The following is a 57,181-nucleotide window of genomic DNA, read 5'->3' as shown; positions in this document are numbered from 1 at the left end:
CCGATGGCCCGCCAGGCGCCCTCCTGCGCGGAAGTGGGCGCGACGAAGGCCCCCGTGAACCAGGAGCGGGTCGCGGGGGAGAACGAGTCGAGCGCGGAGCCGGCCATGGCTCCATCCTGCACCCCGCCACCGACAACCGGCCGGACCTGCGCAAACGCCCCCGGCGGGCGGGGCGCAGAATGGGGGGATGGGGAGAGACGGCGCGGAGTGGGCGCGGCACTGGCAGTACCCGGAACTGCCCGGCCTGGACCTGCTGCGCGCCCATTACGTCCGTCACACCTTCCCGCGCCACGCCCACGACGGTTACGTCATCGCCGCGGTCACCGGCGGCATCGAGGAGGTCGGCCTGCCCGGCGGCACCGAGCGGGCGGGTCCCGGCAGCGTGGTCCTGATCAACCCGGAGGTCCCGCACACCGCCCGCGCCGGGGTCCCCGAGGGCTGGGCCTACGCCACCCTCTACCCGGCCCGGGACCTGGTCGCCGAAGTGGCGGCCGACGTCACCAGCCTGCGCGGCACCCCCGGGTTCACCGCCCCCCTGGTCCCGGACGCCGAGGGCGCCCGCCTGATCACCGAAGTCCACCGGGCCGCCGAGCAGGGCAACGCGCTGGCGGCCGACAGCCTGCTGCGGATCGCGGTGGCCCGGATGCTGCGCCGCCACGGCGGCCCGCTGCCCGGCCGGCCGGTGCCCGCCGCCGGCACCGGCATCGCGGAGCGGGCCCGCGCCGTCCTGGAGGACCGGCTCGCCGACCCGCCCTCGCTGGAACAGCTCGCCGGGCAGCTGGGCACCAGCCCGTTCGCCCTGCTGCGGGCGTTCCGCGACCGGTACGGGATGCCCCCGCACACCTGGCTGACCGACGCCAGGGTGCGCCGCGCCCGGCTGCTGCTGGCCGCGGGCACCGCACCGGCCGAGGCGGCCGTGGCGGTCGGCTTCACCGACCAGCCGCACCTGAACCGGCACTTCACCCGGATCGTGGGGGTGCCGCCGGGCGCCTACCGGCGCGAGCGCGCGGACAGCCGCCCGGCGCCCGGGGATCCGGGCCCGACACGGCGCTGACCCCACCCGACCGACCGGCCTGACCCCTGACCCGACCGACCTGACTGACCTGACCCGCCCCGGCCGGCCCGACCGTCCGTTCACTCACTCCGCGCCGTCGGCCTCCGCCGCACGCATGCCGAGGTGGTGCCCGAGGGCCACGTACGCGTCGAACTGGGCATGGTCGAAGGACTGGTCGAAGGTGCTCTGCCGCGGGAACACCTTCTCCTGGAGGGCGTAGCTGAGCAGCTCGTACGGCATGTCCGGGGTCAGGCTCGCCTTCGCGACCACGATCGTGCCCTTCCGCTCGAACCGGCCCGGCTCGAACTCGACCGGTTCCGGGTACTCGATCTCACCCCGGACGACGCAGGACGCCGAGAGCCGCGCGTTGAGCGCCGCCAGCGGGTCGGTCGGCTCCAGCTTCTCGGCGCTGCCCGGCACCAGCTTCAGCGCCGCGTGGTCCGGGAAGCTGATCCGCACCCCCAGGTCCTCGTACGCGAGGGTGACCGCCTGGGCCAGGGTGGTGGCCAGCGGCGGCGAGTCCCCGGAGGCGTCGACGACGTACACGGTGCGGCAGCGCAGCCGCAGCAGCTCGACCAGGCCGAGATTGTCGACGTGCCCGCCGTCCGTGCACAGCAACATCGGGCTGGTGTCGGCGTACCGGCCCACCACCTCCTGAAGCTGGTAGCGCAGCCGGCGGACCCGGGGCAGCCGCGGCATGGTCCAGTCCGGGCGCCCGCGCTCCGCGAGGTCCACCAGGTACGACGGGTTCGGCAGCCAGGTGCCCAGCCGCAGGTTGGAGAGGGCGAACAGGCGCTCCACGGCCATGGACTGACTGCCCATCGCGGAGGCGAAGGCCGCCCCCGACACCGCCATCGCCGACTGCACGGTCACATCGTTCCGGATCAGCGGGTGCGCGGTGTTCTCCAGGGTGGAGGTCTTCACCCAGCCGATGTCCGGGCCGCCCACGTAGTCGTCGGCGAAGGTGATCGGTACGGCCGGCCGGCCCGGCGCGGTGCGATTGCGGTCCGACAGGGCGGCGGAGCCCACGAACACCACCTTCGGGAACGGGCGGACCCGCCGTGCATGCGTGCTCAGCCTGGTCAGCTCGCCGTGGTAGTCGTACGGCAGGGCGCCCACCGAACCGTCCTTCAGGACCGCCCGGCGCACCGCGAAGGCACCCGCCAGCCGCTGCCGGTAGAAGGGGTGCAGGCTGAACGTGGTCTGGTCGAGGACCAGCGCCAGCACCACCAGCAGGGCCGGCAGGCCCAGTTGCCACACCCGGGGCCAGCCCGCCACGGTCACCGCGGTCCAGGAGAGGAAGAAGAGGAGGACGAACGCGAGGAGGAGCAGCACCAGCCAGGTCACCAGGCGCAGCACCCAGCTGCTGCCCATACGGGTGGTGACGGTCCTCGCCCGCTCGAAGGAGAACCGCCGGGGCTTGTCCCCGTCCGTCCTGACCGTCGTGGTCTTCGAGTACTGCGCGACGAACAACCCGCCCAGCCAGGTGAGTCCGGCCGTGATCGCGCCGAGCGCCGACATGCCTCCCGGCTCGTCGGGGATCACCTGCTTGCCGAAGGACAGCCAGCAGTAGAACCACACCACCGCGGGCAGCACCACCGTGTACAGCACGATGCCCACCGCGGCCCACAGCATCCCCTTCAGCGCGGTACGCAGCCAGGCCGGCCGCGCCCCGCCGGTGACCGTCCGCTTCAGCGTGCCGGCCAGGGAAACCAGGGCGGCCAGCCCGACCAGGGCGAACGCCGGCACCCAGGCATGCGGGTACAGGGGGAAGGACCGCACCCCCTTGTCCCCGGGCGCGATGAAGCCCAGCCGGAACTCCGTCAGGTCCACCACCGGTACCGCCGCGTAGAAGGCGGCGACCAGTTCGCCCGCCACGACGAAGGCCAGGATCAGCAGCCCCAGCGAGACCAGCACCCCCCGCAGCACGGCACCCAGCGCCAGCACCATCTCGCGCGGGGTGTCCGCCAGGTACTTCGCGTGCCGCCGGATGTGATCCTCCTCGGGGCTGCCGGGCGCGAACGCGTCCGCCGGCCGCGCCAGCCGGGCCTCCGGAACCGCCGAGGTGTCCCGGACCCGGGCCTTCCGCTCGGTGAGGGCCAGCTGGAACGCCCCCGCCGTGTAGCCGCCGCCCGACACGGACACCAGGTACTTCGCCCGGGTGAGGACGCCCTGCTCGCGCAGGGCCTGCAGGGCCCCGAGGGTGACGGAGGCGGACCGGATGCCGCCGCCGGAGACGCAGATGCCGGTGTGCGCCGGAGCCCGGCCCGGCAGGGTCAGTGCCCGGGTCCGCCACCGGCCCCGGGCACTGTCCTTCAGCTCCTCCCGGTCCCGGTCCGCCCCGCTGCGCCGGCCCGAGGCCCACTTGGCGAGCGGGGTCAGGGTGCCGGGAGCCATGGGCGGCGCGATGAGGTCCGGGCGGGGCCCCGTCCGGGGGCGGTCGGCCGCGGCCGCGGCGGCGAGCTCGTGCGCCCGGCAGACGACCGGGGGCCGCTGGGTGTCCTCCGGCTCCGGCCGGTTCCGCAGCCGGCACCAGAAGCCGCGCAGGGCCGTGCCCGCCCGCTGCCGGAACGGCGGCCGCGGATCGACGTGCACCCGCGCCCGGCCCAGCACCGCCCGGGCCGCCAGCGTCGCCGCCACCCACAGCGCCAGCACCAGCAGCGGGCCGATCAGCGCCCACTTCAGCACCGAGCAGTACGCCGCGAGCCGGAGGTACCCGTCGGGATCGCCGCCCAGCCGGGCGAGGGCCCGGTGCAGGAACGCGTTCTCCGCGATGTCCGCGCCCGCCGCCAGCAGCGTCACCGGCAGCGCCCGGAACGCGAACCGCCTGGCCACGTCGCGGTGCATGTACAGGTAGCCGAAGCCCAAGACGCCGAACAGCATCAGCGTGTAGCCCGGGACGAGCCACTGCGCGTCCACGTCCAGCGCCTGGCGGAACAGGTCGATCCGCGGGCCGTCCGGGGCGCAGGTCCCGTCCCCGTACAGCGCCTCGCAGGCCGCCGCACGCTCCCCGGCGAGCTGGAGCTGCTGCTCCCGGTGCCCGTCCAGCTCGCGGAAGCCTGCGGGGAGCCGCTCGTGGTACTGCAGCACCAGGGCGAGGCCGGCCAGCAGCCCGGTCCAGCACAGCCACGGAACCAGGGGGACCAGGGTGCGGAAGCGGATCTTCATTCACTCAAGGTAGTCAGCCGGGTGCGGTGCGTGTGGCATGCGCGCGCAAGAACGTACAAGACCCGGCCCGTCCCGGCCGCATAGCGTCGGGGCGTGACAGAGCAGCAGATACACGACGCGGCCGCCGCCCCCGGCCGCCCGGACTCCCCGGCCGGCCCGCCCTCGGCCTCCGGTGCGGACCGCCGGGCCGTCGTACGGGACTCCCTCGGGGTCGGGGTGGCCGTCGGACTGTCCGGCTTCGCCTTCGGGGTGACCGCCGCCGGATCCGGGATCAGCGTGGCCCAGGCCTGCGTGCTGAGCCTGCTGGTCTTCACCGGCGCCTCGCAGTTCGCCCTGGTCGGCGCGCTCGCCGCCGGCGGAAACCCGTTCACGGCCGCCGCCGGCGCCTTCTTCCTCGGCACCCGCAACGCCTTCTACGGGCTGCGGCTGTCCCAGCTGCTGGCCCTGCCCCGGGCGGTCCGGCCGTTCGCCGCGCACTGGGTCATCGACGAGACCACCGCCGTCTCCCTCGCCCAGAAGGACCGCGCGTCCGCCCGGCTGGGCTTCGCCGTCACCGGGCTCAGCCTGTACGTGCTGTGGAACCTGACCACCCTGCTCGGGGCGCTCGGCGCCGAGGCCGTCGGCGACACCGCCGCCTGGGGCCTGGACGCGGCCGGGCCGGCCGTCTTCCTCGCCCTGCTCGCGCCCATGCTGCGCACCGCCACCGAGCGGGCCGTCGCGGTCCTGGCCCTGATGCTCGGGCTGGGCCTGCTGCCTGTGCTGCCGGCCGGGGTGCCGGTGCTGGTCGCCGCCCTCGCCGCGCCGGCCGTCCTGTTCGTGAAGGGCCGCGCCCTGCGCACTCCGAAGGGACCCCGCTCGTGAACGTCTGGATCGCCATCGGCGCCACCGTCGCCGGCTGCTACCTGCTCAAGCTGGCCGGGCTGCTCGTCCCGGCCGGCGCCCTGGAACGCCCGCTGGTGCAGCGGCTGGCCGCACTGCTGCCGGTCGCCCTGCTCGCCGCGCTCACCGCGCAGCAGACCTTCAGCACCGGCTCCGAGCTGGTGCTCGACGCCCGAGCTGCCGGGCTGGCCGCCGCCGGGCTGGCCCTGCTGCTCCGGGCCCCCTTCCTGGTCGTCGTCGGGGCCGCCGTGGTGGTCACTGCGGGCGTCCGGGCGCTGGGCGGCTGAGGCCGGGCGGGGTGCCGGCTGCTCCGCCGGCTGCTCCGCCGGGTGTGCCGTCGGCTGCTCCGCCGAGCGGGCGGCCGTACGCGCGCAGGGTCAGCAGCGCCTCCAGGGTGGCGATCGGCCGCCGCTCCAGTGAGCTGCCCGGGGCCCAGGCCGGGCGCAGCACCGGCCAGCCGCCGTCCTCCTGCTGCAGGCCCGCCAGGAAGTCCAGGGACCGGGACAGCTCATCGTCGGTGAACCAGCCTCGGGCCAGGGATTCCGGGCGGCGGGCGAGGTCGTGCGGGAAGAGCTGCTCGCCCGGCGCGTACCCGGGGGCCACCGGATGGCCGGCGCGCCGCTGCGGGTCGAGGACGACCAGCCCGTCCGCCCGGACCAGCCGGCCCAGCCGGTCCGCGGCCGCCGCGGCCCGGGCCCGGTCCGGGGCCCCGTCGAGGAAGGCCACCGCGGCCTGGATCTCGTACGGATGGGAGTGGCGCAGGGTCTCGACCCGCTCCCAGCAGAACTCGGTGGCCCGGAACAGCCAGGCGTGCCAGACCCGGTTCCGGTGCAGCAGCCCCACCACCGGGCCCGTGGTCAGGAGCTCGCCCGGCGGATCGTCCAGCACCGGGTGGTAGGGGGCGGTGGGGTAGCCGCGGGGGCCCGGGGAGGCCACCGGCAGAGCTCCGTCGGGGGTGGAGACCCCGGCCAGATGCCGGCACAGCCGCTCGATGCGCTGCCCGGCGCAGCGGCCCAGGCCGTCCAGGATCCGGAGCGCGTGCGCGGTGTGCAGCGGCTGACTGAGGGGGCCGCGGAGATCCGGATCGAGTGCGTGTCCGTAGCCGCCGTCCCCGTTCAGGTAGGAACCGAGGGCGGCGTCCACCGCATCGGGATCGCCGCCGAGGAAATGGAACGCGAACCGCCGCTGCTCGAGCACCCGGGCCGTGAGCCAGACGAACTGCTCGGCGCGGGCCAGGGGCGAACCGGTGGCCGCTTCGTCTCCCGCCATGCCTGCCATGCCTGTCCTGCCTGTCGTTCCAGCCGTACCTGCTGTCATGGCCGCACGGTAGGGCGGGTGGCGGGCCGGGGCGGCCGGAACGGGCCGGGGTGCACTCTCCGGGCGGGATACTGGGCGCATGAGGTTGACAGTCTTCTGGGAGCGGATGGCGGAGCACTTCGGTGCCTCCTACGCCGACTCCTTCGCGCGCGATCACGTCATGGCCGAGCTGGGCGGACGCACCGTCCACCAGGCTCTGGACGCCGGCTGGGAGACCAAGGACGTGTGGCGCGCCGTGTGTTCGGCGATGGGTCTTCCCGCCCACCTGCGCTGACACCGGCGAACAGGACCGCCGGTACGGGAGACTGGGCTGCGTGGCAGCCACCGATGAGACCGACCAGCCCGACCAGCCCGAACGACGGCGCTCCGATCATCCGCGCTTCGGCCTGCCCCTGCCGCGGCCGCTCCGGAGCCCGGGATCCGTACCGGGGGCGCGCACCCCGGACGCCCGGTCCACGGACCACCCCGGTCCGGGGCATCCGTCCGGGACCGAGGAGCGCGCCGGGTCCGCGGACCAGACCGGCGCCGGCGGCCCGTCCGGGACCGGGCCGCGCACCGCACCGCAGGGCAGCGGCCCCGGCGGCGGCGGCGGTGGTGCGGGCACTGCCGTGGACCCCGCGGCGCGCATGCCGCGCTGGCTGCCGCGGGCCGTCGTGCTGGTCCTCGCCCTCTACGCCTGCTTCCAGCTGGGCAGCTGGGCCTTCCACCAGCTCATCGGCCTGCTCATCAACATCCTGATCGCGTTCTTCCTCGCGGTCGCGATCGAACCGGCCGTCTCCCGGATGGCGGCCCGCGGAATGCGCCGCGGGCTGGCCACCTTCCTGGTCTTCCTCGCCGTGTTCGTGACGAGCGTCGGCTTCGTGGTCCTGCTCGGCTCGATGATCGCCGGCCAGATCATCGATCTCATCGAGGGCTTTCCGGGGTACCTCGACGACGTCATCAACTCGATCAACTCGACCTTCCACACCGAACTGTCCCGGCTGGACATCCAGGACAGCCTGCTGCGTTCCGACTGGCTGCAGAAGTACGTGCAGAACAGCGCGAGCGGTGTCCTCGACGTGTCCGCCACCGTGCTCGGCGGCCTCTTCCGGCTGCTGACGATCGGGCTGTTCGCGTTCTACTTCGCCGCCGACGGGCCGCGGCTGCGCCGCGCGCTGTGCTCCGTACTCCCGCCCGCCAAGCAGGCCGAGGTGCTGCGCGCCTGGGAGATCGCGGTCGCCAAGACCGGCGGCTACCTCTACTCGCGCGGCCTGATGGCGCTGATCTCAGGCTTCGCGCACTACATCCTGTTCGTGAACCTGGACATGTCGTACGCGCCCGCGCTGGCCGTGTGGGTGGGGCTGGTATCCCAGTTCATCCCCACCATCGGCACCTATCTGGCGGGCGCGCTGCCGATGCTGATCGCCTTCACCGTCAATCCCTGGTACGCGCTGTACGTGCTCGGATTCGTGGTGGTCTACCAGCAGTTCGAGAACTACGTCCTGCAGCCCAAGCTGACCTCGAAGACGGTCGACATCCATCCGGCGGTCGCCTTCGGCTCCGTCGTCGCCGGCACCGCGCTGCTCGGTGCGGTCGGGGCGCTGATCGCGATCCCGGTCGTGGCCACGCTTCAGGCCTTCTTCGGCGCGTACGTGAAGCGGTACGAGGTCACCGACGACGGGTCGGGCCCCTCCGCTACTTCGCGTCGCCGCTACCGCCGGCCTCGTCCGCAAGTGCCGCATTGGCCGCGTCCATGGCGCCGGCCAAAGCCTTGGTGACCGTCGCCTCGACCTTGGACTTGTCGACGCCGAGGCCGCTGAGCACGCCCTCGCCGTTCTCCCGCTCCAGCAGCGCGAGCAGGATGTGCTCGGTGCCCACGTAGTTGTGGCCGAGCCGGAGGGCCTCGCGGAAGGTGAGCTCCAGGGCCTTCTTGCCGCCCGCGTCGAAGGGGACGAGGTCGGGGACGCTGTCGACGGGCGGGGGCAGCACGGCCGTGGCGGCCGCGCGGACGGCGTCGGGGCGAAGGCCCCGGGCGCGCAGGGCGTGCGAGGCGAGGCCGTCGGGCTCGGCGAGCAGGCCGAGGACCAGGTGCTCGGCACGGATCTCGGTGTTGCCGGCCTCGCGGGCCTCGTTCTGGGCGGCCACGACCACGTTGCGGGCGCGGTCGGTGAAGCGGGCGAAGCCCGAGCTGGGGTCGAGGTCGGTGTCGGCCTTGGGGACGAAGCGCTTCTGGGCGGCCTGACGGGTGACGCCCATGCTGCGGCCGATGTCGGTCCAGGAGGCGCCGGAGCGGCGGGCCTGGTCGACGAAGTGGCCGATGAGGTGGTCGGCGACGTCGCCGAGGTGTTCGGCTGCGACGACGGCTCCGCTGAGCTGCTCGAGGGCATCGGCGTGGGCCTGCTTGATGGCCTCGATCAGGTCGTCGAGGCGGACCGGGTTCGTCATACGGACGGGTTCCACGGAAGGGTTCGTCATGAGTGCAACCCTAGGTTGACAGTCCGCGAGTGTCAACCGTCGGTTGTCACTCGCCCTCCGTCGTTTCGGCCGTCGCCGCCGTCTCCGCCACCCCCGTCGTCTTGGTCAGGCGGGTCGCCCGGCTCGAATCCGGCGAGCATCTGCTCCAGCGCCTGCTGGTCGGGGCCCACGAAGGGCTCCAGGCCGGGCGCGGAGCTCACCGTCTCGATCATCCGCGCGGTGATGCCGGCGGCCGGCGGCAGATGCGTGCACAGCACCAGCTCGGGGTCCATCTCGCGCAGCGGCCGGACGGTGGCGAGGTACCTGTCGGGGTCGGCGGTGTGCACCCAGGGGCTGTCCACCGAGGCCCACAGGAGCTGGGCCGCCCGCAGCTGCTCCGGATCCACCTCCCGGGCCTCCCCGCCCGCCGCCACGTCGGCGCTCCCCATCGGGCCGCCGAAGCAGTCCGAGCTGAAGCAGGCCCGGGTCCGTTCGTCGTAGAAGCCCACGGTCGCCGGGTTGTCGAAGAGCGGTGGCCGGAAGGCGGCCAGCCGGCGGTCGCCCACGTCCAGGGACTGTCCCGGATTGACCAGGTGGATCCGGTCCATGGGCAGCGGCCGCTCGGTGGACATGATCCCCGCCCCCAGGAAGGTGGTGACCACCCGGGCGCCGGGGGCCGCCTCCAGCAGGGCGAAGAGGCCGCCGGTGTGATCGCGGTCGGGATGGGTCAGCCAGATCCACCGCACATCGGCGGGATCGAGGGCCTCCCCGAGCACCTTCAGGAAGTCCCGGTCGGGCAGGCCCAGACCGGTGTCGACGACCACCGGCTCCCGGGCGTGCAGTACGAAGGAGTTGACCGGCAGGAACCCGATCCCGGGCACCTCCAGGCAGTCTCCGAGAACGGTGATGTCACGCCCCACGCGTCGAACGCTCATGGCCGGGCTCCTGCCCTGTCCCCTGTGTCGAGAAGGCTCGCGACCGGGCTCGCGGCCCCTTCCCATCCTCGCCCCGCCCGGCTCCCGGGACGATCCGGGAGCCGGACGCGCGGTTCACTCCGGCCGTCCGCCGCTCCCGGCCCGGGCCAGCAGGGTGCCCAGGGCCCGGTCGAGCCGGACCTGCCGGGTCGCCGGGGTCAGTGCCTGAAGCAGCGGGAGGATCACCTGGTAGCGCCCGGTCCGGTCGAGCGCCTCGAAGGCCCGCTTCGCCTCGGGGTGCGCCTCGAAGGCCGCCGCGAGGTCCGGCGGCACGGTCGCCGCCTTCTGCGAGGCGTAGGCCGCCGCCCACCGCCCGTCCTCCTGCGCCTTGCGCACCTCGGCCAGCCCCGGTTCGCGCATCCGCCCGGCCGCGGTCAGCGCCGCGACCTTGTCCACGTTCACCTGCGACCACAGGCTCCCGCGCCGGCGCGGCACGTACTTCTGCAGGTAGTACTGCTCGTCCAGGGACCGCCGCTGCCCGGAGATCCAGCCGTAGCAGAGCCCGATGTCGACCAACTCGTCCTCGGTGACCGAGGCGATGCCGGACTTCTTCTTGGCCATCTTGATCCAGACCCCCTCGTGGCGGGTGTGGTGCGCGGCCAGCCAGCTCTCGAACGCCGCGGCGTCCGCGAAGGCGATGATCTCCACTCCGTCGATCTTGTCCATGCGCCTCAGGCTAGGGGGACACCCCCTACGGAGACACCCTCCGGCGGCGCCGTCCGGATCCGCAACCGGTCAGCCCCAGTTGGCGGTTCCGGCGACCTGCCGGGTCACCGCGTTGAGGCGGTTGAAGAAGTTGGTCACTCCGATCCACAGGATCAGCCCGGCCAGCTGGCGCTCGTCGTAGTGGTCGGCGGCCTCGTCCCACACCTCGTCCGGGACCGGGTCCGGCCGGTCGGCCAGCCGGGTCGACGCCTCCGCCAGGGTCAGCGCGGCCCGCTCGGCATCGCTGAAGTACGGCGCCTCCCGCCACGCCGCCACCGCGAACAGCCGCTCGTCGCTCACCCCCGCCTTGCGGGCACTGGTCAGTCCGGCGTCCACGCAGTAACTGCACCCGTTGATCTGGCTGACCCGAAGATGGACGAGCTCCAGGGTCTCCTCGGGCACCCCGCCCTGCCGCGCGGCCTGCAGGACCCCCACGATCCCCGTCATGGCATCCGGAATGACCACGGCCGGGTTCTCCATACGTGCCTTCATCGTTGCGCTCTCCTGTGTTCCGTCGTCCCGCACCGGCGTGCGATCGCTGTTCACCGCACTGACGGAGCGCGGCCCGCGGATGTGACGGCCGGGGCCGGAAGCCCTCGCCGGAGGTGCGGCCGGGCGGGCGGCGTGGTGCGCTTGACACGGAAATCGAACACGTATTCTCATGGCTTATCCACAGCCGAACCGGGCGTGGAGGCGCATTGTCAGTGGCAGGCGTTAGCGTCTTTGGCGTGAAGCGATCGACTCAAGCAAACCGGGTGGAACCCATGGCAGGCACCGACCGCGAGAAGGCGCTCGACGCCGCGCTCGCACAGATTGAACGGCAATTCGGCAAGGGCGCCGTGATGCGCCTCGGCGACCGCCCGAACGACCCCATCGAGGTCATCCCCACCGGGTCGACCGCTCTGGACATCGCCCTCGGCGTCGGCGGGCTCCCGCGCGGCCGCGTGGTCGAGGTGTACGGGCCCGAGTCCTCCGGTAAGACGACCCTGACCCTGCACGCCGTGGCCAACGCGCAGAAGGCCGGCGGCACCGTCGCCTTCGTGGACGCCGAGCACGCCCTCGACCCCGAGTACGCGAAGGCGCTGGGCGTCGACACGGACAACCTCATCCTGTCCCAGCCGGACACCGGTGAGCAGGCCTTGGAGATCGTGGACATGCTGGTCCGCTCCGGCGCCCTCGACCTCATCGTGATCGACTCCGTCGCGGCCCTGGTGCCGCGCGCGGAGATCGAGGGCGAGATGGGCGACTCGCACGTGGGCCTCCAGGCCCGTCTGATGAGCCAGGCGCTCCGGAAGATCACCAGTGCGCTGAACCAGTCCAAGACCACGGCGATCTTCATCAACCAGCTCCGCGAGAAGATCGGTGTGATGTTCGGCTCCCCGGAGACCACCACCGGTGGCCGGGCGCTGAAGTTCTACGCCTCGGTGCGGCTCGACATCCGCCGCATCGAGACCCTCAAGGACGGCACCGACGCGGTCGGCAACCGCACCCGCGTCAAGGTCGTCAAGAACAAGGTCGCGCCGCCGTTCAAGCAGGCCGAGTTCGACATCCTCTACGGCCAGGGCATCAGCCGCGAGGGCGGCCTGATCGACATGGGCGTGGAGCACGGCTTCGTGCGCAAGGCCGGCGCCTGGTACACGTACGAGGGCGACCAGCTCGGCCAGGGCAAGGAGAACGCGCGCAACTTCCTGAAGGACAACCCCGACCTCGCCAACGAGATCGAGCGGAAGATCAAGGAGAAGCTGGGCGTGGGGGTCCGCAAGGACGCCCAGGCCGCGGACGCGGCCTCCGCCGAGGCGCCCGCCGAGGACGCGGCCAAGACCGCGCCCGCCACGGCTGCCAAGGCCAAGACGGTCAAGGCCGCGGCGACCAAGAGCTGACCGTGCGGGAGTACGACGGGGGCGGCGGCTCCGGTCCGTCGAGGGCCGGACAGGAGCTGCCGCCCCAGAGCCCCGAGGAGCAGGCGCGGGCGATCTGCCTGCGCCTGCTCACCGGGAGCCCGCGCACCCGCCGCCAGCTCGCGGACGCCCTGCACAAGCGGGGCATCCCCGAGGAGGTGTCGGAGGAGGTCCTCTCCCGGTTCGAGGAGGTGGGCCTGATCGACGACGCCGCCTTCGCCGGCGCCTGGGTCGAGTCCCGCCACCGGGGCCGCGGCCTCGCCCGCCGCGCGCTCGCCCGCGAACTGCGCACCAAGGGGGTCGACGGCGGCCTGGTCGCCGAGGCCCTGGAGCAGCTCGACTCCGAACAGGAGGAGGAGACCGCCCGCGAGCTCGTGACCCGCAAGCTCCGGAGCACCCGGGGCCTGGACCGGGAGAAGCGGATCCGGCGGCTCGCCGGGATGCTGGCCCGCAAGGGGTACCCGGAGGGCATGGCCCTGCGGGTGGTCCGCCGCGCCCTGGAGGAAGAGGGCGAGGACACCGACGACCTGCCGTACGAGGGGTACTGAGCCCCCGCGGCCGCGTCGGCCTGCACCGGCCGTCCCGGACCCCCGACGCCCGGGGTGGGGCTAGCCCCCCGGTGGGGAGGCCGGGGTGCTCCAATGGCAAGGAGGCGCAGGCGCAGCAGAGTTGGGCCCATGATGCTGCGTTACGCCCTTCAGACCGTCAGGGACCGCAAAGCCGGTTTCCTCGGCGCCTTCGTCGCCCTCCTGTGCGCGGCGGCTCTCATCACCGCCTGCGGCACCCTGCTGGAGACCGGACTCCGCGGGAAGATCCGCACCGAGCGGTACGCGGCCGCACCCGTGGTGGTCTCCGCCGATCAGAACGTGCACCGGACCACGGTGAAGGAGAAAAAGGGCAAGACCAAGGTCAAACACAAGGCCAAGCCGGTCGCCGAGCGGGCCTGGCTGCCGGCCGGGACGCTGGACGCCGTCCGCCGGGTACCGGGGGTGGAGCGGGCCGTGCCCGAGCTGACCTTCCAGGCCGTCCCGCTGACCGCAGCCCCGGCCACCGGCAAGCGCAGCTACGGCCACGCCTGGGAATCGGCCCCGCTCACCCCCTTCGCCCTCACGGCCGGAAGCGCGCCGCGGACCGACCGCGAGGTCGTCGTCGACGCGGAACTGGCCGCGCGGGCCGGGCTGAAGCCCGGCGCCCCGCTCACCGTGCAGTCCACCGGAGAGCCGAAGACCTACACCGTCAGCGGAATCGCCCGGCCCGCCCAGGGTGATCTCGCGCAGCAGAACGCACTGTTCTTCAGCAGCCCCGAGGCCCGCCGGCTGGCCGCCCGCGACGGCCGGATCACCGCCGTCGGCGTCCAGCCGAAGCCCGGGGTGAGCGCCACCGCGCTCGCCGCCGACCTCAGGAAGGCCCTCGCCGACACCACCGCCCAGGTCAGCACCGGCGACGGGCGCGGCCCCGTCGAGTTCCTCGACGCGGCCGGCGCCCGCACCAAGCTGGTCTCCATGGGCGGCGCCATGGGCGGCACCTCCCTCCTCGTCGCGATCCTCGTGGTCGTCGGCACCTTCTCCCTCTCCGTCCAGCAGCGGCACCGCGAACTCGCCCTGCTCCGCGCCATCGCCGCCAACCCCCGGCAGCTCCGCCGCCTCCTCGGACGCGAGGCGATGATCGTGGGCCTGGCCGCCGGTGTGCTCGGCGCACTCGCCGGCATCCCGCTCGCCGCCTGGCTGCACGGCCGGTTCGTCGCCCTCGGCGCGGTCCCCGCCACCCTGGAGCGCACCGCCGGCGTCTTCCCGATGGCCGCCGCCGTCGCCGCCACCCTGCTCGGTGCTTGGGCGGCCGCCCGGATCACCGCCCGGCGGATCGCCCGGATCCGCCCGGCCGAAGCCCTCGCCGAGGCCGCCGTCGAGCGCAGCCGGCCCGCCTGGACCCGGATCGCCGCCGGCCTGCTCCTGCTGGCCGGCGGGGCGGTGCTGGTCGCCGTACTCAGCACCCTGCGCACCGAACCCGCCTCCACCCCGGTCACCTTCCTCGCCGTCGTGGTGCTGGCCGGCGCGGTCTCCCTGCTCGGCCCGCTGCTGGTGCGCGGCGCCGCCGCGCTGCTGGCCGGCCCGCTGCGGATCACCGGTACGAACGGCCGCCTGGCGACCGCGAACCTGCGCGGCAACGCCACCCGGATGGCCTCCGCCGTCACCCCGCTCACCCTGCTGGTCGGCATGACCTGCACGGTCCTCTTCGTCCAGCCCACCCTCGGCGACGCCGCCCGCAGCCAGGTCCGCGAGGGCGTCCGCGCCGACTGGGTGGTCGCCGCCCAGGGCCCGGGAGTCTCCTCCGGCGCCGCCGAGAAGATCCGCCGGACCCCCGGAGTCACCGCCGCCACCGAGATCGTGCACACCACCGTCCGGGTCGGCCTCACCAAGTACGCCGTCCAGGGCGTCACCCCCGACGGCCTCACCCGCACCTGGGACCCGCAGGTCAGCAGCGGCAGCCTGGCCGGCTTCGGCGCCGGGAACGCCGCCGTCAGCGAACTCGCCGCCGACCGGCTGGGCCTGAAGCCCGGCAGCCCGCTCACCGTCCACCTCGGCGACGGCACCCCGGCCACCCTCACCGTCTCCGCCGTCTACGGCCGCGGTCTCGGCTTCGGCGACCTGACCCTGCCGCACGACCTGGTCGCCGCGCACATGGACAACCCCCTCGCGAGCAGCGTGCTGGTGGCCACCGCACCGGGCACCGGCCGGGACCGGCTGGCCGCCGCGGTCCGGGAGTTCCCCGGCACCGCCGTCCTCTCCGCCGCCGACGCAGACCAGGCCCGCGCCGAACGCCAGCAGGCCGGCGCCGAGATCAACCTCCTCGCCATGGGCCTGGTGCTCGCCTTCACCGCGATCGCCGCGGTCAACACCCTGGCCATGTCCACCGCCGAGCGGATCCGCGAGTTCGCGATGCTGCGGCTGGCCGGAGCCACCCGCCGCCAGGTGCTGCGCATGATCCGCACCGAGGCCCTGTCGGTGCTGCTGATCGGAACGGTCCTCGGCTCCGGGATCTCGCTCGCCGTGCTCACCGCGTTCAGCGTCGGCATGACCGGCCGGGCCGCCCCGGCGGTGCTGCCGCTGGTGTACGCGACGGTGGTCGGCGCCGCCGCCCTGGCGGCCCTGGCCGCCACCGCCCTGCCGGGCCGGATCGCGCTGCGGGTCCGCCCGGTGGAGGTGGCCACCGCCCGGGAGTAGCCCGCTGGTCCAGGGGGACAGGGGGCTCCAGGGGACAGGAGGGGCCAGGGGACAGGAGGGGCCAGGGACAGGAGGGGCCTAGGGACAGGGGAGGGCCAGGGACAGGGGAGGGCCAGGGACAGGAGGGGTCAGGGACAGGAGGGGCCAGGGACAGGGGAGGGCCAGGGACAGGAGGGGGCCAGGGAACAGGTGGGCCCAGGGAACAGGTGGGCCGAGGGAACAGGTGGGGGCGCCCGGGGGAACCCGGGCGCCCCCACCTCATCCGTGCGGCTGCCTCATTCCACCGGCAGCCCGGCCGCCTTCCACGCCTGGAAGCCGCCGACCAGGTCGGTGGCCCGGTGCAGGCCCAGCCGGTGCAGCGAGTCGACCGCCAGGCTGGACGCGTACCCCTCGTTGCACAGCACGATCCACCGCTGCTCGTGGCTGGTGGCCGCGGGGGTGCGGTGGCTGCCCGACGGGTCCAACCGCCACTCCAGCTCGTTGCGTTCGACCACCAGCGCGCCCGGGATCAGCCCGTCGCGCTCGCGCAGCGCCTGGTAGCGGGTGTCGACCAGCAGGGCCTCGCCGGCCTCGACCGCTGCGTGGGCCTCCCGCGCGCCGATCCGCTCGTACCCCGCCCGGACCCGTTCCAGCTGCTCGTCGATGCCCACCCGGGGCGTGTCGGCGCTCACTCCCAGTCCGCCGGACGCTCGACGTGCTCCAGGGTGAGGACCGGCCCGGTGCGGCTGTACCGGCGGATCAGCGGCAGCGGCGGGTAGTAGGTGTGGACCGAGACGGCGTGCTCCGCCGTGGACTCGTTGAGCACCTCGTGTACGTGGTACTCGCCGAACGCCCGCCCGCTGCCCTCGCCCAGGCTGCGGCTCCGGTCGTGCCCCCCGGCGAGCTCCAGGCTCTGCCAGCCCTCGGAGGGCAGCCGTACGGCGAGGGAGTGCTCGGTGAGCCGGCCGCGGGCGGTGGCGAACGCGCCCCGCGACTCGGCGTGGTCGTGCCAGCCGGTGCCGGTGCCGGGCGGCCAGCCGATCAGCCAGGCCTCGCTGCCGCCCGGACCGTCCAGCCGCACCCAGGTGCGGCCTTCCGGGTCCAGCGGCAGGGAGGCGATCACCTCGGGGTCGGCGGCGGTGCGCAGGGCGAAGTCGAGGAGTTCGGCGGCGGTGGGCCCGGCGTGCGGGCGGGCCGTGGCCTGATCCGGGGCATGGCCGGGCGCAGGCGCGTACGAGGGTGCAGACATGGGGGATGACCGTCCTGGGGGTTCGCGTGAGAGCGCGCCGGGGCGCGCGGAAGGGAGGCGAATCAGCAGGAAGGGCGACAGACGCAGCCCGCGAAGCGGAGCAGGTCCATGTGGACCCTCCGCCAGAGGCGTACGTCGGTGCCGGTCATGTCCGCGAGTGAACCACGAGCGACCTCGAGGGTCAATCGATCACTGCGGGGGTGTGGCGGACTCCCCGGACACCCGGGCCGGTACGGGCGGTGCCGAGTCCGGGCCCACCGCCGGGGCCGCACCCGCGCCCGGCACGCCCGGCCGGCCCGCGCCCGGGGAACCGGGCGCCCCCGAGACGGCGGGCACGGCGGCCGCGCCGGAGCCGCCCGGGCCGGGGGACGGCGCACCCGCCCGGACCGCGTCGGCCGCCTCGTACAGTTCGGCCGGCCGGACCCCCGCGAAGGTCGCCGCCAGATGCCCGTCCGGCCGGACCAGCAGCACGGTGTGGGCCGGAGCCCCCGGATAGCCGTCGGCGACCAGCAGCTCCGCCCGTACCGGAAGGGCACTCACCGCTGCCGCCAGGCGGGGCATCAGCCCGGCCTTCATCCAGTGCCGGCGGTCCCAGACGCCGGTGCCCGGGGCCACCAGCACCACCAGCAGCCGGCCCCGGCCCAGCAGGTCCCGCAGCGGGACGGTCGACCCGTCCGGCGCGGTCACCGGTACGTTCTCCACCGCGCCGCCCGGTTCGGTGTCGGTCGGCACCTCGCGTACCGCCACCGGAGGGGCGTACGCCGGCGCGGAACCCAGCGGGCCGCGCCCCAGATGGCCTTCGGTGAGGAGCAGTTCGTGGGTGCGGCCGGCTCCGGGCAGGTAGGTGCGCAGGCCCCCGCCGCCGCGCAGCACCGGCATGGCCTGGTCGGCGGCGCGCAGCCGGGCGGCGACCGCGGTGCGCCGCTCGGCCTGGTAGCTGTCGAGGAGTTCCTCGGAAGCTCCGTGGTGCCAGGCCAGGGCCAGCTTCCAGGCCAGGTTCTCGGCGTCCCGCAGGCCCTCCTCCACGCCCTGGGTGCCGAGCGCGCCCAGCAGGTGGGCGGCATCCCCGGCGAGGAAGGCGCGGCCGTCCCGCCAGCTCCGGGCGAGCCGGTGGTGCAGGGTGTGCACGCCGGTGTCGATCAGGTCGTACGGGGGCGTCGTACCGCCGCACCAGCCCGCCAGGGTGTCCCGGATCAGGGCGATCAGCGCGTCCGGGGTGACGAGTTCACCGCGCGGCGGCAGCAGCCAGTCCAGCCGCCACACCCCGTCGGGCAGCGGCCGGGCCGTGACCTCGGCGACGTGGGAGGAGGGCCCGCGGTGCAGCAGGGCCTCGCCGGGCCAGGGGAGTTCGGTGCGCAGCGCGGCCACCGCGTGCCGTTCGACGGCGGTGCGGCCGGGGAAGCGGATGCCGAGGAGTTTGCGGACGGTGGACCGGGCCCCGTCGCAGCCGACCAGGTAACTCCCGCGCCACCAGGTGGTTTCGGCGCCCTGGGTGTGCACGGTGACCCCGTGCCCCTCCTGCTCCAGGGAGTCGAGCCGGCTGTCGCTGACCAGCTGGACCAGCGGGTGGGCCGCGACGGCGTCGCGCAGGCCGCGGGCGAGGGCGTGCTGCGGGAGGTGCAGCGGGGCCGGGCGGTCCTCGAAGGTGGTGCGGTGGGTCTCCTGGCGCCGCCGCATGGTGCGCCAGGCGGCGAAGTGGGCGCCCTCGTCGCGCAGGGTCGTACAGCCCAGCCGGTGGGCCATCGCGGCGGTGTCGGAGTGCAGGACGACGGTCCGGGCGGGCCGTGGCTCGTCCTTGCCCGGACCCTCGTCGAGGAGTACGGAGGGCACGCCCTGGCCGGCCAGGGCGAGGGACAGGGAGAGTCCGACGGGCCCCGCGCCGACGACGATCACCGGGTCCATGGCGCGGCTCCCGGTGTCCGGTATGTGATCACAGAACGTATGCAACCCACTGGAGGTGCGTGCGTCAAGTGACACCGGCCCTGGCGGTGGCGCGCGCACGCGCGCGGGGCGGCGGATCGGATCCGCCGCCCCGCGCGCGCGAGGTGATGTCGGGTCAGGAGTGACCTGGAGGTGCGGGCCTCAGTCCTTCGAGATCACGTCCGAGCCGTCGCCCTGTGCCGGGATCACGGCGACGACGGCGCCATCGCCGCCGGCCTTGTCGACCAGGGTCACGGCGGGCAGCGCCTCGCCACCGGACTTCTTCGACTGCCGCAGCCGCTTCTCCAGCCAGGAGGCGAAGCCGGTGAGCACGAAGTTCAGCAGCACGTACAGCAGGCCGATCACGACCAGGGTCGGGATGGTGTTGCTGTAGTTGGCGGAGATCTGCCGGTTCATGGAGAGCAGCTCGGCGAAGCCCAGGACCGCGCCTGCGATGGCGGTGTCCTTGAGAATGACCACGAGCTGGCTGACCAGGGCGGGAAGCATGGCCGTGACCGCCTGCGGGATCAGCACGTAGACCATGATCTGCCACTTGCGCATGCCGATCGCCTTGGCGGCGTCGGCCTGCCCGGAGGGCAGCGACAGGATGCCCGCCCGGACGATCTCGGCGATCACCGACGCGTTGTAGAGGACCAGGCCGGTGATGCAGGCGTACAGCGGCCGGATCTCCGAGTCGACCTCGGTGAACTTCGCGTACAGGGCGAAGCCGAAGACCATCAGGATCAGTACCGGGATGGCGCGGAAGAACTCCACGACCGCGCCGACCGGGACGCGCACCCAGGCGTGGTCGGAGAGCCGGCCGATGCCGAGCAGGGCGCCCAGCGGCAGGGCGATCACCATGGCGATGAGGCCGGCCTTGAGGGTCTCGCCGAGACCGGGCAGGAGGAAGGTCGTCCAGACCTCGCCCTCCAGGAACGGCGTCCACTTGTCGGCGTCCAACTGGTTCTTGTCCGACAGGGTGGCTATCACCCACCACCCGGCCAGACCCAGCAGCACCAGGAAGACCACGGTGTAGATGACATTGCGCGCCTTGGCCTTGGGCCCCGGCGTGTCGTAGAGCACCGAGCTCATCGCTTCACCGCCACTCGCTTGGCCACCCAGCCCAGCAGCAGGCCGGTGGGCAGGGTCAGCAGGACGAAGCCGAGGGCGATGACCCCGAAGACGGCGAAGAGCGCGTCTGCTTCGTTCTCGATCATTTCCTTCATCAGCAGGGCCGCTTCGGCCACGCCGATGGCCGCCGCCACCGTGGTGTTCTTGGTGAGGGCGATCAGTACGTTGGCGAGCGGCGCGATGACCGCCCGGAAGGCCTGGGGGAGCACGATCAGGGTGAGCACCTGGGTGAAGCTCAGACCCAGCGCGCGGGCCGCCTCGGCCTGGCCGACCGGCACGGTGTTGATACCGGAACGCAGCGCCTCGCAGACGAAGGTGCCGGTGTAGGCGACGAGTCCGAGGACGGCGAGCCGGAAGCCGATGTCGTCGAAGTCCTCGCCGGCACCCAGGGCGAAGCCCAGGGTCTGGTTCAGGCCCAGGGAGCAGCCGATGATCAGCACGGTGAGCGGGGTGTTCCGCACGACGTTGACGTACGCGGTGCCGAAGGCCCGCATCAGCGGGACCGGACTGACCCGCATCCCGACGAGCACGGTTCCCCAGACCAGGGACCCGATCGCCGAGTAGAGGGTGAGCTGAACCGTCACCCAGAAGGCTCCGAGCAGGTCGTACTGCCCGGACTCAAGAAAATCGAACACGATGTCCTGCGCTCTCCCCAGGATGGCCGGTGCAGCACGCCGCCGCCCGTGACAGGCGGGCGGCGACGCGCCACACCGAGGACTCAGCTGCCTTCGGTGATCTGCGGGGCAGGCTCGTTCTTGTAGTTCGCCGGGCCGAAGTTCGCCTTGACGAACTTCTCCCAGGAGCCGTCGGAGACCATCTTCTTGAGGGCGGCGTTGATCTTGGTCTGGAGCTCCTTGTTGCCCTTCTTCAGACCGATGCCGTAGTTCTCGTTGCTCAGGCTCAGCCCGACCAGCTTGAACTTGCCCTGGTTCTTCTCCTGCGAGGCGTAGCCGGCCAGGATCGAGTTGTCCGTGGTCAGGGCGTCGAGGTTCTTGTTCTCCAGGCCGGTGAGGCACTCGGAGTAGCCGCCCTGCTGCAGCAGGTTCGCCTTGGGCGCCAGCTTGTCCTTGACGTTCTGCGCCGAGGTCGAGCCGGTGACCGAGCAGAGCTTCTTGTCGTTGAGGTCCTCGGCCTTGGTGATGCCGTTGTCGTCGGCGCGGACCAGCAGGTCCTGGTGGGCCAGGAAGTACGGGCCGGCGAAGTCGACCTTCGCCTTGCGCTTGTCGTTGATCGAGTAGCTGGCGACGATGAACTCGACGTCACCGTTCTGGATCAGGTTCTCGCGCTCGGCGGAGATGGCCTGCTTGAACTCGATCTGGTTCGCCTCGTAGCCGAGTTCCTTCGCCACGTAGGTCGCCACGTCGACGTCGAAGCCGGTGTACTTGCCGTCCGGGGTCTTCAGGCCCAGGCCCGGCTGGTCGAACTTGATGCCGATGACGACCTTGTCCTTCTTGCCGCCCTTACCGGAGTCCTTGTCGTCGCTGCCGCCGCAGGCGGTGGCGGTCATGGCGAGAGTGACGGCGAGCGCCGCGGCCGCACCGGCCTTGAAAACCTTCATGGTGAACTTCCCTCGGATGAGACGTTGTTGAACTACCACCGGATCAGTACCAGACCGGATGCTCAGTGGTGCAGGATCTTCGACAGGAAGTCCTTGGCGCGGTCGCTGCGCGGGTTGGAGAAGAACTGCTCGGGCGCCGCCTCTTCGACGATCTTCCCGTCGGCCATGAAGACGACCCGGTTGGCCGCGGAGCGGGCGAAACCCATCTCGTGGGTGACCACGACCATGGTCATCCCCTCGGCGGCGAGCTGCTGCATGACCTCCAGCACCTCGTTGATCATCTCGGGGTCGAGGGCCGAGGTCGGCTCGTCGAAAAGCATCACCTTCGGCTCCATCGCCAGCGCGCGGGCGATCGCCACGCGCTGCTGCTGGCCGCCGGAGAGCTGCGCCGGGTACTTGTCCGCCTGGGTGCCGACACCCACCCGGTCCAGCAGGGCGCGGGCCTTCTTCTCGGCCTCGGCCTTGGGCGTCTTGCGCACCTTCAGCTGGCCCAGCAGTACGTTCTCCAGCACCGTCTTGTGCGCGAAGAGGTTGAACGACTGGAACACCATGCCCACATCGGCGCGCAGCCGGGCCAGTTCCCGTCCCTCGGACGGAAGTTCGGCACCGTCCAGGGTGATCGTGCCGGAGTCGATGGTCTCCAGCCGGTTGATGGTCCGGCACAGCGTCGACTTGCCCGATCCCGAAGGACCGATCACGACGACGACCTCGCCGCGGGCAATGCTCAGATTGATGTCCTGAAGCACGTGCAACGCGCCGAAGTGCTTGTCGACGTTGCTCAGTACGACCAGGCCGTCCGCCGCGGGAGTCGAGTCCTCGGCCCCGGCGCCCTTGGTCACTGATACTCCGCTCATCGGCTTGTAGCTCCGTCCTCCTCGGTTGGGAGGACAGTAGTGACCGGCTCTGCACACCGTCACCACATCTGAGCGAGAATTGAGGATAACGATCCGGCTTCGCCCGGACACGGTCCGTGCGCGGCACGACGCACCTTGCGTGATGCCCCTGGTGTGCTGTTTTACTGATCGCGACCAGGAAAGGGGGCCCAGAATGAGACTGCTGCTCGTCGAGGACGACGACCACGTCGCCGCGGCCCTGTCCGCGATCCTGGCCCGGCACGGATTCCGCGTGACCCACGCCCGCAACGGCGAGGAGGCCCTGCAGGCCCTGCTGCCCGCCGACGCCCCGCCCTTCGGCGTGGTCCTGCTCGACCTGGGCCTGCCCGACCAGGACGGCTACGAGGTCTGCGGCAAGATCCGCAAGCGCACCGCCATCCCCGTGATCATGGTGACGGCGCGCGGTGACGTCCGCTCCCGCATCCACGGCCTGAACATGGGCGCCGACGACTACGTCGTGAAGCCGTACGACACTGGTGAGCTGCTCGCCCGGATCCACGCCGTCGCCCGCCGCACCAGCACCGGCAGCGCATCGGCCGCCGACGACAGCGCCCCGGCCGGCTCCGGCCGGAGCCCCGCCGGTCCCCCCGGACTGGTCCGGCTCGGCGCCGTCAGCATCGAGCTGCCCACCCGCCGGGTCTCCGTCGACGGCACCGACGTACCCCTCACCCGCAAGGAGTTCGACCTGCTCGCGCTGCTCGCCCAGCGCCCCGGCGTGGTCTTCCGGCGGGAACAGATCATCAGCGAGGTGTGGCGCACCAGCTGGGAAGGCACCGGGCGCACCCTCGAAGTGCATGTCGCCTCGCTGCGCTCCAAGCTGCGGATGCCCGCACTGATCGAAACGGTGCGCGGGGTGGGCTACCGGCTCGTGGCCCCCGGCCCGGGCGCCCCCTAGGGCCCGCCGCCGTGCGCGCCCGGCTGCTGCCGCTGCTCGTCGTCCTGATGGCGGGCGTGCTGCTCGCCCTCGGCTTCCCGCTCGCCGTCAGCCTGGCCGCCGGGCAGCAGCAGCGGGTGGTCGTCGACCGCATCGACGACAGCGCCCGGTTCGCCGCCCTCGCCCAGTTCGTGGTCGACTCCGAGGGCTCCGGGGACAAGTCCGCCGACGAGCGCCGCGAGACCCTTCAGCTCGAACTCGCCCGCTACCAGGAGCTGTACGGCATCCGGGTCGGCATCTTCTACCGCGACCGCAACGCCATGGTCCGCGCCCCCGGCTGGTGGCGGCTGCCCGACACCGACGACGCCGAGCAGGCCTTCGAGGAGGCACTGGCCGGGCGGCGCAGCCACGACCCCGCCCAGGTGTGGCCGTGGCAGCCGCACGGAAAGCTGCTGGTGGCCTCCCCGGTGGTCCTCGACGGGGACGTGGTCGCCGTCGTGGTCACCGAATCACCCACCGGCCAGATGCGTTCCCGCACCCTGCAGGGCTGGCTGCTCATCGGGGCCGGACTGGCCGCCGCCATGCTGGTGGCCTTCGGCGCGGCCCTGCGGCTCACGAGCTGGGTGCTCAAGCCCGTACGCATCCTCGACGCGGCCGCCCACGGGATCGCCACCGGACGGATGAACTCCCGGGTCGCGGCCGGCGGCGGGCCGCCGGAACTCCAGCGGCTGGCCCGCTCGTTCAACGAGATGGCCGACAACGTGGAAGAAGTGCTGGAGCAGCAGCGGGCCTTCGTCGCCGACGCCTCCCACCAGCTGCGCAACCCGCTCGCCGCACTGCTGCTGCGCATCGAGCTGCTCGCCCTGGAACTGCCCGAGGGCAACGAGGAGATCGCCTCCGTCCGCACCGAGGGCAAGCGCCTGGCCCAGGTCCTGGACGATCTGCTGGACCTGGCGCTCGCCGAGCACGCCTCCGCCGAGATCAGCCTCACCGATATCGGCGAGCTCGCCGCCGAACGGGTCGCCGCCTGGCGGCCGCTGGCCGAGGAGAAGGGTGTCCGGCTCACCGCGGCCGGCCGGACCGCCGTCACCGGCTGGGCCGATCCCATCGCCCTGTCCAGCGCCCTGGACGCGGTCATCGACAACGCCCTCAAGTTCACCCCGGCAGGGGAGGAGGTCGAGGTCTCCGTCTCCGCCGAGGAGGGGCAGGCCCTCGTCGTGGTCGCCGACCGCGGCCCCGGCCTCACCGAGGAGGAGCTCGCCCGCATCGGCGACCGGTTCTGGCGCAGCGGCCGGCACCAGAACGTCAAGGGCTCCGGCCTCGGCCTGTCCATCTCCCGGGCCCTGCTGGCGGCGGGCGGCGGATCCCTCTCGTACGAGACGAACCCACCGCACGGCCTGCGGGTGACGGTCTCGGTCCCGCGCACCGCCCCGCACGCCGACTGACCGCCCGGACCCGGTCCTCAAACCCTTCCAGCCCCGCCGGCGCTTGAGGCGCGGGGACGGGCAGAACCCGCCTCGCAGCCCCGCCGGCGTTTGAGGCGCGGCGTCTGGGGCGGAACCCCGGGCATTTCCAGCCCCTCCGGCGTTTGAGGAGCGGGGTCTGGGGCGGAGCCCCAGTTCGGGAAGGGGCGGGTAGGGGAAAGGCCCCGCGCAGCGGCAGCCCCGCCCCCGGCCGCGCCCCGGTCGGTCCCGGCGCGCCCCGCCCGCCCTCGCCCCGGCCCGGCCGGGCCCGCGCCCCGGCCCGACCTAGGCCCCGCGGGCTACCAGGCGTACCTGGCGCAAGCCGCGGCCGATGCCCCGTACAGCTCCCCGACCGCCCGCACCTCGAAGGTGGCGGCCCGCTCCCGCCCGGCGCGCTCCACCCCCGGCACGTAGAGCGCGGTACCGCAGGTCCCGCCGAGGAAGCGGCGGGTGCCGTCCGGCAGCACCCGGACCAGCTCGTAGTGCCGGACCGGGCCGGGGGAGGGCCGCCACGACAGCCGCAGCGCCACCCCGGCGCCGTCCGAGGCCGCCGCGTCCACCGTCAGTCCGGCCGGCGGCCCCGGCCTCTCCGAAGCCGGGGCCGAAGCCGGGGCCGAAGCCGGGGCCGAAGCTGGCGCCCCGTACACCGCCAGGGCGCCCAGGCGCCAGCGGACCGGTCGGCCGCCGGGCCCGGTGAGCCGGACCGCCAGGCCGTACAGGGTCTGCCCGGCCCGGGCCGGCAGCCGCACCCGGGAGGTGCGCCAGCCCCGGCCGGTGCCCGCCGCGGCGGCCCTCAGCCAGGTGTACGGGACGGGCTCGCCCGGCGCGGCCGGTTCGCGGAGCGCGACCCCGACCTCCACCGCCACCGGGCCGGCCTCGGTGCGGTGGGTGAGGTCCAGCACCGTGGCCCCGGACAGCGGCAGCCGGGTGGCGTGCAACCCGACCTCGGCCGGCCCGGTGAGCCGGCCCTCGACCAGCAGGCTGGACCCGCCGCGCCACGCATCGGCGAAGTCCAGTCCGACAGCGGGCCGTTCGCCCGCCGTACGCACCACCCAACGGCGGCCCGGCAGCCGGTCCTGAAGGCCGAGATGGCTCCACGGAGCCGTCGAGGCGACCGCGCCCCGCTCGTACCAGCGCAGCCCGTGACCGGTGTTGAAGCTGCACGCGAAGGGCAGTGCGGTGACCGTGGACCGGTCTGCGACGGCGGTGGCGGGCGCACGCCAGGAGTCGTCGGCGCCCCCGGCGGGGGCGGGCCGGGACGGGCCTGCGACGGCGGTGGCGGGCGCACGCCAGGAGTCGTCGGCGCCCCCGGCGGGGGCGGGCCGGGACGGGTCGAGGGAGGCGCCCGTCCAGAACCGGTCGTCGGCCGCGTGGAAGGCGCCGGGGGAGCGGTCCGCGAGGTGGTTGCGGGTCCATTCGGGCCGGTAGAAGGCGTAACTGACGATGTGCGGGCCGTCGCGGGGCACGACCTCCTCCCACGGGACGACCGTGTCCCAGCCTCGGGCCTCGACGTCTACGCCCGCCCACAGCTCGTACCGGCTGCGGCCGATCCGGTCGGCCCGGTCGCCGGAGGGCCGCAGCTTCTCCGGCCGGCCCCGCCAGGAGAAGTCCACGAACATCGTGTCCGCGACCCGACCGGCCCGGTCCTCGAAGAACTCCTGGTTGAGCTCGTTGAGCGCCCCCTGCCAGCCCACCCCGCCGGTGGCGTTCATCGCGTCGTACCAGGTGATGCGCAGCCCGCGAGCCGCCCCGGCGGCGCGCAGCGCCCGCAGGAACTCCCGCATCCGTCCCGCCAGTTCACTGTCGCCGCCGTCGGTCTCGGCGTTGACGAACCAGCCGTCGAAGCCGTACGCGAGGGCCACCCGGACCAGCTGCTCGGCGATCGGGAACCGGCCGAGGGCGTCCCGCTGCACCAGGTCCCGGGTCCACCGCAGGTCACCGCCGTACGCGACGGGCGGCAGGAACACATTGCCCAGCACCCGGACCCCGTTGCGGTGCGCGGCGTCGGTGACCGGCGCGTTCGGCGCGAGCACGATGCCCTCGCCGGCCGAACCGCCCCAGAACACCAGCTCGTCGAGGTACGCCCAGTGGGCGAACGCGTACGTGTCGGAGGTCGGCGAGCCCTGGGCCGGGTTCCCGGCGGTGCTCCCGAAGGACACGAGCGAGGCGATCCGCGCCTGCCCGGCCCGGGCGGTGGTGTTCGGCGGCACCGGCGTGAACCGGTCGGACAGCGGCACGGCCGAGGTGTTGTAGGCGAGATCCGGGTCGCTCTCGGGCGTCCACTCCTTCAGCGACCGCCAGACGATGCCCGGTCCGGGCTCGCCCCGGGGGAGCGAGTCCGGGAACCAGTACGAGGCGTACGGGGCGATGCCGGCGGCGGGTTCCGCCGGTCCGGCCGCCGCGGCCCCGGCGGCCGGACCGCCGAGCAGGGCCGCGGCCCCCGCTCCGGCGCCGGCGAGCAGCACCGCGCGCCGGCCGGGGCCGGGGGGTAAGGGCACGGGAACGTCGTTCTCGGACATGCGGTCTCCTCTGCGGTCCGTCCGGGGGCAGCGCACGTACGGAGGGGCAGGCCCGGCGGCCTGCCCCGGTTCGGGAAGGGGGGCGGGAGGGGCAGGCCCCGAGCAGCGCCCGCCCCCTTCGGCGCGTCGGGCCGCCGGGCCCAGCCCCTCGTCACCGGGCCTCGTCCACTCCGACCAGCTCCGTGATGCCGCGCGCGGCGAGGTGCCCCGGGTCCCCGGCGCGGTCGGCGAGGACGACCGCCGGGCGGACCCCCTCGGCCGTCAGCCGCATCCAAGCCTCGAAGAACTCCCCGCCCGGCGCACACACCGAGCGGCGCGGCGCGGCCTCGGCGCCGCCCACGTCCAGGACCAGCGCGGTGCGGCGCGGAGCCGGGCGGTGGTCACGGCCCCGCCGCTCGGCCGCGATCCGGGCGAGCGCCCCGCCCGCCGGCTTGACCCGGCGCTCGTTGGTGAGCAGGCCCAGCCCGTACTCCAGCTCCGGGAAGTCGGCCAGCCCCCGCGCCACATCGTGCGAGCACCACCAGGTCACGCCCCAGAGGTCCGTGCAGTCCAGGGCGTTGGCCACGGTCGCCGCGGTGAAGGAGGCCGCGTGCTCGGGCGGGATCAGCGGGGCCGGCGCCCCCACCTCCTGGAGCCACACCGGCCGCGCCGGATCCGTCGCCCATGCCTTCGACAACTCGACCAGGTACGCGGCGTGGTGCTCGGTGGCCGTGCCGGTCCGCCCGTACCGCTGGGCGGTCCCGTTGAACACCCACGAGTGCACCGCGGTGGCCGCGCCCAGCCGGGCCGCCTGCGCCGGCGTGAACGGGTGACCGTCCCGGTACCAGGACGCGTCGTACTCCGCGTGCAGGTGGAACCGGCCCGGCGCCCCGGCCTCGCAGGCGGCCAGCATCCGCTCCAGCCACTGCCCCGCCTGTTCCCGGCCGATCCGGTCCGGATCCGGATGCGGGCCGTCCGAGAACTGGTCGATCTCGTTGCCGACCGTCATTCCCAGGAAATTGGGCCGGTCCGCGAGCGCGGCGGCCAGCGTGCGCAGGTATTCCTCCTGCCCGGCGACCACCTCCGGATCGGTGAAGATGTTTCTCCGGTGCCAGGTCCGGGTCCAGGCCGGCAGGAAATCGAAACTCGACAGATGCCCCTGCAGGCCGTCCACCGAGACGTCCAGCCCGAGCGCGGCGGCCGCGTCCGCGACCGACACCAGCTGCTCGACCGCGCGCGGCCGGATCAGCGTCCGGTTCGGCTGGAACAGCGGCCACAGCGGAAACACCCGGACGTGGTCCAGGCCCAGCCCGGCGACCGAGTCGAGATCGGACTTCACCTCGTCGAGGTCGAAGTCCAGCCAATGGTGGAACCAGCCGCGGGTCGGCGTGTAATTGACACCGAAACGCGGCGGGCGGAGAGCGCGGAGAACGACGTCATCGTCGTGCATACGACCACCTGACGGGCCGACGGCGACAAAGTCAACCAGGCCTTTGCGGACGACCCGGACTTTAGCGCTTAAGTCCCATTGACACCTGGCCTGGAAACAACTCAGGCTGGCCGGACTAATGCGCTTTAGCCAGCAATGGGAACAGGCAGCCAATGGCCCGCAGACCCACCATCAAAGACATCGCCCGCCGGGCGGGGGTCTCGGAGAGCGCCGTCTCCTTCGCCCTCAACGACCGGCCGGGCGTCTCCCAGGAGACCCGGGCCCGGATCCGCCGGGTCGCCGAGGAACTGGGCTGGCAGGCCAACAGCGCCGCCCGCGCCCTGTCCGGTGCACGTTCCGGCGCGGTCGGCATGGTCCTCGCCCGGCCCGCCCACACCCTCGGCGTCGAGTCCTTCTTCCTGCAGCTGGTCTCCGGCATCCAGGAGGTGCTCTCGGCCGCCCGGACCGCCCTGTTGTTCCAGGTCGTCGAGGACCTCGACGCGGAATGCGCCGTCTACCGCCGCTGGTGGGCCGAGCAGCGCGTGGACGGGGTGCTCGTCGTCGATCCGCGGACGCAGGACCCGCGCCCGGACCTCCTCGCCCGGCTCGGCCTGCCCGCCGTGGCGGTCGGCGAGACCGACCCGTCCGCCCCGCTGTCCTCCGTACGCGCGGACGACGCCGAGGCGATGACGCAGGTCCTGGACCACCTGTACGGCCTGGGCCACCGGCGGATCACCCACATCGCCGGCCTGCCCGGCCTCGCCCACACCGACCGGCGGATCCGGGCGCTGCGGCGGGCCGCGGACCGGCGCGGCCTGACCGCCGCCGAGGTCCGCTCGGTTCCCACCGACTACTCGGACACCGAGGGCGCCGCGGCCACCCGCCGGGTCCTGGCCGAGCCGCGGCCGCCCACCGCGCTGGTCTACGACAACGACGTGATGGCGGTGGCCGGGGCCGCGGTCGCCGCCGAGCTGGGCATCCCGGTGCCCGGCCGGCTCTCGCTGGTGGCCTGGGACGACTCCGCGCTGTGCCGGGTCACCCATCCCCGGCTGACCGCCCTGGTCCGGGACACCGCCGGCTTCGGCCGGCTCGCCGCCGAGGAGCTCCTCGCGGTCCTCGCGGGCGGCCCGCCCCGCGTCCGCGAGGGCGAACAGCCCCGGCTGGAACCCCGCGAGAGCACGGCCCCGCCGCCGCGCGCATACTGAACCGACCACCTCCAGGAGCGCCACCGTGACCACGCCCACCCCGACCTCCGCCCTTCCCGCGCCGCGCGCGGGCGCCGCCACCGGCACCGTGCCCGGCACTGCGACCGGTACCGCCCCGGACACTGCCCCAGGCCTCCTCGGCGCCCCGGGCCCCGGCCCCGGCACCGGGCTGACCGCCGCGATCGACATCGGCGGCACGAAGATCGCCGGGGCGCTGGTGCACCCCGACGGCACGATGACCGCGACCACCCGCCGGCCCACCCCGCGCGGGACCGACGGCGACGCGGTGATGGCGGCGGTCGCCGAGGTCGTCGCCGACCTCGCCCGGGACCCGGCCTGGCCGCAGGTCCGGCGCTGCGGCATCGGCAGCGCGGGCCCGGTGGACTCGGCCCGCGGCACGGTCAGCCCGGTCAACATCACGGCCTGGCGCGACTACCCGGTGCTGGCCCGTACCGAGGCCGCGCTGGCCGCGCACGGCCGGCCGGTCCCCACCGTGCTGGTGGGCGACGGGGTCGCGATGACGGCCGCCGAACACTGGCTGGGCGCGGCCCGGGGCCACGCGAACGCGCTGTGCATGGTCGTCTCCACGGGTGTCGGCGGCGGCCTGGTCCTCGGCGGCCGCCTGCTGCCCGGCCCCACCGGCAACGCAGGCCACATCGGTCACATCAGCGTCGAGTTCGACGGCGAGGAGTGCGCCTGCGGCGGGCGCGGCTGCGTGGAGGCCATCGCCTCCGGCACCGCCATCGCGCGCTGGGCTCGCGCCCAGGGCTGGACCGGGCCGGACCCCACGGCGGCGGGCGTGGCCGCGGCCGCCCGCGAAGGCGACCCGGTCGCCCTGGCCGCCTTCGACCGGGCCGGCCGGGCCCTGGCGGCGGCCATAGCCGCCACCGCGACGCTGGTCGAGACGGACATCGCGGTCATCGGCGGCGGGGTCGCCACCGCCGGCGACACCCTCCTCGGCCCGATCCGCGCCCACCTCCCGGACTACGCCACCCTGGACTTCGTCCGCGGGCTCCGGATCGCCCCGGCCGCCCTGGGCACCCACGCGGGCCTGATCGGCGCGGCGGCCGCCGCCACCGACCTCCTGCCGTCGTCCTGACCGGCGCGTACGCCGGCCGCGTAACCGCGTATCCGCGTGAACCCGAGCCCCGGAACCGGCGTGACCACGGGCCACGGATACGGCGTGAAAACGGCCCACGGATACGGACCCGGACCCGGACCCGGATCCGTATCCGGATACGCGGATACGCCGGATCCGGCCATGGCGGCAGCGACGGCTACGGCTACGGCGACAGCTACGGCAGCGACGGCTACGGCTTCACCGAGCGGTAATAGCGGCGCGCGCCCTCGTGCAGGTCCAGGGGATCCGTGTAGATCGCCGTCCGGAGATCCACCCGCTGGGCCGCGTGGACCTCCTGGCCGATGCGGTCCCGGCTCAGGATCACGGTCCGGGTGAACTGCTCGGTCAGCGCCGGACCGGTGCGTTCCGTGGTCACCAGCAGGTTCGGCAGGGCCAGCGTCGTCACCGCCGAGGTGTTCCGCGCCCGCGGGTACGCGTCCTGCGGCATCACCGCCACCCGGTAGTACCGCGCCGGGCTGCCCCCGCTCTGCAGTTCCGGCAGCAGGTCGCCCAGCGGCACCAGCCGGATCTCGAACCGGTCCGAGAGCTCCCGCACCGCGTTCGTCGGCAGCCCGCCGGACCAGAAGAACGCGTCGATGCGCCCCGCCTCGAGCTCCGCCGGCATCGTGTCGATGCCGATCGACACCGCCGTGACGTCCCGCTGCGGATCCAGCTTCGCCGCCGCCAGCAGCCGTTCCGCGACCAGCCGGACCCCGGACCCGGACTGCCCGACCGCCACCTTCAGCCCCCGCAGGTCCCGCGCCGACTGCACCCGCGACCCGGCCGGCACCACCAGCTGCACGTAGTCGTCGTACAGCCGGGCGACCCCGCGCAGCCGGTCCGCGCCGGGCTTGCCGTCCCGCCGGTACTTGGCCACCGCGTCCGCCGTGGCCACCGTGAAGTCCGCCTCGCCGGAGGCCACCCGCTCCAGGTTCTCCTGCGAGCCCGCACTGGGCAGCAGCCGCACGTCCACCCCGGGCAGATCGCGCGCCAGCGCCTCCTCCAGCAGCTCCCCGTACCGGTGGTACACACCCGTCCGTGCGCCCGTACTGAAGGCCAGCTCGCCGTGCGGCTCGGTCTTCCCGAACGGCCACAGCCACCACGCCAGCAGTCCGAGCACGACCAGCCCGGCCACCAGACCCCGCAGCGCGTTGCGCCTGCTGGGCCGCGGCATCCGGGGCAGTACGAGTGGCATGCGCGCGATCCTGCCAGCCGCCCGCCCTCCTGTCACGGTCCGGCCGACCGAGTGCGCTGCCGGCACCGCCTACCCTTGTTCCATGACCAGCAGCGACCGGAGCCAGGCAGTGGACGTGAAGCGAAGCTACGAGGTGCGCACCTACGGGTGCCAGATGAACGTGCACGACTCGGAGCGGCTCTCCGGTCTGCTGGAGGACGCGGGCTACGTCCGCGCCCCCGAGGGCTCCGACGGGGACGCCGACGTCGTCGTCTTCAACACCTGCGCGGTCCGTGAGAACGCCGACAACAAGCTGTACGGCAACCTCGGCCGGCTCGCCCCCATGAAGACCCGGCGTCCGGGCATGCAGATCGCCGTCGGCGGCTGTCTGGCGCAGAAGGACCGGGACACCATCGTCCAGAAGGCCCCGTGGGTCGACGTGGTCTTCGGCACGCACAACATCGGCAAGCTGCCCGTCCTGCTGGAGCGCGCCCGCGTCCAGGAGGAGGCCCAGGTCGAGATCGCCGAGTCGCTGGAGGCGTTCCCGTCCACCCTGCCGACCCGCCGCGAGTCCGCGTACGCCGCCTGGGTCTCGATCTCCGTCGGCTGCAACAACACCTGCACCTTCTGCATCGTCCCCGCGCTGCGCGGCAAGGAGGAGGACCGCCGTCCCGGCGACATCCTCGCCGAGATCGAGGCGCTGGTCGGCGAAGGCGTCTCCGAGATCACCCTGCTCGGCCAGAACGTCAACGCCTACGGCTCCGACCTGGGCGACCGCGAGGCCTTCAGCAAGCTGCTGCGCGCCTGCGGGACCATCGAGGGCCTCGAGCGGGTCCGCTTCACCTCCCCGCACCCGCGCGACTTCACCGACGACGTGATCGCGGCGATGGCCGAGACCCCGAACGTGATGCCGCAGCTGCACATGCCGCTGCAGTCCGGCTCGGACACGATCCTCAAGGCGATGCGCCGCTCGTACCGGCAGGAGCGCTTCCTCGGCATCATCGAGAAGGTGCGCGCCGCCATCCCGCACGCCGCCATCTCCACCGACATCATCGTGGGCTTCCCCGGCGAGACCGAGGAGGACTTCGAGCAGACCATGCACACGGTCCGCGAGGCCCGCTTCGCGAACGCCTTCACCTTCCAGTACTCCAAGCGCCCCGGCACCCCGGCCGCCACCATGGAGGGCCAGATCCCGAAGGAGGTCGTGCAGGAGCGCTACATGCGCCTGGTCGCCCTCCAGGAGGAGATCTCCTGGGAGGAGAACAAGAAGCAGGTCGGCCGCACCCTGGAGGTCATGGTCGCGGAGGGCGAGGGCCGCAAGGACGGCGCCACCCACCGCCTCTCCGGCCGCGCCCCCGACAACCGCCTCGTGCACTTCACCAAGCCGGACGCGGAGGTCCGCCCGGGCGACGTGGTGACCGTCGAGATCACTTACGCCGCCCCGCACCACCTCCTCGCCGAGGGCCCGACCACGGCCGTACGCCGGACCCGTGCGGGCGACGCCTGGGAGAAGCGCAACGCCGCCCCGGCCCAGCCCCAGGGCGTCATGCTCGGCATCCCCACCCTGGGCGTCCCGGCCCCCCTCCCGGCAGCCACGGGCGGCTGCTCCCTCACCTCCTGACCGGCCCGGGCACACGCGCTGCGGCGGGGCACATCCAGCCCCGCCGCCCATGTGAGGCGCGGCGGGGCGAAGCCGGCCCCGCCGGCGTTTGAGGCGCGGGGGTTCGGGGGCGGAGCCCCTGGGGGCCTGGCCGGGCCTCCGGCAGGCACACGGCTCCGGCTGGGCATGTCCAGCCCCGCCGGCGTTTGAGGCGCGGGGGTTCGGGGGCGGAGCCCCTGGGGCCTGGCCGGGCCTCCGGCAGGCACACGGCTCCGGCTGGGCATGTCCAGCCCCGCCGGCGCTTGAGGCGCGGGGGTTCGGGGGCGGAGCCCCTGAGGACCCGGCCGGGCCTCCGGCGGGCACACGGGCCCGGCTGGGCATGTCCAGCCCCGCCGGCGTTTGAGGCGCGGGGTGCGGGCCGGAGTCCCGCGTGCCCCCGGCGGAGCCGTGCCCAGGCACTCCGCTCCGGCTAGGCTGCGGATCATGCTCGTAGCCGCCGCCGTATGCCCCAGCCCGCCCCTCCTCGTGCCCGAGGTCGCCGCCGGCGCCGCCCAGGAGCTCGCGGAGGCGCGTACCGCCTGCTCCGACGCGCTCGCCGTACTCGCCGCCTCCCGGCCCGACCTGCTCGTCGTGGTCGGCGCCGCCGAGAAGGGCGGCGGGTACGACGAGGGCACCCCGGGAACCTTCGCCGGCTTCGGGGTCGACCTGAGCGTCACGCTGGGCAGCGCCGCCGCCGAGCAGACCGGCGAGGCCACCGGCACCACCCTGCCGGCCTCCCTCGCCGTGGGCGCCTGGCTCCTCGAACGGGCCAGCTGGGCGGCCGCACCGATCGCCGGGGTGGCCGTTGCCGAGCGGCTCGACCCGGACGCCTGCGGCGCCCTCGGCGCCGACCTCGGCGGTTCCGCCGACCGGGTGGCGATGCTGGTGCTCGGGGACGGCAGCGCCTGCCGGACCCTGAAGGCACCCGGCTACCTCGACGACCGGGCCGAGGCCTTCGACGCCGCCGCGGCCCGGGCCCTCGGATCGGCGGACGTCCCGGCCCTCGCGGCGATCGACCCGGAGCTGGCCCTGGAACTCAAGGCCGCGGGCCGGGCCCCCTGGCAGGTGCTGGCCGGCGCGGCCCGGGACGCGGGCCTGGACGGCCGACTGCTCTACGAGGACGCGCCCTACGGCGTCGGCTACTTCGTCGCCGCCTGGTCGTAACGGCCCGCCCCAACCGGCCGGCCGGCCACGGAAAAGCGGCCGGTACGGAAACCGGCCGGGTACGGAAAAGAGGGCGCGGGCACCGCCCGCGCCCTCTTCACGTCGACCGCGTCAGGAAGCCGGAGGCGGAGGCGGCGGAGTCGGGCCGCCGTCCGGGTGATCCTTGTGCGCGATCTTGCCCAGGGCGTCCTTCGCCTTGCTCGTACCGGTCTCGATCCGCTCGCTGTACTTGCCCTTGGTCTTGGCGTCCACGGCCCTGGCCACCTTGTCCAGTCCGTGACCGATCCGGCCCTCGTGCTGCTGCGCGAGATCACCGACCTTGTCCTCGACCTTGTCCTTCGCCGGCCCGAGCTTGGCCTTCAGATTGTCCAGCAGGCCCATGGGTCACCTTCTCCTGGCGGTGGCTACGTACGGGCGCCCTCGCCGGCCTCGCTGTCCGCGGCTGCCTCCGCGGACTGCTGCTTCGGGATCTCCACACCCTCCGCGGCGGCCGGTTCGGTCTCGGTCTTCGTCTCCGCTGCGGACTCGCTCTCCGTGGCCTCCGCGGTCTTCGTGGCCGGCGCCGTCACTGCGCCCGCCACGGCCTCCTCGGTCGAAGCCTCGTCCTTGCGACGACGAAACCGATCAAAAACGCCCATGTCTACTCCTCCAACGGTACTCGTGCGAGTGAAGTTCCGCGCTGGTCACGGCATGCGGCCCCGGCCGGAACCTCGCCAGGGCAACGACCCCGCCCATGACCCGTCACGTAACTCGTTCGGGTAGCTGTCGCCGGGTTTGCGAGACTGTTCCGGTGAGAAGTGCAGCCCCCGCCCCGCGGGTCATCGCCGTCGTCGGTCCCACCGCGGCCGGAAAGTCCGATCTGGGCGTCGCCCTGGCCCGCCATTTCGACGGCGAAGTCGTCAACGCCGACTCCATGCAGCTCTACCGGGGGATGGACATCGGCACCGCCAAGCTGACGATCGAGGAACGCGGCGGCATCCCGCACCACCTCCTCGACATCTGGGACGTCACCGAGACCGCCAGCGTCGCCGAGTACCAGCGGCTGGCACGCGCCGAGATCGACCGGCTGCTCGCCGAAGGCCGCACCCCCGTCCTGGTCGGCGGCTCCGGCCTGTACGTGCGCGGCGCCCTGGACGCCATGGAGTTCCCCGGCACCGACCCGGCCGTCCGGGCCCGGCTGGAGGAGGAACTCACCCTGCGCGGTCCCGGCGCCCTGCACGCCAGGCTGGCCGCCGCCGACCCGGCCGCCGGCGCGGCCATCCTGCCCAGCAACGGCCGCCGGATCGTCCGGGCCCTGGAGGTCATCGAGATCACCGGCAAGCCCTTCACCGCCAACCTGCCCGGCCACGACTCCGTCTACGACTGCGTGCAGATCGGCGTGGACGTGGCCCGCCCCGAACTCGACGAACGCATCGCCCTCCGGGTCGACCGGATGTGGGAGGCCGGTCTGGTCGAGGAGGTGCGCGCGCTGGAGGCCCAGGGCCTTCGGGAGGGCGTCACCGCCTCCCGCGCGCTCGGCTACCAGCAGGTCCTGGCCGCCCTGGCGGGGGAGTGCACCGAGGAGGAGGCGCGCGCCGAGACCGTACGCGCCACCAAGCGCTTCGCGCGCCGCCAGGACTCCTGGTTCCGCCGCGACCCTCGCGTGAACTGGCTCAGCGGGGCCGCCGCGGACCGCGGGGAACTGGCCGGACTCGCGCAGACGTTGGTCGAACGAGCGGTCACAGCCTGATCACGTGATGGCATCGGGACGCCCCGGGCGCCCGTCGGGGGGCCCGGGGCGTGCCATCATCAAATTCCGACGGTGCAGTCACCGGCGGTGAACGGCGGCGTACGAAGTCCGAGTGGGGAGGGCACGTGGCGATGGAGGCCGGCCCTCGTGGAACTGGGCGGGACGACACCAGGCAGGAAGCGGACCCGATGGTTCACGACGCCTTGGACCCCGCGGACCCGGTAGACCCCGGCAACGGGGCGGATCTCGCCGACCTGGCCGACGTACAGGACGGCCTGGGCCTGCCCGCCGAACCGGCCCGGCTGAGTCCGGACGGTCCCGACGCCGCGGAAGAAGTCCCCGGCCCGGCCGTCGAGGTCGAACTGCGGCCCCAGCGCCGCCTCCGGATCTGGCAGCTCGCCCCGATCGTCATGCTCGGCGCCGCAGGCTCCCTGATGTTCGCCTTCCCCCTCGCCTTCGAATTCGGCGACGGCGGCGCGGTCGTCGCCATGCTCGGCCTCCTGATCAGCTCCTGCGCCGGCGGCTGGGGCATGATGGCCGCCCGCCGCGTCGGCTACACCTGGCCCGGCCTCCCCGCCCGCGGCTCCGGCATCCGCTCCGACTGGCGGGTCATCGCCCTCTACACCCTGATCGCCCTGAGCCTCGTAGCCCTGGCCGTCTGGCGCGTCGCCCGCCTACGCTGAGCCACCCCCCAGCCCCCGGTGCTCAAGCCGCTCTCAGCCCCGCCGGGTTTGGCATGTCCAGCCTCGCCGGCGTTTGAGGCGCGGGGGTCCGGGGGCCGGCCCCCGGCAACGGCGCCGCACCACACCACGGTCCGCTCACCCGCGGCACGGGCTCGAGCCGGAAGCGAGCCGGGACAGGACAGGACAGGACGGGACGGGACGGGACCGACCCGGGACAGGACGGATGGGACCGAGCCGGGACCGGGACGGGCACCGCCAAGCCGACCACCGGCCCCACCTCGCTACCATGAGTCCGTGACCAGCAGCCTCGCCTTCCTCAAGGGCCACGGGACCGAGAACGACTTCGTCATCCTCCCCGACCCCGACAACGCCGTCGATCTGCCCGCCTCCGCCGTCGCCCGCCTGTGCGACCGCCGGGCCGGCCTCGGCGCGGACGGCATCCTGCACGTCGTACGCTCCGCCGCCCACCCCGAGGCCCGCGCCATGGCGGCCGAGGCCGAATGGTTCATGGACTACCGCAACAGCGACGGCTCCATCGCCGAGATGTGCGGCAACGGCGTACGCGTCTTCGCCCGCTACCTCCAGTACGCCGGCCACGTCGAGCCCGGCGACCTGGCCATCGCCACCCGCGGCGGCATCAAGGAGGTACACCTCCACAAGGACGGGTCCGTCACCATCTCCATGGGCCGCGCCCTGCTCCCCGACGGCGAGGTCACCGTCTCCGTCGGCGACCGCAGCTGGCCCGCCCGCAACGTGAACATGGGCAACCCGCACGCCGTCGCCTTCGTCGACACCCTCGACGACGCCGGAGACCTGCTGAAGCCCCCGCCGTTCAGCCCCGCCACCGCCTACCCAGACGGCGTCAACGTCGAGTTCGTCGTCGACCGCGGCCCCCGCCACGTCGCCATGCGGGTCCACGAGCGCGGCTCCGGGGAAACCCGCTCCTGCGGCACCGGCGCCTGCGCGGTGGCCGTCGCCACCGCCCGCCGCGACGGCGCCGACCCCGCCGTCACCGGCGAACCCGTGACGTACACGGTGGACGTGCCCGGCGGAACCCTGGTCATCACCGAGAGCCCCGACGGCTCCGTCGAGATGACCGGACCGGCCGTCATCGTCGCCGCCGGGACGTTCGACCCGGCCTGGCTCACCGAAACGGTTTTCGGCTGAAGATTCCCTCTCATGGGTGATCCGTTTCACGCTCAGCGAGAGCCGGACTCCGCCACGTGGTGGGGTCGGTAGCATCAGACACCGGCCCTGAGGGCTCACCCCATGCCCACCACCGCCGGTCGAAGCCGCCGGAGGTGCCCATGAGTGCAGAGGCCACGAACCCCGACGCACGCCCCGAGCTCCGCAGACGCGGGCGCCCCCGCCTGGATCTGCGCAGGCTGGGGCGTGCCGCCCTGCTGGGGCCGGCCCCCCGGGACCGCCTCCCGGACGCGATCAGCCACGTCGCCGAGGCCCACCGGGCGCACCACCCCGACGCCGACCTGTCCGTGCTGCGCCGCGCCTACATGCTCGCCGAGTCCTCGCACCGCGGCCAGATGCGCAAGAGCGGCGAGCCCTACATCACGCACCCGCTCGCCGTCACCCTGATCCTCGCCGAACTCGGCGCCGAGACCACCACCCTGACGGCCTCTCTCCTCCACGACACCGTCGAGGACACCGAGGTGACCCTCGATCAGGTGCGCGCCGAATTCGGCGCCGAGGTCTGCTTCATCGTCGACGGCGTCACCAAACTCGAAAAGGTCGACTACGGGGCGGCCGCCGAACCCGAGACCTTCCGCAAGATGCTCGTCGCCACCGGCAACGACGTCCGCGTCATGTCGATCAAACTCGCCGACCGGCTGCACAACATGCGCACCCTCGGCGTGATGCGCCCCGAAAAACAGGCCCGCATCGCCCGCGTCACCCGCGACGTCCTCATCCCGCTCGCCGAACGGCTCGGCGTCCAGGCCCTGAAGACCGAACTGGAAGACCTGGTCTTCGCGATCCTGCACCCCGAGGAGTACGAGCACACCCGCGCCCTCATCGCCGCCCACGCCGGCGACCACGACCCGCTGCCCGGCTTCGCCGACTCCGTCCGCGCCGTACTGCGCGAGGCCGGCATCCAGGCCGAGGTCCACATCCGGCCCCGGCACTTCGTGTCCGTCCACCGCATCGCCCTCAAACGCGGCGAACTCCGCGGCTCCGACTTCGGCCGGCTGCTGGTCCTGGTCGGCGAGAACGCCGACTGCTACGGCGTCCTCGGCGAACTGCACACCTGCTTCACCCCGGTGGTCTCCGAGTTCAAGGACTTCATCGCCGTACCCAAGTTCAACCTGTACCAATCCCTGCACACCGCGGTCGCCGGCCCCGACGGCGAGGTCGCCGAGGTCATCGTCCGCACCCGCCAGATGCACCGGGTCGCCGAGGCCGGCGTGGTCGCGCTCGGCAACCCGTACGCCCTCCCGGAGACCGGCACCACCACCGCCGGCGAGGCCGAGGAGGAACGGGTCGACCCCACCCGGCCCGGCTGGCTGTCCCGGCTCCTCGACTGGCAGCAGTCCGCGCCCGACGCGGACACCTTCTGGAGCTCCCTGCGCGACGAACTCTCCCAGGACCGCGAGATCACCGTGTTCCGGGCCGACGGAGGCGGCTGGCTCGGCCTCCCGGCCGGCGCCACCTGCATCGACGCGGCCTACGCCCAGCACGGCGAGGCCGCCCACGGCTGTATCGGCGCCCGGGTGAACGGGCGCCTGACCTCCCTGGCCAGCCCGCTGGCCGACGGGGACACCGTGCAGCTGCTGCTGGCCCAGGACGCCTCCTCCGGGCCCGCCCCCGACTGGCTCGGCCACGCCCGCACCCCCGCCGCCCGCATCGCCATCAGCAGCTGGCTCCAGTCCCATCCCGAAGGCGGCCGCCCCGACCCGGCGGCCCCGCGGGCACCGCTGTCGGTCGTCGGCGCCCGCGGCGGCGGCGGCAACGCGGTCGCCGACCTGCCCGACGCCCCGGTCCGGCTGGCCGGCTGCTGCACCCCGGTACCGCCCGACGCCGTCGCCGGGTTCGTCGTACGCGGCGGCGCCGTCACCGTGCACCGCATCCACTGCCCCGCGGTCGCCCAGATGCGCGCCCTCGGCCGCACCCCCGTCGCCGTCCACTGGCGGGCCACCGCCGACTGCCGGGTCACCCTCGTCGCCGAATCGTTCGGCCGCCCCCACCTGCTGGCCGACCTCACCGAAGCCATCTCCCGCGAAGGCGCCGACATCGTCTCCGCCACCGTGGAACCCCCCAACGAACAACGCGTCCGGCACCGCTACACCCTCCAGCTCCCCGACGCGAACGTCCTCCCGACCCTGATGCGCGCGATGCGCGACGTCCCAGGCGTCTACGACGTCAGCCGCGCCTAACCCCCCACCCCGGACGTCTCCCCACCAGGCGATACCCAGCCAGCCCCGCCGGGCGGTACCCCATTCATTCCCGCCGGCGTTCGAGGCGCGGGGCCCAGGCCGGAGCCCCGCTCACCCCCACCCGGGCGGTACCCACCCAGCCCCGACGGCGTTCGAGGCGCGGGTCCGGGGCGGAGCCCCGGTTCGGGAAGGGGCGGGTAGGGGAAAGGCCCGCGCAGCGGCTCCGAACGGGCTCCGAACGGGCTCCGAACGGGCTCCGAACGGGCGCCCAACCCGACGTCCCCGTTCGGGTGGGGCTCCGGCGCCCGCCGCCGCGCCGCCCCACCCCCCGCCCCCACCCCTGGTATCGCCTAGGGAATGCGCCTCACCTCCCCCCGCCTGCGCGCCGCCCTCCTCGCCACGGCCTCCCTCACCCTCGTCGCCGCCGTCCTCCCCCCGCCCCAGCCCCTCGGCATCGGCGACCGCCTCTTCCCGGACCTGGGAAACCCCGGCTACGACGTCCTCGCCTACGACCTGTCCCTCACCTACAAGGACAACCGCTCACCGCTCGACGCCGTCACCGTCATCGACGCCCGCACCCAGCAGCAGCTCGACCGCATCAACCTGGACTTCACCCACGGCAAGATCGCCTCCGTCCAGGTCAACGGCGCCCCCGCACAGTTCGAGACCGCCGGTGAGGACCTGGTCCTCACCCCCGGCCGCCCGGTCCCCGCCCACGCCCCCCTGCGCATCACCCTCCGGCACACCAGCGACCCGCGCGGCCGCGGCGACGGCGGCTGGGTCCCCACCCGGGACGGCCTGGCCATGGCCAACCAGGCGGACGCCGCGCACCGCGTCTTCCCGTGCAACGACCACCCCGCCGACAAGGCGTACTTCACCTTCCGGATCACCGCCCCGGCCGGCAAGACCGCCGTCGCCAACGGCCTCCCCCTCACCCCGCCCCGCCGGGCCGCCGGCACCACCGGCGCAGCCGGCCCGGCAACGACATGGACGTACCGCACCCGCCACCCCATGGCCACCGAACTGGCCCAGGTCTCCATCGGCGACTCCGCGGTGATCCGCCGCACCGGCCCGCACGGACTGCCCGTCCGCGACGTGGTCCCCGCCGCCGACCGCGAACGCCTGGAGCCCTGGCTGAAGAAGACCCCGCACCACCTGGCCTGGATGGAGGAGCGGATCGGCCCCTACCCCTTCGAGACGTACGGCGTACTGATCGCCGACGCCACCACCGGCTTCGAGCTGGAGACCCAGACGCTCTCGCTCTTCGAACGCGGCATCTTCACCGGCGCCGGCTACCCCGAGTGGTACGTCGAATCCGTGATGGTCCACGAACTCGCCCACCAGTGGTTCGGCGACAGCGTCACCCCGCGCACCTGGTCCGACCTCTGGCTCAACGAGGGCCACGCCACCTGGTACGAAGCCCTCTACGCCGACGGACTCGGCAAGTACTCCCTGGAACGGCGCATGCGCGAGGCCTACCAGCGCTCCGACCAGTGGCGGGCGGCCGGCGGGCCCCCGGCCTCCCCCAAGGGCCCCGAGCCCGGCAAGAAGATCAGCCTGTTCCGGCCCGTCGTGTACGACGGCGCCGCCCTGGTCCTGTACGCGCTCCGCCAGGAGATCGGCGCGGCCGCATTCGAGCGGATCCAGCGCCGCTGGGTCGCCGAGCACGCCGACTCCGTCGCCGGCACCGAGGATTTCGTACGCCTGGCCTCCTCGGAAGCCGGCCGGGACCTCACCGCCTTCCTGAAGCCCTGGCTGTACGGGACGAAGACCCCGCCGATGCCCGGGCACCCCGAGTGGAGCGGCGGGAACGGCACGCCGAAAAGGGTGTGACGCCCGCGGAACGGGCATGCCACCATCGAGGGGCGGGAATCCCCCGCCGGTGTGACACGTTGTATCCGTACAGCGCGCCGCACAGCCTGCGGCACACACCGATTCGAACGACGTAAGGATCCAATGACCTCCTCTTCTTCCCCTTCACAGGACGCACAGAGCTTTGCCGAGAGCCTTCGGGCCGATGCCCTGATGGAAGAGGACGTCGCCTGGAGCCAAGAGATCGACGGAGACCGGGACGGCGAACAGTTCGACCGCTCCGAGCGCGCGGCCCTGCGCCGCGTCGCCGGCCTCTCCACCGAGCTCGAAGACGTCACCGAGGTCGAGTACCGGCAGCTGCGCCTGGAACGCGTGGTGCTCGTCGGAGTCTGGACCTCGGGGACCGTGGAGGACGCGGACAACTCCCTCGCGGAGCTCGCGGCGCTCGCCGAGACGGCGGGAGCCCTGGTCCTCGACGGCGTCATCCAGCGCCGCGACAAGCCCGACCCGGCCACCTTCATCGGTTCGGGCAAGGCCCGCGAGCTGGCGGACATCGTCATCGAGTCCGGTGCCGACACCGTCGTCTGCGACGGTGAGCTCAGCCCCGGCCAGCTCATCGCCCTCGAAGACGTCGTCAAGGTCAAGGTGATCGACCGGACCGCCCTGATCCTCGACATCTTCGCCCAGCACGCCAAGTCCCGAGAGGGCAAGGCGCAGGTCGCGCTCGCGCAGATGCAGTACATGCTGCCGCGACTGCGAGGCTGGGGTCAGTCGCTGTCCCGCCAGATGGGCGGCGGCAAGGGCGGCGGTCTCGCCACCCGAGGCCCCGGTGAGACCAAGATCGAGACGGACCGGCGCCGGATCCGCGAGAAGATGGCGAAGATGCGCCGGGAGATCGCGGAGATGAAGACCGGCCGCGACCTCAAGCGGCAGGAACGCAAGCGCAACAAGGTGCCCTCGGTCGCCATCGCCGGCTACACCAACGCCGGCAAGTCCTCGCTGCTCAACCGCCTCACCGGCGCGGGTGTCCTGGTGGAGAACGCACTGTTCGCCACCCTCGACCCGACCGTGCGCCGGGCCGAGACGCCGAGCGGCCGGATCTACACCCTGGCCGACACCGTCGGCTTCGTCCGGCACCTGCCCCACCACCTCGTCGAGGCCTTCCGGTCCACGATGGAGGAGGTCGGCGACTCCGACCTCATCCTGCACATCGTGGACGGATCGCACCCGACGCCGGAGGAGCAGCTGGCGGCGGTGCGCGAGGTGATCCGCGAGGTCGGCGCGGTGGACGTGCCCGAAATCGTGGTGATCAACAAGGCGGACGCCGCGGACCCGCTGGTCCTGCAGCGCCTGCTGCGCATCGAGCGGCACTCCATCGCCGTCTCCGCCCGCACCGGGCAGGGCATCGGCGAGCTGCTCGCGCTGATCGACGCCGAGCTGCCGCGGCCCGCGGTCGAGGTCGAGGCGCTCGTCCCGTACACCCGCGGCGGGCTGATCGCCCGTGCGCACGCCGAGGGCGAGGTGATCTCCGAGGAGCACACCCCGGAGGGCACCCTGCTCAAGGCGCGGGTCCACCAGGAGCTGGCGTCGGACCTCGCTCCGTACGTGCCGGCCGCCCGCTGACGCGCCACACCGCGCCGGTAACACCGAAGGGCCGTGGCCCCCGCCGAGAGGCGGGGGCCACGGCCCTTTTTTCGCTGCTGTCCTTGCCGCTCGCCCCAGGGCTAGCGGCGGGCGAACTTCTTGCTGACGGCATCGAAGATGCCCTTGGCCTCCGGGCCCAGACGCGGGCCGGCCAGCCAGGACGCCTTGGCCGGGCCGATGGAGGTGTTCGACACCAGCGCCGGCTTGCCGTCGGCACCCGCGGCGACCCAGCCGCCGCCCGAGGAACCGCCCGTCATGGTGCAGCCGATGCGGTACATGACCGGGTCGGTCTGGTTCAGCGAGAGCCGGCCCGGCTTGTCGGTGCACTGGAAGGCCTTCTGGCCGTCGAACGGTGCGGCCGCCGGGTAGCCGGTCGCGGTCATCTTGGCGATCTTCGGCACGGCGGGGGCGTTGAAGTCCACCGGCAGGGCCGAACCGACCGTCTCCTCCAGCGACTTGGTCGACCCCTTCTCCGGGGTCACGTGCAGCACCGCGAAGTCGTACGGGGCACCCGCGCCGCCGACCGGGCCGCCGGTGGCGATCCACTGGTCCGAGGTCTGCGCCCAGTCGCTCCACCACACGCCGTACGGGGCCACCTGATTGCGGCTCGCACCCTTCAACTGCGCCTGCGACTTGCCCGCGTTGTTGTAGGAGGGCACGAAGGCGATGTTGCGGTACCAGCCGCCCTTGGCGCCGGCGTGCACACAGTGCCCGGCCGTCCACACCAGGTTGGACTTGCCCGGGTGCGCCGGGTCCTTCACCACGGTCGCCGAGCACACCATCGAGCCCTCGGGGCCGTCGAAGAAGACCTTTCCGGCCTCCGGGACGCTCCGGTGGTAGGGCGCTGCCACCGACTTCGCGGGGACGGCCGCCGGGGTGGGGTCGGTGACGCCCTGGTCCTTGCCGAGCTCCGGGTCCGCGCCGTTCCGCTCGGGCTTCTGCGCATCACGCATGCGGTCGGGGTCCCACAGGTCCTCGATGACCGGGTTGATGTAGTCCTCGGCCTCGCGCAGCCAGTCCTCCTTCTTCCAGTCCTTCCAGGCACCCCCCTTCCACTTGTCCAGGTCGATGCCGTGTTCCTTCAGCTTGTCCTTCAGCTGGTCCGGGATCTTGATGCCGTCCGATCCGGAGGGAACGCTGGCCGCCACGGTCGGCTTGGCGTCGCCGCCCGCCTCGTCGTTGCCCGGCCCGCAGGCCGCGGCGGTCAGCGAAAGCGCGGCCGCGCAGAGTACGGCGGTGACCGGTCGCATCGGTCGCATGTCGTGAATCCCCCATGGTGGTTCGAGACGTTCGGGACGTGGAGTGCAACCCCCCACTATGCCGATGCCGTTGTGGACGGCACTGGGCGGGTCCGCGGTTCCGCGGTTCCCGAAGGATCTTGCAACTACCCGTGATCCCCCGGAGACACCGTCGTTGGTACGTACGGGGGAAGCGGGGGCAGCGTTCACGTTCGAAGAGCAATCCGTTCGAAGACCGGCCGGAGCAGACGCGGGAGGTACCGACAGTCGTGGCCGCCTTGACCGAGCAGGCCGCAGCGGCCGCAACCCCCGCAACCCCGGCTGCCGCCCCGGAAGGCATCCTGCGCCGCCAGTCCCTGCGGGAGTCCGCGGCCCGGACCTACGCCCGCTCGCTGCCGATCGTTCCGGTACGGGCGCGCGGGCTGACCATCGAAGGCGCCGACGGCCGCCGCTACCTGGACTGCCTGTCCGGCGCCGGCACCCTCGCCCTCGGCCACAACCACCCCGTGGTGCTCGAAGCCATCCGCACGGTCCTCGACTCGGGCGCCCCGCTGCAGGTCCTCGACCTCGCCACCCCGGTGAAAGACGCCTTCACCACCGAGCTGTTCGCCAGCCTGCCGCCCGGCCTGGCCGCCGACGCCCGCATCCAGTTCTGCGGACCGGCCGGCACCGACGCCGTCGAAGCCGCCCTCAAACTGGTCCACACCGCCACCGGACGCACCGGCCTCCTCGCCTTCACCGGCGGCTACCACGGGATGACCGCCGGGGCGCTGGCGGCCTCGGGCGGCGCCCGCGAGAGCCGGGTGACCCGGCTGCCCTACCCGCAGGACTACCGCTGCCCGTTCGGCGTCGGCGGCTCCGAGGGCGCCGCACTGGCCGCCCGCTGGACCGAGAACCTGCTCGACGACCCCAAGGGCGGCATTCCCGAGCCCGCCGGCATGATCCTCGAAGCCGTCCAGGGCGAAGGCGGGGTCCTCCCCGCCCCCGACGACTGGCTGCGCCGGATGCGCGAGATCACCGAAGCACGCGGCATCCCGCTGATCGCCGACGAGGTGCAGACCGGAGTCGGCCGCACCGGCACCTTCTGGGGCGTCGACCACGCCGGCATCGTCCCCGACGTGATGGTCCTGTCCAAGGCCATCGGCGGCAGCCTCCCGCTGGCCGTCCTCGTGTACCGCTCCGGCCTGGACGTCTGGGAACCCGGCGCCCACGCCGGCACCTTCCGCGGCAACCAGCTCGCCATGGCGGCGGGCGCCGCCACCCTCGCCTTCGTCCGGCAGAACCGTCTCGCCGAACGCGCGGCCGCCCTGGGCGAACGCATGCTCGCCGCCCTGCACGGCCTGGCCGCCGCCCACCCCTGCATCGGCGACGTCCGCGGCCGCGGCCTGATGATCGGCCTCGAACTCGTCGACCCCGACAGCGCCGAGCACACCGCCTCCCCGGCGCTGGCCGCCGCCGTGCGCCAGGAATGCCTGGACCGCGGTTTGATCGTCGAGCTCGGCGGCCGCCATTCCGCCGTCGTACGCCTGTTGCCGCCGCTCACACTCACCGACGAGCAGGCCGTCGCCGTCCTGGACCGGCTCGCCGACGCGGTGGCCGCCGCCGCGAGAACCCGGCACCCCTGACCCACTCCAAGGAACCCCCAGTGACCTCCACTCCCGAACCCTCCCGGTCCACAGACACCCCGGACCAGCGGCCGCCCCAGTCGGCCGCCGCCCCGCAGCCCGCCCCGGCCGATGCGCCCCGGCCGCCGGGAGCGTCCCAGCCGCCCCGGCCGTCCCAGCCGCCCCGGCCGCCCGCCGCCGAACCGGCAGCCCCCGCCCCGGCCCCGACCGCAGGCCCGCAAGGCACCCCCGCCCGGGCCGGCGTCCCCCGGCAGCAGGACGGCACCCTCCAGCCCCGCCCCACGACCGAGACACCTCCCGCCCGGGCCGCGGCCGAGGCCTGGGCCGCGGCCCGGATGCGGACCCCGGACTCGGCGCTCACCCCGGCGCCGGCCCGACCGGCCGACCTGCCGGGCCATCTCGACCCCTTGGAGCACCCCGACCCGGCGACCGCCGCGGACGCGGCCACCGCGGAGAACCTGCTCCGCTGCTGGGTGCGGGAGCGGGCCCTGACCCGGCCCCCGACGGGCAGCCGGCTCCGGATCCCGCTGCCCGCCTCCGCAACCACCCTGCTCGTCCCCGTCCGCTACTGGTCGCCGGCCGGCTGGCACCGCTTCGGCCCCGCCCGCATCGACGGCAGCCCGGCCACCGCCCCCGACCTCGACGCGGTCACCACGGCCGCCCTCCTCACCCGGGAGACCGGGCCCGGCGCCGACCTCGTCGGCCGGGTGGCCGATTCGGTCCGCCGGACCGCCGCCTTCATCGCCGACCGGCGGGAACGCCCGACACCCCCCGCAGCCGTCGCCCAGGACCTGTTCCTCTCCGCGGAACAGTCCCTGCTGCTCGGCCACCCCCTCCACCCGACCCCCAAGAGCCGCGAAGGGCTCTCCGAGGCCGAGGCCCGCCGCTACTCACCCGAGCTGCACGGCTCCTTCCCCCTCCACTGGACCGCCGTCCACCCCTCCGTCCTCGCCACCGACTCCGCCTGGACCGAACGCGGCCGCGCCGTCACCGCCGCCCAGCTCCTCACCCGGCTCGCCCCCGGACTCCCGCTGCCCGCCGGCACCACCCCGCTTCCCCTGCACCCCTGGCAAGCCCGCGACCTGTTCCAGCGCCCCGCCGTCGCCGCCCTCCTCGAAGCCGGCCTCCTCCACGACCTCGGCCCGTACGGCGCCCCCTGGTACCCCACCTCCTCCGTCCGCACCGTCCACCGGCCCGGCGCCCCCGCGATGCTCAAACTGTCCCTGGGCCTGCCCATCACCAACTCCCGCCGGGAGAACCTCCGCAAGGAACTCCACCGCGGAGTCGAGGTGCACCGGCTGCTCCGCGCCGGCCTCGCCGAACAGTGGCAGGCCGCACACCCCTCCTTCGACATCGTCCGCGACCCCGCCTGGATCGCCGTCGACACCCCCGAAGGCCGCGACCCCGGCACCGGCACCGGCGACCCCGTCCCCGGGCTCGACGTCCTGCTCCGCCACAACCCCTTCCGCTCCACCGACGACGCCCTCTGCATCGCCGCGCTCACCGCACTGCGGCCATGGCCCGGCCGGGACACCCCGTACTCCCGGCTCGCCGAGCTGGTCTCCCGGCTCGCCGCCCGCACCGGGCGCCGGGCCTCCGCGGTCGCCGCCGAGTGGTTCCTCCGCTACCTCGACCACGTCGTACTGCCCGTACTCGCCCTCGACGCGCTCGCCGGCATCGCCCTCGAAGCACACCAGCAGAACACCCTGGTCCTCCTCGACCAGGACGGCTGGCCCACCGGCGGCCGCTACCGCGACAACCAGGGCTACTACTTCCGCGAGTCCCACCGCGCCGCCCTCGACGCACGGCTCCCCGGCATCGGCTCCGCCAGCGACACCTTCGTCTCCGACGCCGTCACCGACGAACGCTTCGCCTACTACCTGGGCATCAACAACGTGCTCGGTCTCATCGGAGCCTTCGGCGCCCAAAACCTCGCCGACGAGCGGGTCCTCCTCGCCGCCTTCCGCCGCTTCCTCGGCAAGTCCGCCGGCCTCGGCCCGGTCCCCGCCCAGCTGCTCGACTCACCCACACTCCGCTGCAAGGCGAACCTCCTCACCCGCCTGGGAGGCCTGGACGAGCTCGTCGGCCCCGTCGACACCCAGTCCGTCTACGTCACCATCGCCAACCCCCTCCACGCCTGACCGCGCCCACTCCTCCGACACTCACCACCGACCGCGCACACCACCGACCGCGCACCACCGACCGCCGACCACGACCACAGACCACAGACCACAGACCACAGACCACTCACGCGGAGAAGAGCCATGCCCCGGACCGACGCCCGCCCGGTCGCGGACGACACCACCGAGCTCCGGCTGACCCCCGAGCTGCTGCCCCGCCTCGCCGAGGCCGACCTACTGGACAGCCCCGCCGGCTGGGGTCCGGCCGCCACCCGGGCCGGCCTCTTCCGGCTGGAACCGGTACGCCTCGGCCGCGACCTGGATCTCCTCACCCGCTGGATGAACGACCCGGTCGTGGACGCCTTCTGGGAACTCCGCGGCCCGTCCGCGGTCACCGCCGCCCACCTGCGCACCCTGCTCGACGGCGACGGCCGCAGCATCCCCTGCCTCGGCCTGCTCGACGGCACCCCGATCAGCTACTGGGAGATCTACCGGGCCGACCTCGACCCGCTCGCCCGGCACTACCCGGCGCGGCCCCACGACACGGGTATCCACGTGCTCCTCGGGGAAGCGGCAGACCGGGGCCGCGGCCTCGGCACCACACTGCTGCGCGCCGTCGCCGACCTGGTGCTCGACAACCGCCCGCGCTGCACGCGCGTCATCGCCGAACCCGACATTCGCAACACCCCCTCCGTCACGGCCTTCCTCAATTCCGGTTTCCGCCTGGCCGCGGAAATCGACCTCCCCGAGAAGCGAGCCGCCCTGATGCTCCGCGAACGGGCCCTGCGCACGCTGCTCTGACCCCCTCAACGCCACGCCGTTCTGCCGAGTTCCCGCGATTTCCACCGGTTTCCGCCCGAGCCCGAACCCGCCGGTCCCTCGTACGAGCGGAGCTGCCCCTACCGCTGCCACCGGAGTGGACCGGGCTGTCGGTGGAGCCGCGTAGGGTTGTCAGTGCTATGACGAAGCCCTCCCTCACCGACCTGCTGCACGCCGCCGTCACCGCCGTCGGCGGCACGGAGCGCCCCGGCCAGGTGGCCATGGCGGAAGCCGTCGCCGAAGCCATCGACGACAACTCCCACCGCCTGATCCAGGCCGGCACCGGCACAGGAAAGTCCCTCGGCTACCTGGTACCGGCCCTCGCGCACGGCGAGCGCGTGGTCGTGGCCACCGCCACCCTCGCCCTCCAGCGGCAGTTGGTCGAGCGGGACCTGCCGCGGACGGTCGAGGCGCTGCATCCGCAGCTGCGCCGCCGGCCCCAGTTCGCCATGCTCAAGGGCCGTTCCAACTACCTCTGCCTGCACCGACTGCACGAGGGCGCGCCACAGGACGAGGAAGAGGGCCTCTTCGACCAGTTCGAAGCGGCCACCCCGACCAGCAAGCTCGGCAAGGACCTGCTGCGGCTGCGCGACTGGGCTGACGAGACCGAGACCGGCGACCGGGACGACCTGACCCCGGGCGTCTCCGACAAGGCGTGGTCCCAGATCTCGGTGTCCTCCCGCGAGTGCCTGGGCGCGACCAAATGCGCGTACGGCGCGGAGTGCTTCGCCGAGGCCGCCCGCGAGCGCGCCAAGCTCGCGGACGTGGTCGTCACCAACCACGCCCTGCTCGCCATCGACGCGATCGAGGGCGCCCCGGTCCTGCCGCAGCACGAGGTGCTGATCGTGGACGAGGCCCATGAGCTGGTCTCGCGGGTCACCGGTGTGGCCACCGGCGAGCTCACCCCCGGCCAGGTCAACCGGGCCGTGAAGCGGGCGGCCAAGCTGGTCAACGAGAAGACGGCGGATGCCCTGCAGACCGCCGCCGAGACCTTCGAGCGGATCATGGAGCTGGCCCTGCCGGGCCGCCTGGAGGAGATCCCCGAGGACCTCGGGTACGCGCTGCTCGCCCTGCGGGACGCCGCCCGCAACACGATCTCGGCGATCGGCGCCACCCGCGACAAGTCGGTCCACGACGAGGACGCGGTCCGCAAGCAGGCCCTGGCCGCGGTGGAGTCCATCCACGGGGTGGCGGAGCGGATCACGAACGGCTCCGAGTACGACGTGGTCTGGTACGAGCGCCACGACCGGTTCGGCGCCACCCTGCGGGTCGCCCCGCTGTCGGTCTCCGGCCTGCTCCGGGAGAAGCTGTTCGAGGACCGCTCCGTGGTGCTCACCTCCGCCACGCTGAAGCTGGGCGGGGACTTCAACGGGGTCGCGGCCTCACTGGGCCTGGCCCCGGAGGGCGTCGAAGGGGAGGACGTACCGGTCTGGAAGGGGCTGGACGTCGGTTCGCCCTTCGACTATCCCAAGCAGGGCATCCTGTACGTCGCCAAGCACCTGGCCACCCCCGGCCGCGAGGGCACCCGCGGCGACATGATGGACGAGCTGGCCGAACTGATCGAGGCGGCCGGCGGCCGCACGCTCGGCCTGTTCTCCTCGATGCGCGGCGCGAAGGCGGCGGCCGAGGAGCTCCGCACCAGGCTCGACCAGCCGGTCCTGCTCCAGGGCGAGGAGACCCTCGGCGAGCTGATCAAGAACTTTGCGGCCGATCCGAAGACCTGCCTGTTCGGCACGCTCTCGCTGTGGCAGGGCGTGGACGTGCCCGGTCCCAGCTGCCAGCTGGTGGTGATGGACCGGATCCCGTTCCCGCGCCCCGACGACCCGCTGATGAGCGCCCGGCAGAAGTCGGTGGAGGAACACGGCGGCAACGGCTTCATGGCCGTCGCGGCCACCCACGCCGCGCTGCTCATGGCCCAGGGCGCGGGCCGGCTGGTCCGGGCCTCCGGTGACCGCGGCGTGGTCGCGGTACTGGACCCGCGGCTGGCCACGGCGCGCTACGGCAGCTTCCTGAAGGCCTCGCTGCCGGACTTCTGGTACACCACGGACCGCAACCAGGTCCGCCGCTCCCTGGCGGCGATCAACGCCGCTGCCGAGGCCGACGGCAAGTGACGCGAAGAACCCCGGGACCGGCGCAGTGGGTCCCGGGGTTCGGCGAGGGCGGCGGGGTCAGACCCGCCGCAGTACCGCGACGACCTTGCCGAGGATGGTGGCCTCGTCGCCGGGGATGGGCTGGTAGGCGGCGTTGTGGGGGAGCAGCCAGACGTGCCCGTCCTCGCGCTTGAAGCGCTTGACGGTGGCTTCTCCGTCGAGCATGGCGGCCACGATGTCGCCGTTCTCGGCGACGGGCTGGCGGCGGACGGTGACCCAGTCGCCGTCGCAGATGGCCGCTTCGATCATGGAGTCGCCGACGACCTTGAGGACGAAGAGCTCGCCGTCACCGACCAGCTGGCGGGGGAGGGGGAAGACGTCCTCGACGGATTCCTCGGCGAGGATCGGGCCGCCGGCGGCGATCCGGCCGACCAGCGGCACGTACGAGGCGGCGGGCTTGCCGGTGGTGTCGGTGGGCTGCGAGCTGGGCTGGTCCGAGCCGCGGACCTCGTACGCACGCGGACGGTGCGGGTCGCGGCGGAGGAAGCCCTTCCGCTCCAGGGCCATCAGCTGGTGCGCGACGGAGGAGGTGCTGGACAGGCCCACCGCCTGGCCGATCTCCCGCATCGACGGCGGGTAACCGCGCCGCTGCACCGAGTCCCGGATGACCTCGATGACCCTCCGCTGCCGGTCCGTGAGGCCCGAGCTGTCGGCGCGGATGCCTGGAGGTCGCCCGGGCAGCGAGCGTGCGGGACGTACGGACTCCGGCTCGGGATTCAGGCTTGCGTCATTCATGGCATGCACCGGCTCGAGTCGGCTCTGGGAGCGGTTCTGGGCAGTGATGGTGGCACTGTCTGCGGTGGTGGTCACGTCGGCGGCCCCTCTCGAACGGATTGTTCTCCCCTAGCTGGACAACGGTAGTAGCTTTCGAAAGGTTGCGCCAAACACACGTTCGAGTGAAAAATCAAAGATTGCTCTACGTGATCGCACAAAGAGGTGTATGGACCGGTGGCGACGGCGGTGGTCATGCCGCCGGGCACCGGCGGACCTCCGCCGCGTGACCGAACTCCGGTTCGGTCCGGCCTCGGTTCCTTACGGTACCCTTCCCGGTCGGATCGCCGGTGGCCGGGCACCACCCCAGTCTGGCACCCGCGATCCCCGGATCCGGCCACCCCACGCCGCGACACGCCCAGGGTCGTAAAACCTGCAGAACCCAAGATCTAGTGGTTGTATGGGCGCCGCCACCCAGAAGTTGTGGTCCTCGGTCCATCGAGGGTCCCGGCATCGCATATGCTGGTGGCTGCTTCACGAACCCCCCGACAGAGCCCCGGTTCTGTCGCCGCGGGTCGGCGTGGGCAATTCAGTCGTGCCACGAGGGAGGGTGAGGGAGCCATGCACTGCCCCTTCTGCAGGCATCCCGACAGCCGCGTCGTCGACAGCCGCACCACGGACGACGGCACGTCGATCCGCCGGCGCCGGCAGTGCCCGGACTGCTCCCGCCGCTTCACCACGGTGGAGACCGCGTCACTGATGGTGATCAAGCGCAGCGGAGTGACGGAACCCTTCAGCCGTACCAAGGTCATCTCCGGCGTGCGCAAGGCGTGCCAGGGGCGGCCGGTCACCGAGGACGCCCTCGCCAAGCTCGGCCAGCGGGTCGAGGAGGCGGTGCGCGCCACCGGGAGCGCCGAGCTGACCACCCACGACGTGGGTCTGGCCATCCTCGGCCCGTTGCAGGAACTCGACCTCGTCGCGTACCTGCGTTTCGCATCCGTGTACAAGGCGTTCGACACGCTGGAAGACTTCGAGGCCGCCATCGTGGAACTGCGGGAGCGGCCTCACACCCCGGAGTGCGGGACCGTCGGGACCGGTTCGGTCCCCGTGCCCGCCTCCGCCACCGACTGACCGGGCGGCCGCACAGCGGCCCGTCAGTCCGGGGCACCCCCGGCAGCAGCCGGGGGAGACGCCCAGAGCAGCAGCAGATCAAGAGTCAGAACCGTGCCACGGAATATTGCTGGCACATTAGGGCGTTTTTGCCCGCATATGGGAGGCGGCATGACAGAGACGGCGAGCGGTCCGGCACGTGGTTCCCGCACCAAGGGAGCCAAGGCGGCGAGCAAGGGCCTGCGTATCGAGCGCATCCACACCACCCCCGGCGTGCACCCGTACGACGAGGTGGCCTGGGAGCGCCGTGACGTCGTCATGACCAACTGGCGCGACGGCTCGGTGAACTTCGAGCAGCGAGGCGTCGAGTTCCCCGACTTCTGGTCGGTGAACGCGGTCAACATCGTCACCAGCAAGTACTTCCGCGGCGCGGTCGGCACCCCGCAGCGCGAGACCGGTCTGAAGCAGCTCATCGACCGGATCGTGAAGACCTACACGAAGGCCGGCGAGGACTACGGCTACTTCGCCTCGCCCGCCGACGCCGAGATCTTCGAGCACGAGCTGACCTACGCGCTGCTGCACCAGATCTTCAGCTTCAACTCCCCGGTCTGGTTCAACGTCGGCACGCCGCAGCCCCAGCAGGTCTCCGCCTGCTTCATCCTGGCCGTCGACGACTCCATGGAGTCGATCCTCGACTGGTACAAGGAAGAGGGCATGATCTTCAAGGGCGGCTCCGGCGCCGGCCTGAACCTCTCCCGCATCCGCTCCTCCAAGGAGCTCCTCTCCTCCGGCGGCAACGCCTCCGGCCCGGTCTCCTTCATGCGCGGCGCCGACGCGTCCGCAGGAACGATCAAGTCGGGCGGCGCCACCCGCCGCGCGGCCAAGATGGTCGTGCTCGACGTGGACCACCCGGACGTCGAGGACTTCATCGCCACCAAGGTGAAGGAAGAGGAGAAGATCCGCGCCCTGCGCGACGCGGGCTTCGACATGGACCTGGGCGGCGACGACATCACGTCCGTCCAGTACCAGAACGCCAACAACAGCGTCCGCGTGAACGACGAGTTCATGACGGCCGTCGAGAACGGCACCCAGTTCGGCCTGCGCGCCCGCATGACCGGCGAGGTCATCGAGCAGGTCGACGCCAAGGCGCTCTTCCGCAAGCTGGCCGAGGCCGCGTGGGCCTGCGCCGACCCGGGCATCCAGTACGACGGTGTGATCAACAACTGGCACACCTGCCCCGAGTCCGGCCGCATCACCGCGTCCAACCCGTGCAGCGAGTACATGCACCTGGACAACACGTCCTGCAACCTCGCCTCGCTGAACCTCATGAAGTTCCTCAAGGACGACGGCAAGGGCAACCAGTCCTTCGAGGTCGAGCGCTTCGCCAAGGTCGTCGAGCTCGTCATCACCGCGATGGACATCTCCATCTGCTTCGCGGACTTCCCGACCCAGAAGATCGGCGAGAACACCCGCGCCTTCCGCCAGCTGGGCATCGGCTACGCCAACCTCGGCGCCCTGCTGATGGCCACCGGCCACGCGTACGACTCCGACGGCGGCCGCACCCTCGCCGCCTCCATCACCTCGCTGATGACCGGTACGGCGTACAAGCGCTCCGCCGAGCTCGCCGAGGTCGTCGGCCCGTACGACGGCTACGCCCGCAACGCCGAGCCGCACCAGCGCGTCATGAAGCAGCACGCCGACGCCAACGCCGCCGCCCCGCGCACCGACGACCTGGACACCCCCGTCTGGGCCGCCGCCACCGAGGCCTGGCAGGACGTCCTCCGTCTCGGCGCGAAGAACGGCTTCCGCAACTCCCAGGCCTCGGTGCTCGCCCCGACCGGCACCATCGGCCTGGCGATGTCCTGCGACACCACCGGTGTCGAGCCGGACCTGGCCCTGGTCAAGTTCAAGAAGCTCGTCGGCGGCGGCTCGATGCAGATCGTCAACGGCACCGTTCCGCAGGCCCTGCGCCGCCTGGGCTACCAGGAGGAGCAGATCGAGGCGATCGTCACCCACATCGCCGAGCACGGCAACGTGATCGACGCGCCCAGCCTGAAGACCGAGCACTACGAGGTCTTCGACTGCGCGATGGGCGAGCGCTCCATCTCCCCGATGGGCCACGTCCGCATGATGGCCGCGATCCAGCCCTGGATCTCCGGCGCCATCTCCAAGACGGTCAACATGCCGGAGACGGCGACCGTCGAGGAGGTCGAGGAGATCTACTTCGAGGCCTGGAAGCTGGGCGTCAAGGCCCTCGCGATCTACCGCGACAACTGCAAGGTCGGCCAGCCGCTCTCCGCCAAGAAGAAGGAGACCGAGAAGGCCGAGGTCACCGCGAAGGCGGAGGAGACCATCCGGACCGCGGTCGAGAAGGTCGTCGAGTACCGCCCCGTCCGCAAGCGCCTCCCGAAGGGCCGCCCGGGCATCACCACCTCCTTCACGGTCGGTGGCGCCGAGGGCTACATGACCGCCAACTCCTACCCGGACGACGGCCTGGGCGAGGTCTTCCTGAAGATGTCCAAGCAGGGTTCCACCCTCGCGGGCATGATGGACGCCTTCTCGATCGCCGTCTCGGTCGGTCTGCAGTACGGCGTTCCGCTGGAGACCTACGTCTCGAAGTTCACCAACATGCGCTTCGAGCCGGCCGGCATGACGGACGACCCGGACGTGCGGATGGCGCAGTCGATCGTCGACTACATCTTCCGCCGCCTGGCCCTGGACTTCCTGCCGTTCGAGACCCGCTCGGCCCTCGGCATCCACACCGCCGAGGAGCGTCAGCGCCACCTCGAGACCGGCTCGTACGAGCCCCTCGACGAGGAGCTCGACACCGAGTCCCTGGCCCAGTCGGCCCCGCTGGCGGCCGTCCCGGCCCCGGTCGCCGAGGTGCCGGCCCCGAAGCCGGTGGCCCACACCAACGCGGAACTGGTCGAGATGCAGCTCGGTGTCTCCGCCGACGCCCCGCTCTGCTTCTCCTGCGGTACGAAGATGCAGCGCGCCGGTTCCTGCTACATCTGCGAGGGCTGCGGCTCGACCAGCGGCTGCAGCTGACGCCCCCGCCGACGCCGGGCGTCGGCACGGCGTGAGGCTCCCACCCAGGGCGGTGGCACCGGTCATCCGGTGCCACCGCCCTGCGGCGTTGTGCGCGGGCGCCCCGGCGTTCGTGGGACCGCTCGGCCCCTTCCTCGAAGGGATCGGGCAGGTCAAGGTCG

At 73.1% G+C, this 57,181-nt stretch carries 47 protein-coding genes and 1 pseudogene (1 of these 48 cut by a window edge); 26 read left to right on the top strand and 22 right to left on the bottom strand.

Features of this window, described 5'->3' with window-relative positions:
• Positions 1–107, bottom strand: the beginning of a protein-coding gene (locus tag AB0447_RS26340) for an ATP-dependent helicase (protein ID WP_366479243.1). 4,486 nt of this gene lie to the left of the window's left edge; 107 of the gene's 4,593 nt are visible here — the first part of the coding sequence; the start codon lies at positions 105–107; its stop codon lies beyond the left edge, outside the window.
• An 80-nt stretch (positions 108–187) separates the two neighbouring features.
• Between AB0447_RS26340 and AB0447_RS26335 the strand changes: the two genes are divergently transcribed.
• Entirely contained in the window at positions 188–1,054 is an 867-nt protein-coding gene (locus AB0447_RS26335; protein WP_366479242.1) for an AraC family transcriptional regulator, read from the top strand.
• An 84-nt stretch (positions 1,055–1,138) separates the two neighbouring features.
• Here AB0447_RS26335 and AB0447_RS26330 read toward each other — a convergent pair whose 3' ends face one another.
• Complete coding sequence (locus tag AB0447_RS26330; RefSeq protein ID WP_366479240.1) at positions 1,139–4,222, bottom strand: hypothetical protein; 3,084 nt, start codon at positions 4,220–4,222, stop codon at positions 1,139–1,141.
• A gap of 93 nt (positions 4,223–4,315) precedes the next feature.
• Between AB0447_RS26330 and AB0447_RS26325 the strand changes: the two genes are divergently transcribed.
• Together AB0447_RS26325 and AB0447_RS26320 are read left to right on the top strand one after the other, a co-directional pair.
• Positions 4,316–5,083 carry an AzlC family ABC transporter permease gene (locus AB0447_RS26325; protein ID WP_366479239.1) on the top strand — a complete coding sequence of 256 codons (768 nt, stop codon included), beginning with the start codon at positions 4,316–4,318 and terminating at the stop codon, positions 5,081–5,083.
• Entirely contained in the window at positions 5,080–5,388 is a 309-nt protein-coding gene (locus AB0447_RS26320; protein ID WP_366479238.1) for an AzlD domain-containing protein, read from the top strand. The genes AB0447_RS26325 and AB0447_RS26320 overlap by 4 nt, the downstream gene beginning before the upstream one ends.
• Here the strand turns inward: AB0447_RS26320 and AB0447_RS26315 are convergent.
• The gene (locus AB0447_RS26315) at positions 5,357–6,370 is read right to left on the bottom strand and encodes a hypothetical protein (protein ID WP_366479237.1); all 1,014 of its coding nucleotides are present in this window, start codon (positions 6,368–6,370) and stop codon (positions 5,357–5,359) included. The genes AB0447_RS26320 and AB0447_RS26315 overlap by 32 nt on opposite strands.
• Positions 6,371–6,497: 127 nt before the next feature.
• Here AB0447_RS26315 and AB0447_RS26310 point away from each other — a divergent pair, with 127 nt between their 5' ends.
• Together AB0447_RS26310 and AB0447_RS26305 are read left to right on the top strand one after the other, a co-directional pair.
• Complete coding sequence (locus AB0447_RS26310; RefSeq protein WP_366479236.1) at positions 6,498–6,692, top strand: DUF3046 domain-containing protein; 195 nt, start codon at positions 6,498–6,500, stop codon at positions 6,690–6,692.
• Between the two features lie 334 nt (positions 6,693–7,026).
• The gene (locus AB0447_RS26305) at positions 7,027–8,175 is read left to right on the top strand and encodes an AI-2E family transporter (RefSeq protein ID WP_366479266.1); all 1,149 of its coding nucleotides are present in this window, start codon (positions 7,027–7,029) and stop codon (positions 8,173–8,175) included.
• On the opposite strand, the gene AB0447_RS26300 is transcribed toward AB0447_RS26305, so the two are convergent.
• The 4 genes from AB0447_RS26300 to AB0447_RS26285 all read right to left on the bottom strand — a co-directional run bounded on the left by AB0447_RS26300 (position 8,093) and on the right by AB0447_RS26285 (position 11,022).
• Positions 8,093–8,872 (bottom strand): Clp protease N-terminal domain-containing protein, encoded by a 780-nt coding sequence (locus tag AB0447_RS26300; RefSeq protein WP_366479235.1) that lies wholly within the window; start codon positions 8,870–8,872, stop codon positions 8,093–8,095. The two genes, AB0447_RS26305 and AB0447_RS26300, sit on opposite strands and share 83 nt — an antisense overlap.
• A 32-nt stretch (positions 8,873–8,904) precedes the next feature.
• Complete coding sequence (locus AB0447_RS26295; RefSeq protein ID WP_366479234.1) at positions 8,905–9,786, bottom strand: MBL fold metallo-hydrolase; 882 nt, start codon at positions 9,784–9,786, stop codon at positions 8,905–8,907.
• 114 nt (positions 9,787–9,900) lie between these two features.
• Positions 9,901–10,491 carry a YdeI/OmpD-associated family protein gene (locus AB0447_RS26290; protein ID WP_366479233.1) on the bottom strand — a complete coding sequence of 197 codons (591 nt, stop codon included), beginning with the start codon at positions 10,489–10,491 and terminating at the stop codon, positions 9,901–9,903.
• 69 nt (positions 10,492–10,560) lie between these two features.
• On the bottom strand, positions 10,561–11,022 hold the full coding sequence (locus tag AB0447_RS26285; protein ID WP_366479232.1) for a carboxymuconolactone decarboxylase family protein: 462 nt from the start codon (positions 11,020–11,022) through the stop codon (positions 10,561–10,563).
• A 272-nt stretch (positions 11,023–11,294) separates the two neighbouring features.
• On the opposite strand from AB0447_RS26285, the gene recA reads away from it, so the two are divergent.
• From recA to AB0447_RS26270, 3 genes and pseudogenes are all read left to right on the top strand, one after another.
• A complete protein-coding gene (gene recA, locus AB0447_RS26280; RefSeq protein WP_366479231.1) occupies positions 11,295–12,410 on the top strand; it encodes a recombinase RecA in 1,116 nt (371 codons plus the stop codon).
• Positions 12,308–12,976, top strand: a pseudogene (gene recX / locus AB0447_RS26275) (recombination regulator RecX); the annotation flags it as partial. The gene recA and the pseudogene recX, both read left to right, overlap by 103 nt.
• Before the next feature lie 129 nt (positions 12,977–13,105).
• A complete protein-coding gene (locus AB0447_RS26270) occupies positions 13,106–15,649 on the top strand; it encodes an FtsX-like permease family protein (protein WP_366479230.1) in 2,544 nt (847 codons plus the stop codon).
• 275 nt (positions 15,650–15,924) lie between these two features.
• Here the strand turns inward: AB0447_RS26270 and AB0447_RS26265 are convergent, their stop codons facing one another.
• The 8 genes from AB0447_RS26265 to AB0447_RS26230 form a co-directional block, all read right to left on the bottom strand.
• Positions 15,925–16,326 carry a rhodanese-like domain-containing protein gene (locus AB0447_RS26265; protein WP_366479265.1) on the bottom strand — a complete coding sequence of 134 codons (402 nt, stop codon included), beginning with the start codon at positions 16,324–16,326 and terminating at the stop codon, positions 15,925–15,927.
• Entirely contained in the window at positions 16,317–16,877 is a 561-nt protein-coding gene (locus tag AB0447_RS26260) for a cysteine dioxygenase (protein WP_366479229.1), read from the bottom strand. Before AB0447_RS26260 ends, AB0447_RS26265 begins: the two co-directional genes overlap by 10 nt.
• A 62-nt stretch (positions 16,878–16,939) precedes the next feature.
• The gene (locus AB0447_RS26255; protein ID WP_366479264.1) at positions 16,940–16,987 is read right to left on the bottom strand and encodes a hypothetical protein; all 48 of its coding nucleotides are present in this window, start codon (positions 16,985–16,987) and stop codon (positions 16,940–16,942) included.
• A 79-nt stretch (positions 16,988–17,066) separates the two neighbouring features.
• The gene (locus AB0447_RS26250) at positions 17,067–18,779 is read right to left on the bottom strand and encodes an FAD-dependent monooxygenase (RefSeq protein WP_366479228.1); all 1,713 of its coding nucleotides are present in this window, start codon (positions 18,777–18,779) and stop codon (positions 17,067–17,069) included.
• Between the two features lie 180 nt (positions 18,780–18,959).
• Positions 18,960–19,889 carry an amino acid ABC transporter permease gene (locus AB0447_RS26245; RefSeq protein WP_366479227.1) on the bottom strand — a complete coding sequence of 310 codons (930 nt, stop codon included), beginning with the start codon at positions 19,887–19,889 and terminating at the stop codon, positions 18,960–18,962.
• A complete protein-coding gene (locus tag AB0447_RS26240) occupies positions 19,886–20,563 on the bottom strand; it encodes an amino acid ABC transporter permease (RefSeq protein ID WP_366479225.1) in 678 nt (225 codons plus the stop codon). Before AB0447_RS26240 ends, AB0447_RS26245 begins: the two co-directional genes overlap by 4 nt.
• 83 nt (positions 20,564–20,646) lie before the next feature.
• Positions 20,647–21,486: a glutamate ABC transporter substrate-binding protein gene (locus tag AB0447_RS26235; RefSeq protein WP_366479224.1), complete on the bottom strand. Its 840-nt coding sequence runs from the start codon at positions 21,484–21,486 to the stop codon at positions 20,647–20,649.
• A 62-nt stretch (positions 21,487–21,548) separates the two neighbouring features.
• A complete protein-coding gene (locus AB0447_RS26230; RefSeq protein ID WP_366479263.1) occupies positions 21,549–22,277 on the bottom strand; it encodes an amino acid ABC transporter ATP-binding protein in 729 nt (242 codons plus the stop codon).
• A 256-nt stretch (positions 22,278–22,533) separates the two neighbouring features.
• On the opposite strand from AB0447_RS26230, the gene AB0447_RS26225 reads away from it, so the two are divergent.
• Together AB0447_RS26225 and AB0447_RS26220 are read left to right on the top strand one after the other, a co-directional pair.
• The gene (locus AB0447_RS26225; RefSeq protein WP_366479223.1) at positions 22,534–23,274 is read left to right on the top strand and encodes a response regulator transcription factor; all 741 of its coding nucleotides are present in this window, start codon (positions 22,534–22,536) and stop codon (positions 23,272–23,274) included.
• Positions 23,275–23,285: 11 nt separating this feature from the next.
• On the top strand, positions 23,286–24,698 hold the full coding sequence (locus AB0447_RS26220; protein WP_366479222.1) for a HAMP domain-containing sensor histidine kinase: 1,413 nt from the start codon (positions 23,286–23,288) through the stop codon (positions 24,696–24,698).
• Positions 24,699–25,015: 317 nt separating this feature from the next.
• On the opposite strand, the gene AB0447_RS26215 is transcribed toward AB0447_RS26220, so the two are convergent.
• Both AB0447_RS26215 and AB0447_RS26210 read right to left on the bottom strand, forming a co-directional pair.
• Positions 25,016–27,235: an endo-beta-N-acetylglucosaminidase gene (locus AB0447_RS26215; protein ID WP_366479221.1), complete on the bottom strand. Its 2,220-nt coding sequence runs from the start codon at positions 27,233–27,235 to the stop codon at positions 25,016–25,018.
• 151 nt (positions 27,236–27,386) lie between these two features.
• Entirely contained in the window at positions 27,387–28,664 is a 1,278-nt protein-coding gene (locus AB0447_RS26210) for a glycosyl hydrolase (protein ID WP_366479220.1), read from the bottom strand.
• Between the two features lie 152 nt (positions 28,665–28,816).
• Between AB0447_RS26210 and AB0447_RS26205 the strand changes: the two genes are divergently transcribed.
• Together AB0447_RS26205 and AB0447_RS26200 are read left to right on the top strand one after the other, a co-directional pair.
• A complete protein-coding gene (locus tag AB0447_RS26205) occupies positions 28,817–29,848 on the top strand; it encodes a LacI family DNA-binding transcriptional regulator (protein ID WP_366479219.1) in 1,032 nt (343 codons plus the stop codon).
• A gap of 169 nt (positions 29,849–30,017) precedes the next feature.
• Positions 30,018–30,947: an ROK family protein gene (locus tag AB0447_RS26200; protein WP_366479262.1), complete on the top strand. Its 930-nt coding sequence runs from the start codon at positions 30,018–30,020 to the stop codon at positions 30,945–30,947.
• Between the two features lie 211 nt (positions 30,948–31,158).
• On the opposite strand, the gene AB0447_RS26195 is transcribed toward AB0447_RS26200, so the two are convergent.
• On the bottom strand, positions 31,159–32,142 hold the full coding sequence (locus AB0447_RS26195) for a TAXI family TRAP transporter solute-binding subunit (protein ID WP_366479261.1): 984 nt from the start codon (positions 32,140–32,142) through the stop codon (positions 31,159–31,161).
• A gap of 103 nt (positions 32,143–32,245) precedes the next feature.
• Here AB0447_RS26195 and miaB point away from each other — a divergent pair, with 103 nt between their 5' ends.
• Positions 32,246–33,763 carry a tRNA (N6-isopentenyl adenosine(37)-C2)-methylthiotransferase MiaB gene (gene miaB / locus AB0447_RS26190; protein ID WP_366479218.1) on the top strand — a complete coding sequence of 506 codons (1,518 nt, stop codon included), beginning with the start codon at positions 32,246–32,248 and terminating at the stop codon, positions 33,761–33,763.
• Between the two features lie 462 nt (positions 33,764–34,225).
• Positions 34,226–34,945, top strand: coding sequence for a class III extradiol dioxygenase subunit B-like domain-containing protein (locus tag AB0447_RS26185; protein WP_366479217.1), 720 nt, complete (start codon positions 34,226–34,228; stop codon positions 34,943–34,945).
• A 111-nt stretch (positions 34,946–35,056) separates the two neighbouring features.
• On the opposite strand, the gene AB0447_RS26180 is transcribed toward AB0447_RS26185, so the two are convergent.
• Both AB0447_RS26180 and AB0447_RS26175 read right to left on the bottom strand, forming a co-directional pair.
• Positions 35,057–35,326: an antitoxin gene (locus tag AB0447_RS26180; protein WP_366479216.1), complete on the bottom strand. Its 270-nt coding sequence runs from the start codon at positions 35,324–35,326 to the stop codon at positions 35,057–35,059.
• Positions 35,327–35,349: 23 nt separating this feature from the next.
• Positions 35,350–35,583, bottom strand: coding sequence for a hypothetical protein (locus AB0447_RS26175; protein ID WP_366479214.1), 234 nt, complete (start codon positions 35,581–35,583; stop codon positions 35,350–35,352).
• Between the two features lie 152 nt (positions 35,584–35,735).
• Between AB0447_RS26175 and miaA the strand changes: the two genes are divergently transcribed.
• The 6 genes from miaA (at position 35,736) to hflX (ending at position 44,178) form a co-directional block, all read left to right on the top strand.
• Entirely contained in the window at positions 35,736–36,674 is a 939-nt protein-coding gene (miaA, locus tag AB0447_RS26170; RefSeq protein WP_366479213.1) for a tRNA (adenosine(37)-N6)-dimethylallyltransferase MiaA, read from the top strand.
• Between the two features lie 131 nt (positions 36,675–36,805).
• Positions 36,806–37,357: a hypothetical protein gene (locus AB0447_RS26165; protein WP_366479260.1), complete on the top strand. Its 552-nt coding sequence runs from the start codon at positions 36,806–36,808 to the stop codon at positions 37,355–37,357.
• A gap of 294 nt (positions 37,358–37,651) precedes the next feature.
• On the top strand, positions 37,652–38,524 hold the full coding sequence (gene dapF, locus AB0447_RS26160) for a diaminopimelate epimerase (RefSeq protein WP_366479212.1): 873 nt from the start codon (positions 37,652–37,654) through the stop codon (positions 38,522–38,524).
• Positions 38,525–38,664: 140 nt separating this feature from the next.
• Positions 38,665–40,743, top strand: a complete 2,079-nt coding sequence (locus AB0447_RS26155) for an HD domain-containing protein (RefSeq protein WP_366479211.1) — start codon at positions 38,665–38,667, stop codon at positions 40,741–40,743.
• Positions 40,744–41,100: 357 nt separating this feature from the next.
• Positions 41,101–42,576: a M1 family metallopeptidase gene (locus AB0447_RS26150; protein WP_366479210.1), complete on the top strand. Its 1,476-nt coding sequence runs from the start codon at positions 41,101–41,103 to the stop codon at positions 42,574–42,576.
• A 123-nt stretch (positions 42,577–42,699) separates the two neighbouring features.
• Positions 42,700–44,178, top strand: coding sequence for a GTPase HflX (hflX, locus tag AB0447_RS26145; protein ID WP_366479209.1), 1,479 nt, complete (start codon positions 42,700–42,702; stop codon positions 44,176–44,178).
• A 101-nt stretch (positions 44,179–44,279) separates the two neighbouring features.
• On the opposite strand, the gene AB0447_RS26140 is transcribed toward hflX, so the two are convergent.
• Positions 44,280–45,458, bottom strand: a complete 1,179-nt coding sequence (locus AB0447_RS26140; protein ID WP_366479208.1) for a hypothetical protein — start codon at positions 45,456–45,458, stop codon at positions 44,280–44,282.
• Between the two features lie 257 nt (positions 45,459–45,715).
• Between AB0447_RS26140 and AB0447_RS26135 the strand changes: the two genes are divergently transcribed.
• The 4 genes from AB0447_RS26135 to AB0447_RS26120 all read left to right on the top strand — a co-directional run bounded on the left by AB0447_RS26135 (position 45,716) and on the right by AB0447_RS26120 (position 52,112).
• Positions 45,716–47,062, top strand: coding sequence for a diaminobutyrate--2-oxoglutarate transaminase family protein (locus AB0447_RS26135; protein ID WP_366479259.1), 1,347 nt, complete (start codon positions 45,716–45,718; stop codon positions 47,060–47,062).
• Positions 47,063–47,082: 20 nt separating this feature from the next.
• Positions 47,083–49,203, top strand: coding sequence for an IucA/IucC family protein (locus AB0447_RS26130; protein ID WP_366479207.1), 2,121 nt, complete (start codon positions 47,083–47,085; stop codon positions 49,201–49,203).
• A gap of 123 nt (positions 49,204–49,326) precedes the next feature.
• Positions 49,327–49,983 carry a GNAT family N-acetyltransferase gene (locus AB0447_RS26125; RefSeq protein WP_366479206.1) on the top strand — a complete coding sequence of 219 codons (657 nt, stop codon included), beginning with the start codon at positions 49,327–49,329 and terminating at the stop codon, positions 49,981–49,983.
• Positions 49,984–50,141: 158 nt separating this feature from the next.
• Positions 50,142–52,112 (top strand): ATP-dependent DNA helicase, encoded by a 1,971-nt coding sequence (locus AB0447_RS26120; RefSeq protein ID WP_366479205.1) that lies wholly within the window; start codon positions 50,142–50,144, stop codon positions 52,110–52,112.
• A gap of 57 nt (positions 52,113–52,169) precedes the next feature.
• On the opposite strand, the gene lexA is transcribed toward AB0447_RS26120, so the two are convergent.
• Positions 52,170–52,961 (bottom strand): transcriptional repressor LexA, encoded by a 792-nt coding sequence (lexA, locus tag AB0447_RS26115; RefSeq protein ID WP_366479204.1) that lies wholly within the window; start codon positions 52,959–52,961, stop codon positions 52,170–52,172.
• A 522-nt stretch (positions 52,962–53,483) separates the two neighbouring features.
• Between lexA and nrdR the strand changes: the two genes are divergently transcribed.
• Positions 53,484–53,993, top strand: coding sequence for a transcriptional regulator NrdR (gene nrdR, locus AB0447_RS26110; RefSeq protein WP_366479203.1), 510 nt, complete (start codon positions 53,484–53,486; stop codon positions 53,991–53,993).
• 150 nt (positions 53,994–54,143) lie between these two features.
• Positions 54,144–57,020 (top strand): vitamin B12-dependent ribonucleotide reductase, encoded by a 2,877-nt coding sequence (locus AB0447_RS26105; protein WP_366479202.1) that lies wholly within the window; start codon positions 54,144–54,146, stop codon positions 57,018–57,020.
• The last annotated feature ends 161 nt before the right edge of the window (positions 57,021–57,181 follow it).

The organism is Streptomyces sp. NPDC051211 (assembly GCF_040689505.1).
GTDB lineage: Bacteria > Actinomycetota > Actinomycetes > Streptomycetales > Streptomycetaceae > Streptomyces.
The sequence above is the reverse complement of the archived record's forward strand: the minus strand, read 5'-3'. Positions and strand labels throughout refer to the sequence as shown.

What these genes read in the sequence shown, in the direction of transcription:
- AB0447_RS26335 (WP_366479242.1), top strand. Translation starts at nt 188, where the DNA reads ATGGGGAGAGACGGCGCGGAGTGGGCGCGGCACTGGCAGTACCCGGAA.
- AB0447_RS26330 (WP_366479240.1), bottom strand. Translation starts at nt 4,222, where the DNA reads ATGAAGATCCGCTTCCGCACCCTGGTCCCCCTGGTTCCGTGGCTGTGC.
- AB0447_RS26315 (WP_366479237.1), bottom strand. Translation starts at nt 6,370, where the DNA reads ATGGCGGGAGACGAAGCGGCCACCGGTTCGCCCCTGGCCCGCGCCGAG.
- AB0447_RS26310 (WP_366479236.1), top strand. Translation starts at nt 6,498, where the DNA reads ATGAGGTTGACAGTCTTCTGGGAGCGGATGGCGGAGCACTTCGGTGCC.
- AB0447_RS26300 (WP_366479235.1), bottom strand. Translation starts at nt 8,872, where the DNA reads ATGACGAACCCTTCCGTGGAACCCGTCCGTATGACGAACCCGGTCCGC.
- AB0447_RS26295 (WP_366479234.1), bottom strand. Translation starts at nt 9,786, where the DNA reads ATGAGCGTTCGACGCGTGGGGCGTGACATCACCGTTCTCGGAGACTGC.
- AB0447_RS26290 (WP_366479233.1), bottom strand. Translation starts at nt 10,491, where the DNA reads ATGGACAAGATCGACGGAGTGGAGATCATCGCCTTCGCGGACGCCGCG.
- AB0447_RS26285 (WP_366479232.1), bottom strand. Translation starts at nt 11,022, where the DNA reads ATGAAGGCACGTATGGAGAACCCGGCCGTGGTCATTCCGGATGCCATG.
- recA (WP_366479231.1), top strand. Translation starts at nt 11,295, where the DNA reads ATGGCAGGCACCGACCGCGAGAAGGCGCTCGACGCCGCGCTCGCACAG.
- AB0447_RS26270 (WP_366479230.1), top strand. Translation starts at nt 13,106, where the DNA reads ATGATGCTGCGTTACGCCCTTCAGACCGTCAGGGACCGCAAAGCCGGT.
- AB0447_RS26260 (WP_366479229.1), bottom strand. Translation starts at nt 16,877, where the DNA reads ATGTCTGCACCCTCGTACGCGCCTGCGCCCGGCCATGCCCCGGATCAG.
- AB0447_RS26250 (WP_366479228.1), bottom strand. Translation starts at nt 18,779, where the DNA reads ATGGACCCGGTGATCGTCGTCGGCGCGGGGCCCGTCGGACTCTCCCTG.
- AB0447_RS26245 (WP_366479227.1), bottom strand. Translation starts at nt 19,889, where the DNA reads ATGAGCTCGGTGCTCTACGACACGCCGGGGCCCAAGGCCAAGGCGCGC.
- AB0447_RS26235 (WP_366479224.1), bottom strand. Translation starts at nt 21,486, where the DNA reads ATGAAGGTTTTCAAGGCCGGTGCGGCCGCGGCGCTCGCCGTCACTCTC.
- AB0447_RS26225 (WP_366479223.1), top strand. Translation starts at nt 22,534, where the DNA reads ATGAGACTGCTGCTCGTCGAGGACGACGACCACGTCGCCGCGGCCCTG.
- AB0447_RS26215 (WP_366479221.1), bottom strand. Translation starts at nt 27,235, where the DNA reads ATGTCCGAGAACGACGTTCCCGTGCCCTTACCCCCCGGCCCCGGCCGG.
- AB0447_RS26210 (WP_366479220.1), bottom strand. Translation starts at nt 28,664, where the DNA reads ATGCACGACGATGACGTCGTTCTCCGCGCTCTCCGCCCGCCGCGTTTC.
- AB0447_RS26205 (WP_366479219.1), top strand. Translation starts at nt 28,817, where the DNA reads ATGGCCCGCAGACCCACCATCAAAGACATCGCCCGCCGGGCGGGGGTC.
- AB0447_RS26195 (WP_366479261.1), bottom strand. Translation starts at nt 32,142, where the DNA reads ATGCCGCGGCCCAGCAGGCGCAACGCGCTGCGGGGTCTGGTGGCCGGG.
- miaB (WP_366479218.1), top strand. Translation starts at nt 32,246, where the DNA reads ATGACCAGCAGCGACCGGAGCCAGGCAGTGGACGTGAAGCGAAGCTAC.
- AB0447_RS26185 (WP_366479217.1), top strand. Translation starts at nt 34,226, where the DNA reads ATGCTCGTAGCCGCCGCCGTATGCCCCAGCCCGCCCCTCCTCGTGCCC.
- AB0447_RS26180 (WP_366479216.1), bottom strand. Translation starts at nt 35,326, where the DNA reads ATGGGCCTGCTGGACAATCTGAAGGCCAAGCTCGGGCCGGCGAAGGAC.
- AB0447_RS26175 (WP_366479214.1), bottom strand. Translation starts at nt 35,583, where the DNA reads ATGGGCGTTTTTGATCGGTTTCGTCGTCGCAAGGACGAGGCTTCGACC.
- AB0447_RS26165 (WP_366479260.1), top strand. Translation starts at nt 36,806, where the DNA reads ATGGAGGCCGGCCCTCGTGGAACTGGGCGGGACGACACCAGGCAGGAA.
- AB0447_RS26155 (WP_366479211.1), top strand. Translation starts at nt 38,665, where the DNA reads ATGAGTGCAGAGGCCACGAACCCCGACGCACGCCCCGAGCTCCGCAGA.
- AB0447_RS26150 (WP_366479210.1), top strand. Translation starts at nt 41,101, where the DNA reads ATGCGCCTCACCTCCCCCCGCCTGCGCGCCGCCCTCCTCGCCACGGCC.
- hflX (WP_366479209.1), top strand. Translation starts at nt 42,700, where the DNA reads ATGACCTCCTCTTCTTCCCCTTCACAGGACGCACAGAGCTTTGCCGAG.
- AB0447_RS26140 (WP_366479208.1), bottom strand. Translation starts at nt 45,458, where the DNA reads ATGCGACCGATGCGACCGGTCACCGCCGTACTCTGCGCGGCCGCGCTT.
- AB0447_RS26125 (WP_366479206.1), top strand. Translation starts at nt 49,327, where the DNA reads ATGCCCCGGACCGACGCCCGCCCGGTCGCGGACGACACCACCGAGCTC.
- AB0447_RS26120 (WP_366479205.1), top strand. Translation starts at nt 50,142, where the DNA reads ATGACGAAGCCCTCCCTCACCGACCTGCTGCACGCCGCCGTCACCGCC.
- nrdR (WP_366479203.1), top strand. Translation starts at nt 53,484, where the DNA reads ATGCACTGCCCCTTCTGCAGGCATCCCGACAGCCGCGTCGTCGACAGC.
- AB0447_RS26105 (WP_366479202.1), top strand. Translation starts at nt 54,144, where the DNA reads ATGACAGAGACGGCGAGCGGTCCGGCACGTGGTTCCCGCACCAAGGGA.